Consider the following 55,330-nt stretch of genomic DNA (forward strand, 5'->3'; position numbering starts at 1 on the left):
ATGACCACTTCCATAGGCGCCGTGCTGCGTAGCACCGGCCTCGCCACGATCGACCGCGCCTTGCTTGCGCGTGCCGAAAAACCGCGCGTCAAAGTCTGGGCCGGCAGCATCGCCGTAGGCCACGAAAAGCGGGCCAAGGCTTACACACCGATCCGCAATGCTCGCCAGATGCGCGAGATGATCGAAGCCGCAAAGCTCTACGAGCGGCAAACGCTCGCGCAGCGGCGGACAACCACACCGCGCATTCGCAATGGTGCGATCGGACAGGCCGGCATCCAGATTATCGAGTTCCTGGCCCGCGTCATCGACTATAGCACCGGCGCGTTGTTCCCCAGCCTTCACACCATCATGGAGGGAACCGGCCTCAGCAAAAATTGCGTCGTTCAGGCGCTTTCGCGCCTCAAAAACGCGCGCATTATCGACTGGTTCAGGCGCTACGAGCCGGTTCCCGATCACGAAGCGCAAGGCGCTGGCCCGCGCATAAAGCAGGCCACGAACGCCTATCGCTTCCTCTTCCCCGCCTTCCTCTCCAAAATCTTCGCCGCTCGCCGCCGTCGCGGCATCGCGGCCGATCCAGCCCCCGCTTGCGAACAGTATCGCCAGATCGAGGCCGCGCGCGACATGGAGCGCATGAGGGATCAGCTGCCCCTATGGGAGCTAACCCGCGAAGAGCGGGACAAGCGCGAGCTGGCCGACATTCTCGCCAGCTTGGGCGAAGCGATTGAGGCGAAAGAACGTGAGTCATCCGCGAGTGAAGATAACCGGCGGAGATATTTATATTGAATGGCCCTAGTCGGGCCATGCGCGATATTAGCATGTATCCCGACCGTTTGCCCGCCATCGTGAAATGTGTATAAATCCCAATGTCGGGATACCGTTGACGAAAGAAGTTCGATGCAGATGGACGTCGAAGCACGCGCACGTCAGATCGTAGCGGATATGGGCGGCCACTGGCGCGGCTCATATGGCATGGTTTGCTGTCCAGCCCACAACGACCGCAATCCGTCGCTCCAAGTCACCCCCGGCAAGAAGGCCGTCCTATTCAAATGTTGGGCCGGTTGCAGTCAGGAAGCCGTCTGGTCCGCGCTCAACAGCCGCAAAATCAATCGCCACACGAGCGGTGAAACGGTCGATCGCGCGCCCGAACCCTCGCGCCGGAAGCTCGCCCTCCAACTATGGGATTCCGCCGTGCCGATCGCAGGCACCGCGGCTGAACGCTATCTGCGTTCGCGCGCAATCGACCCGACCGGCCTCAAGCTCCGCTTCGCTCCGCGCTGCATCGTTGGTCCGCCCGACGCCCGCGAAGAGCATCCTGCCCTTCTCGTGCCGTTCGAGGCCGACGAAGGCATAATCGCCGTGCAGCGGATCTTGCTCGATCCAGCAACCGGCGAGAAACGCTACCATGCGGCGCTGCGCGAGGCGAAATTGACGCTCGGCCTGGTCCGACACGCCGCCATGCGGATCGGCGGCCAGCCAACCGGCGATGTTCTGCGCCTCGCGGAAGGCTTCGAGGAAGCCGTTTCCGTCACCCAGCTTAGTGACGGGAAATTCAAGGTGTGGGGCGCTGGCGGCATTCGCCGCTATGGCCTGATCGCGATCCCCGAACGCATCCGCAAAATCGTCATCTACTCGCAACACGGCCAGGAAGCCGCACAGGCCATAGAGGACGCGCGCGACCACCTCACTGCCAACGACCGCGAACTGAAAATCATCCTCCCGCCAGCCCCGGCGCCGATGGACTGGAACGACATTCTTCAGGAGAGAGCCAGGTGCTGATCCGAGGTTTCAAAAAATGGCCGCGAAATCAGCAAATCGCGTTGCCCATTCTCTCTGTTTTCGCGTTCGGCGCGCTGTTCAATCAGATGCAGGCGAGGAATAGCGAGCCGGTTTCAATCCATGTCGAGAACCCGCGCATTATCGACGGCGATACGCTCGAAACGCTCGATAAAAAGCGGGTGCGGTTGTCGGGAATTGATGCGCCGGATGAGGACGGCAAGGGCAATGTGCCCAAGATCGCAGCGCAGCTCTATTTGGAAGAGCTGGTGAAGCAAAATGGCGGCATGGATTGCACGAGCGATTTTCAGGACGAAAAGTTGACGATCGAGCCGATATGCAACACGCGGCGGACGAGCTGGGGCCGGTCTAACCTGTCGTGCCGGTTTCGGTCGAATGGGGCATCTGTTTCGGCAACGATGGTACGCCATGGATATGCCGTTGATTACAGGCAACATTCAGGGCTCGCCTATGCCCGTTTCATGAAAGACGCAGCCGACGAGCGGCGAGGGCTTTGGGGTGTCGATTACGAGGCGATGCGGAATCTGGCGATCGAGAGGGGCCAACTGCCGAACAAGTGCAAATGATCGGAGCCGGGAACCTGCCCTATTCCACCACACGGCTGCGCCGCGCGGCTCCACGGAGCCAGCAAAGCCGTCTCCGCCCATTCGGGTGACGGTCAGGGCTGGAAGGGAAGATCAGCATGAATGATGCGTCGCGAATGACGATGCAGGCTGCGCCCAGGCACAAGGCATCGCCGCGCGCCGAGGCAATCGCGGCGTGGCTGATCGCGGCGCTCATTCTCGCAGGCGGCGGTATCGTCGCACGTTTGATTGTTGATTATCCGCAGTTCCTTCCGAACAGCTATATCGGCTTCCTGATCTACCGGGGCGGTCCCACGGCTGCCATGTTATGGGCTTGTGCCGGCGCAACGATCGCGATCAATGCTGCGACCACGCGCTTGGTGCTCTTCTCTGCCCTGTGCGGTTCAATCGTTGCCGTGCTGGCACTCGCCGTCCTCTAAGGCACAAATGAGCGGCCAGGGCCGCGCGTTGCCGGTGGTGGCAGCTGCCACCGGGGAACACCAAGGGCACCCGCCCTTTCGTTCCCGAAGCATAATCGACAGGACCGGGTTGCTCGACAAGTTCGGCCAGTCCCGGCGCGCTCGCGCGCGCCGGGGCCTCCCTAACCGTGCCGCCCGCACCACTCCCATCGATTTTGCTTCCCCCTCCCCATCCCGCGCTTCGCCAGCGGGTCAGAGCCGCAGGCCGCAGGCAGCGGCTTCGCCTAAAGGAGTGAGAAATGACCATCCAGACCATCCAACTGAACAAGCTGGCGCTTTCCGACCTCAACGTGCGGAAGGTGAAGCCCAAGGAAATCGAAGCCCTCGCAGCCGACATTCAGGCGCGGGGCGTGCTGCAAAACCTGATCGGCTATGATGAGGACGGCAAGATCAAGATTTGCGCCGGAGGGCGGCGCTACCGGGCCTTGAAGCTGTTGCAGAAGGCAAAGACCATCCCCGGCACTTTCGAGGTTCCCGTTGAAATCCGCAGCAAGGACGAGGCGCTGGAAATCTCTCTTGCCGAGAACGCGCAGCGTGAGGACATGTTAGGTCATGTGTCCAGATTGTCCTTCGATAGAAAGAATAAGAGAATGGTGTGCTTGTTCCAGGCCGCCCGCAGCGCTTACCCGAAGAGCTGGCGGAGGGCGGCCTGGAACAAGCACTTGCGCGGCGGTTGTGGTATTGTCCCGCTTGCGATCGGGGGCGACGAGTCCGTCACACGGACGCCCTTGGGTTTATCGGCGCGCCTGAGCGCGCCGCACATTTAAGCATGGGGCAGAAACTGTCCTTTTGAGCGTAATCATGGGCTCTGAACGGCAATAGGCTGTCCTGCTATCGGGCGCGCACGACGCGCCACGGAGGACAGATGGCGCGTATCATCAGAGCGTTGCCGGGCTATGGCGACATCCCGGCGCACTTCCCGGTCATCGTCGATGATGGGATGGCGATTATCGAGCCTGCGTTCGCGTATCTGCACGAACTGGCGACCATCCCGGGCCGCAGCCACGCGGCCGAGACGATCCGCACCTATAGCGAACATCTACACGACTGGCTCGATAGCCTGGAGCAATCCCGGATCGCCTGGGACGCGGTTGGCGAACGCGAGATAGCGGCGTGGCGCAACCGGATGCTGGAACGCCCGAGCCCGCACACGAAGCGGCCCTATGGGCGCTCGACGATCAACGATCGGGTCCGCACAGTCTGCCGCTTTTATGGCTGGGCGCATCAGCGGAGCTGGATCGTGGAGCTGCCGTTCCATTACATCGACGTGCGTGTGTCGCATCGGCGGCAGTCGATGCTCGCGCATCTCGATGCGCGTCCCGGCATCGTCGCGGCCAATGTGCTGACCGTCCCGGAGGCCGAGCGGCTGCCGCGCGCCCTGCGCGCCGATCAGCTTCGCCGGCTGTTCAGTGCGCTGGCGTCGCCTTACGATCTGATGGCAAGCTGGGCGCTGGTGACGGGAATGCGCCGCAAGGAGCTTTGCGCGCTGGAGCTGTTCCAGGTGCCGGAGATCGCCCACCTGGATGCCGATGAGCATCCGCTGGTCGGGATCGGGCTCAGCATCACCAAGGGCGGCTATCCGCGCACGGTCTATCCGCCGATCCGGTTGCTCGACGCCACGCATCGCTACATCGATGAGGTGCGCGGCCCGCTGATCCGGCGGCTGCGCCGCGCTGATCCATCATGGCATGCACCTTCGGCGCTTTTCCTGACGAGCCGGGGCAAGCCGGTCAGTCCAGTCCGGTTCACGGCTGCGATGAGCGCGGCGTTCAAGGCGGCCGGCGTGGTCGGGACCGGCCATTGGCTGCGGCACTGCTATGCGATGACGATGCTGGCGCAGCTCCAGCGGCAGGCGCGCATGACACCGGAAATCAACCCGCTCAAGGTGGTCCAGGTGCTGCTCGGACACAGGTCGATCGCCAGCACTGCCATCTATCTGCGCTGCGTGGAAATGCATGGTGCCGAACTGGAGGAGAGCATCGCCTGGCTTTACGGCGCGCTGATCGACGATGGCTAGGCGGGCACCGATCAACCGGCGCATGGTGACGCGGGAGGCGAGTGATACCATCGTCCTGTTCCGCGACGCCTGGGGCGAGGTGGACAAGCGGTTCGATCTGGGAAGGCTCGGGCTTCCGGGTGATGTGACGGTGCTGCTGGCCGAAGCGTTCCGGGGGCATCACGCTGGATCGAGCCCGGATACGCAGCGCGGCTGCTATCGTGCGCTGCGCCTGTTCGCGACGTTCGCGCGAGAGGAGGATGCGGTGGCTGGCGCGGCCGACCTCACCTCCACACTGGTCGGGCGCTATATGGACTGGCTCAACCGACAGCCAGGCCCGGATGGCAAGGGCTGGACCGCACCTTCGAAAGCCAATGCGCTGGCGGTGCTGCGCTATCTGGTCGACTGGACCAAGCGGCACGCGCCTGATCGTCTGCCGAGCCGGATCGACTTCCCTTACAATCCCTGGCCCAATCGGTCGCCGACGCCGCGACCCAAGCTCAGCGAGGCGGTGCTCAAAAGCATCCTTCAGGCAGCTTATGAGGAGATCGACGAAGCCTGGGACCGGTTCGAGACCGGGCAACGCATCCTCGCCACGCGCGGCGCGGTGCCCGGTGTTGATGCGCGAACGTGCCGGTTCGTGCGCACAATAGCGCGCGTCGGCAATGGCGTGGTGACGGCAGCGAGCAAGGTCCCCTATGGCGTCTCCACGCTGAGCACGCGTGGCGGGCTGCGGCATCTGTCCGGTTATCTCCATCTGACACTGGAGTATCTTCCGGCCTTCTTCCTCGGGCTCGCGGTTCAGACCGCCGGTAATCCCGACCCATTGCGGCGTCTGCGACGCGACTGCCAGAGCTCGCATCCGCTCGACGAGCATCGGGTGATGATCGACTGGGGCAAGCCGCGTGCTGGTGCGAAGGTGAAGCGGGCGCAGCGCCGTTCGTTCGACCGTCGGCGACCCTATGCGGCGCCCAATCTGATCGATCGGCTGATCGCCATGACCGCGACGCTTGCAAGCCAGGCCCGCGTGCAGGAGCGTGACTTGTTGTTCCTGATGAAGAGCGAGAAGCTCGGCACGGTGCGCCTCGTATCGATGAGCACGCTGGGCAAAGGCATCAAGAAGTTTATCGACCGCGCCAATGACCGGATCGCGATCTGGAACCGGGCCGCACCCGAACGATGGCGCGAACCGCTTCCCGACTTTGCGGCGGCGTTCCTGCGCGGCAGCGCGGCGACCCAGGTCTATACCGCGAGCCAAGGCGATCTGATCGCGGCGCAGGCGCTACTCAACCATGCGCGCATCGACACGACCGAACGCTATGTGCGTGGGCCGGAGGCGGCGCGCATCCAGGCTGAGACGATCGCCCGCGCGCAGGCGCTGATGATCGGATGGGTGATGGGGGAAAATACCGTCTCTCAAGCGCCGCCGGCGGCAATGCCCGCGAGCGTGCCGTTCGGGCATGACTGCCTCAATCTGCTCGGTGGCGACAGGCAGGGCAGGCCCTGTTCTCGGCTCGGGGCGTGTCTGCGCTGTCCGGGCCTGGTGATCCCGCTGGATGCCGAGCATCTGGCGCGCATCCTCCAGGCGATCGCAGTACTGGAGGAAGCACGGACACGGATCGATCCGACGCGCTGGGCACTGATCTACGCCGAGAGCCATCGCATCCTCACGGGCGATATCCTCCCCGACTTCCCCGGCGAGTTGCACGATGCCGCGCGGGCGATCATGGCGGGGCTGCCTGCCTTGCCGGTGCTGGAATGACCCTGTTGCTCGCCCAGGCGGCGGCGTTCGCGCCCGACATCGCGATATCGTCGCGCTCGCGCTTCAGCGACGACATATGGCACCTGGACGGCATCCGGCCCGGTTGTAGTCGGGGCGACTACTCGCTCGACTGGGGTTTTACGGTCGCAACAGGGCGGTTCACCGATCCTGAGCTACTGCTCTGGCTGGCGGCGGCAAAGACCCTGTTGTGGAGCGCGAAGGTCGATCCCCCGCCGGGGCGAAGGCACGTTCATGATGGCACGCTCATGAGACTGTTCAAGGGGCTTCGCCTCCTCATCCGCTGGATGGCAGATCAGGGCTATCGCCGGTTCGCCGACCTTGATCGCGGCGCAAGCGAGCGGTTCATGGCGGCGATGGCCGAGCGCCGAAACCCGAAGGGCGAACTGCTCAAGACGGGCACACTCCATCATTATCGCAGCCTGCTCATCCTGATCTATCTCCAAGGCGCGCGCTACTCGACGGTCGCCATCGGTGATCCGTTCCCGGGCACGACAGGCATGTTCAAAAGGAGTGATCGAGGTTGGCTGCCTTATACCCCCGACGCGATCGCGGTGCCGTTACTGTCGTCGGCGCTGCGGCTGATCGGACCGGCGGCCGATGATATCCTCGCCCTGCAAGGCGAGGCGCAGGCGGCCTATGATGCGGCGCTCGCATCCGGGCTCTCTCCCACCAAGGCCGGCTTCCGCGTCATCGACGCGATCGCGCCGTTCCGGTTCCAGGTGCTGCCTGGCGAGGAGGCCCCCTGGCATCGGGCGCCGGTGACGAGCACCAAGACCGTGCGCTACCTTGCCGACCGGCTCTACGATGCCTGCTTCGTGACGATCGCCTGGCTGGTCGGCGCCCGTCTCTCGGAGATCCTTGGGCTGGAAGCCGGATGCATCGAACGTCACCCTTCCGCTACGGGTGACGAGCGGTTCGCCTATCTTACGGGCCGCATCTTCAAGACCTCACGCGGCTATCATGGTGACGTCCACCGCTGGATCGCGCCCGAGCCGGTCGTGCGTGCGGTCGCAGTGATGGAGAAGCTGACCGATGGGCTGCGGCGCCGGTCGCGACGCGAGGAGTTGTTCCTGATCACATCGAGCACCGGCCTCATCGGTCCTGCCGTCGAGATCGACCTGCCGGCCACTTATACGATCATCCGTCGTCTCAATCTGCTGTTCGCACCGTTCATCGGCCTGCCGCTCCACGAGGGCAAGCCCTGGCACCTCAACACCCATCAGGGCCGCAAGACGTTCGCGCGGTTCGTCGGCAAGCGCGACCGCACCGGGCTCGCCGCGCTCCAGGCACATCTTGGCCATGTGACGCGCGCGATGACCGACAGCGGCTACGTCGGCACCGACTTCCAGCTCGACGAGTTGATCGACCGTCATGCCCAAGAGGAAACGCGAGCGGCGCTGGAGGAGATGCTGACCGCAACCGCGCTCGGCGGCAAGGCCGGGCGCGTCATTGCGGCACGATCCCGGTTCCGCGGCTGCACCCGGAATGGCGACGTGCAGGCATATGTGGACTTCCTCATGGCGGAAACCGACCTGCGGCTCGGCGTGTGCGACTGGGGTTACTGCGTCTATCGCCCCGAAACCTCGGCGTGCTTCGGCGGCGAGGCCGGCCCCAATCCGGTGCTCAGGACCGAGACCACTTGCTCGACCTGCGCCAACTTCGCGGTCACGCCCCGACATCGGTCCGTGTGGGAAATGCGCCGTGCCCGCAATCTGAAACTGCTCGAACAGCCGGTGCTCGATGCCGGCAGTCGTGCGCTTGCTGAGGCCAGGGTCGCCGAATGCGACCGTATCCTCACCCAGCTCGATGAGGGATGATCCAATGCCCAGGAAACCCGATCGTCATGAACAGCGTCGCCAGCAGACCCAGGTCCGGCTCAACGCTGCGTTCGAACGGCTGCGCAAAGGATGCCCGGTCCACCCGCTGCATCAGCGCGGCTATACGCTCACCGTCGCGACCCTCGCGCGCGAATCCGGGGTCGCGCGCAACACGATCTACACCAACCATCGTGATATCATCGACGACCTTCACGCCATCCTCGGCGATCCCATCAAGCCGGTGACGACCTGGCAGGACAAGCTCGACGAACTGCACGGCCTCATCCGCACCATGAAGCAAGAGCAGCGTCGCCTGGTTAGCGAGAACGCGCTGCTGTTGCAGCGCGCCCTCACAGCCGAAGCGGAAGCGCACCGCCACCAACGTCACAACGCTCGGCTGATCGCCGAGCGTGACACGGCGCTCCGCGCCGTGCCAGCGACCACCAAAGCTCGAAGGACAGTGTCACCCGACAACAAGACCAGAAACTGACGGATATCTGCCAAAAAATGCTTCGAAGGACAGTTGACACATGACCTAAGACGCCCACCCCGCTGATGCCATCGCCGCCTATCGGGCGATCATCGACAGCGGCAAGGACGTTGACGATGTTGCAGCATCGTTCGGCGTCTCCCCCGCATATGTCCGCCGCGTGTTGAAGCTGGCGGCGCTGCACCCCACCATTCTCAAAGCCTTCCAGAAAGACGAAATCGGCATGGGCGCGGCGCAGGCTTTCGCGCTGACAGACGATCAGGACCGCCAGCTTGAGGTTTTCAAGCGCACCGGCGACAACGCCCACCAAATCCGGGCCATGCTCACCCAGGAGAAGGTTGCCGATACCGACAAGCATTTCCGCATTGTGGGCGAGGAAGCCTATTGCGCCGCAGGCGGCACCTTCACCACCGATCTTTTCGGAGAACGTCGCTATTGCGATGATGCGGGCCTTGTCATGGACCTTGTGCAAGATCGGCTCGACGCCATCGCCAAGGCGGCGCGCGAAGATGGCTGGCGCGATGCCGAGGGGCAGCTTTACCGGCCCGATTCCTATTGGATGCGGGGCCATCTGGAACCCGCAGGCGAGCGAGAGCCGACCGAGGAAGAAACCGCGCAGTTGGCACAGATCGAGGCGGCAATCGCCAAGCGTGAAAGCGAGGTGGACGAGGACGATCACGACTATGACGACGAGTTGCGCGCCCTGACCCGCAAGCAGGACGCTATCGTATCGGCTTGCCGCGTCTTCACCGCCGAGCAGAAGGCCGAGCACTCCCTTATCGTCTTCATCGGGCATGACGGTATCGAACAGGTTGCGTTCACGCGCAGCGCCAAGGGCACCGCCGCCGATGCCCCCAAGCCTCCCCGGCCCGACTACTCGCAGAAGGTCATGGATCAGCTGGGCGGTATCCGCACGATGGCGGTTCGGGAAGCCCTTGCCAGCGACCCGGAACTGGCGCTGGACGTGCTCTTGACGGGCCTCTTGGGGCAGGTTCGCGGCAACGCCTATTCGTGGCAACAAGCCGCCGAAATCACCGCCGAAAAGAACCGCTTTCATGTTGACGATGCGGTCATGGGCCATTCCACGATTGCCGACATTGACGAGATCGCGAGCGCCGATCTTGCCCGCTTGGCCGAGACACCCACGCTGGACGATATGCGCCAGATGGACAGCGAAGCGAAATTGCGGCTGCTGGCCTACTGCGTGGCCTCGCAGATCACGAGCCTTTCGTTCCATAGCGACCGCGACCGCCAGCTGGCGCAGATCGTCGGGGCCGCGCAGATCGACATGGCCGACAAGTGGGAACCTAATCAGGTATTCTATGACCAGCTTAGCAAGGCCACGCTCTTGAAGCTGCTGGCCGAAGGTTGCGGCAACGACGCCGCAGAGAATTGCCAGACCATGAAGCGCTCTGACCTTGCCGTGACGGTCAACGAGCGCCTTGCGGGGCGGCGCATCCTGCCCCCCGCCCTTCGACCCTCTGCCTTGCCCGATGCCGCCGACAACGAAAGCCAAGCGGCATAACGGCACGGGGAGCGCGCTTCACTCCCGCGCTCCCCGCAAACTTGCGGGGCGGTGGCAGCTGCCACCGCCTCCATTTTACAGAACGCAGCCGGTAAAACCGGCCGCGTATAATGAGCGGCCAGGGCCGCACGCTTCGTAGTCTGTCAGCTGCCACATAGGATCGAGCGGCCCAGGGCCGCGCCTTGCCAGTGGTGGCAGCTGCCACCGGGGAACACCAAGGGCACCCGCCCTTTCGTTCCCGAAGCATAATCGACAGGACCGGGTTGCTCGACAAGTTCGGCCAGTCCCGGCGCGCTCGCGCGCGCCGGGGCCTCCCTAACCGTGCCGCCCGCACCACTCCCATCGATTTTGCTTCCCCCTCCCCATCCCGCGCTTCGCCAGCGGGTCAGAGCCGCAGGCCGCAGGCAGCGGCTTCGCCTAAAGGAGTGAGGAAAATGGCTAAGGAAACGAACCGGATCGACATTTATCAGGCCGTCACCGACGACATTCTTGCGATGCTGGAAGCGGGCACCAAGCCTTGGGTGAAGCCGTGGAGCGGTGGGCCGACCATTCCGCTCCGGCACAATGGTGTCGCCTATCGTGGGATCAACGTCCTCAGCCTTTGGGCCAGCGCCATGCGTCAGGGCTTCGCCTCGCCCTATTGGCTGACCTTCAAACAGGCGTTGGAGCTGGGCGGCAATGTCAGGAAGGGCAGCAAGGGAACCACCGTTGTCTATGCCAACAAGCTTGTCGTGAAGGATTCCGAGACGGACGACGAGCGCGCGATTCCGTTCCTGAAACGATATACGGTTTTCAATGGTGCGCCGTAACGGCGGAAGTATAAAGGAGCTCTACCATGAGTAGATGATCTTGCTGGCTATAGATCATGCCCACTGAACTAACCTCGGCTAGCAATAGCTGTGATCCCGAAAGGGACGGGGAAAAGTAGCATGTTCAGAAAAGGTCCGGAAGCGCCAGAACCATTCGCGGCGTCATGGATCAGGGCAAGACGTGTATGGTGAAAGCTATACTGCCTGAACCCCAGTTTGCAGCGGCTAACAACGTGAGCGGTGTCGCAGGATGGTTGACGCGGCACATCGGAGAAATGGAGGAAAGGGCGTTGAGTTCCTCCCGAGCAAGCGGTCATGCCGCGAGCCTGCCAGCTTCTCCGGCGCACCCTCTGTAGGGAGGGGCAAGTGAACGAACGGGGCACCTAACCACGTCGGAACTCCGACTTCCGTAATTGCGGGATCGCCTAAACAGGACGGCTTGCCGGACCTGCATGGCGACGGAGCCGCCATAGTACTCAAATGCCCGGCGTAATGGCCGGGACAGTCTCCACACCAGTGGGGAACGAGCGCGGCCATAAGTGCGGGGCAACCCGTGCGAAAAGCCTCAACGCTCGGGGGAAGGGCGGCAGCGACTGCGATCAGACAACCTCACGAGGAGGTGTGCTAATGCTGCCAGATACCATCGAGAGGGCCGTCAGATCACTCCCGACCATCATCAGGTCGGGTCGGCGGGTCAATGGACTTTTCCGCCTCATGAAAAGCCCGCTCCTTTGGGAGCATGCCTATCAGCAGATCGCGCCGAACAAGGGTGCGATGACGCCGGGCGTTGACGGCAAGACACTCGACGGCTTCTCGCCCGAGATGGTCAGGTCGATCATCGACCGGTTGGCGGACGGAAGCTATCGGCCCAAGCCGGTACGTCGGGTGTATATCCCGAAAGCCAACGGCAAGAAACGGCCGCTTGGCGTGCCGACCACGGAGGACAAGCTCGTCCAGGAAGTGGTGCGGACGCTCCTTGAGCAAATCTATGAACCGCTGTTCTCGCAGCACTCGCATGGGTTTAGGAAAGAGCGATCGTGCCATACGGCGTTGGAATCCATCCGCGCCAAATGGACGGGGGTGAAGTGGCTGATCGACGTCGATGTTGTCGGGTTCTTCGACAATATCGATCATGATGTTCTGATCGGCCTGCTGGAAAAGCGGATCGCGGATCGTCGCTTCGTGCGTCTGATCCGAGGCTTGCTCAAGGCGGGCTATATCGAGGACTGGGTCTATCATCGGACCTACAGCGGCACACCTCAGGGCGGTGTCGTCTCGCCGATGTTGGCGAATATCTACCTCCATGAGCTTGATATGTTCATTGAGGCCCGGATCGCCAGCTTCACCAAGGGCGACAAACGCGGGTTCACGAAAGATTATCGTCGAATCCGCAACCGCACTTCTTACCTGCGTCGGAACGTGGATGCGCTGCGAGCCCAAGGGCTTGCGGACTCCCCGAAGATCACCTCCATGTTGGAGGAGATCGGTCGGCTCAAGGCAGAACGGGCAACCGTTCCGGCCAGCGACGCCCTCGATCCCAACTATAGGAGACTGCGATACTGCCGCTATGCCGATGACTTCCTCATCGGTGTGACCGGCAGCAAAGCGGATGCACGCCAGTTGATGGACGAGGTCAGGGTCTTCCTGACCGACACCCTGAAGCTGGAAATGTCCGCCGAGAAAAGCGGAATCCGAAAAGCCACGGATGGGGCGCGGTTCTTAGGATACGAGGTCTGCACCAGTACCAACCGTAATCCGCACAAGGCGATCTTCGATGGTCGTCCGACCTTGCGGCGCGGCTTGGCTGACCGGCTGCGGCTTCGCGTTCCGAGGGATCGGGTTGTCCGGTTCGTCAACGACAAGGGCTGGGGCGACTATGAAGCCTTCCGCCCGCGTGGTCGGCCCGCACTGCGCTTCGCAAGCGACGTGGAGATCGTCCTTGCCTACAATGCCGAATGGCGCGGCTTTGCGAACTATTATGCCCTAGCTGACGACGTGAAGCGCAAGCTAAACAAAGGCGGTTACTTCGCCCTGTTCTCCTGCGTCAAAACCATCGCCGCCAAGCATAGGACATCGGCTCGCAGCGTCTTCGCCAGACTGCGGCGTGGGATGGACTTCTTCATCCGCTTCGAGGTGGGAAATGAACCCCGCGCGATCAAGCTGTGGCAGTTGAAGGACCTGCGACGACATGTACGAACGTGGGGCGGGATCGATAATCCCCGCTCAGCTCAGTTCGTGTTTAGCAGGACAGAGTTGGTCGAACGGCTCAATGCTCGCCAGTGTGAGCGTTGTGGTCGGGAAGACCTGCCCTGCGAAATCCATCACGTCCGCCGGGTCGCGGAGATGCAATATGCCGGACTGTCTCGCCATATGCAGGCAGCACGGCAGCGCAAGCGCGTTGTCCTATGCGTGGCTTGCCACAATAGCATCCACGCCGGTCAACCAACCGACCGCCAACGGCGGATAGCACGCAGTCGTGGAGAGCCGGATGCGCTGAAAGGTGCACGTCCGGTTCGGAGGGGGGCCGAGCAATGTTCTCTCTGAGACCTTGCCGGCCTACCCTACCCGATCAGGTCGAGGGACTGGACGGCAAATATCCCGCGCCCGCTCCGATCATCACCAATCCCGAAGCCCGCGACGTTGAGCTTGAAGTGATGTTCTCTCGCATCGACGCAACCGTTCGCATCGGCGGATCGCAAGCCTATTACCACACCCGCGACGATTATATCCAAATGCCCGCTTTTGAAGCGTTCCATTCCGCCGACGACTACTATGCAACGCTTGCGCATGAGGCCGTGCATCATGCAGGGCATGAAAGCCGCCTCAACCGGAAAACCCTGATTTCAACGAGCCGCGCCGACTATGCGAGGGACGAGCTCGTAGCCGAGCTGGGCGCATCCTTCATCGGCGCGATTGTCGGTTTCAAGGTCGAGGAACGCGAAGACCATGCCGCGTATATCGAGCACTGGTTGACCGCGCTCCGCAACGACAAGCGCGCGATTTTCGAGGCTGCCCGTGAGGCTCAGAACGCCGCCGACTACCTGTTGGCGATGATGACCGACCAAGCGGATTGAATGACCCGCCCTGCTAAATGCACGAGACGCCGCGCAAGCGCGGCGTCCCATTTCAGGAAAGTGAAATATGGGGGCTACTCAATGTGGTTTATATACAAATCCCGACATGTTAACTATGGGCGGGAGCAGGTCGTTTTTAGGTGCAAAATGGAAAATATCATCGACACCTACAGGAATCGCATCAAGGCGATGGGGTATGAGCCGCGTCGGCAGGAAGAGATTCCTGACGTGATGGCAGCTTATTGCGAAGCAATCGCAAATTGCAAGATTGAAGGACTTGAATTGGTTTCGGATGACCACTCTTTTTGTTTGCTGTTGGTCGAAACCCAAATTCCCGTCGATGTGGCGATTGGTCTGGCGCAGGACTACAACCGTGATGTTCTGTCCCGCCAGAAACTCGCTGCATGACAGGTGAGCGACCCTTACACCTGGCGTAACAGCGACGTTCTTCGGAACAAGCTGGGAATCCGCGACGATAATATCCTCAAGGAGCGAGAAGCTTTCTTCTCGGTTGTCCGACATGGCGAGCTGGTCGTGCAGCGCGCCGCGCCGGCGACGAACGCGCGCGAGTATCGCGAACTGCACAATCATCTGTTTCAGGACGTATATGATTGGGCGGGGCGCTTTCGGACCGTGGACATAAGCAAACCCGGCAGCACTTTTGCCCGAGCGCACTTCATTGCCCGCAGCATGGAGCACGAATTTAAGCAGCTGCCCGACCTCCAAACCCTCAAGTCGATGGATCGTGATCGCTTTGCCGATACCATGGGGCGGCATATTTCCGAATTAAATGCCGTTCATCCGTTCCGTGAGGGCAATGGCCGCACCATGCGGCTGCACTTGCAGCTACATTCCCTTGCGGCCGAAAAATTTGTCTCGATCCAGGCAATGGGGCCGAAGGACTGGATGGAGGCGAGCCGCGATAGCTTCCATACCGGAAATCACGCCTCCCTCGCCAAAGTCATCCGCGACGCAATGCCCCTTGAACAGAACCGCGTCGAGCCAGCGCGAGGGCCAGCAGGCATCGCGTTTCCGCCTTCGATGGAATCTCTCATGCCAGTTGGGGAACGGCGCTCGATGAGCATCGAGCAGGCCAAGGATCAGATCAGCCGTTATCTACCTACTGCGCAAACCGTTGCGTCGCGGCAGCATGAGCAGCTTAACCGGATCGCGGAAACGTCCGCTGACATGCGCCAGCTGGCCGCGCGTTCAGCGCAAGAGCTTGCCTTTTTCCGTGATCCCAAAGGGCCGATGCACCACCTTCAGCTGATTGAGCAACGCCGCTATCATCAGATCGAAGTCAATTGGTCCGAGGGCATGGACCCGCTGCAAAGAGTCCGCGCCATCAGCGCGGGCGCCGCAGATTTCCTTTCGAAAATGACCGATCGCGACATTCAGGCTGCCGATCGCGCGCTACGTCTGCAAGTCATGCCTCCCGGCGTCAGTCAGGTTGATCTACGCCTTGCCGCGCAATTCGAGAAAAACTCGCCTGAGCAGAACCGGGCCGATGCCAGGTTCGCGCAATTCCAGATCGCCATTGATAAGCGCGTCGCCACAGCTACCGAGCGCGGCGCATCGAAGGAACAGCTGGCGCAGATCGTCGAAAGCGCAAAGGCCCATGTCGCCGCAACATTGCGCGAAGGCAAATCACCGACACAGGCCGCCGAGAAATCAAAAGACCGCGAGCGCTGAAAATGAGCGGCCAGGGCCGCGCGCTTAGTAGTCTGTCAGCTGGCACATAGGATCGAGCGGCCCAGGGCCGCGCCTTGCCAGTGGTGGCAGCTGCCACCGGGGAACACCAAGGGCACCCGCCCTTTCGTTCCCGAAGCATAATCGACAGGACCGGGTTGCACGCCAAGTTCGGCCAGTTCCGGCGCGCTCGCGCGCGCCGGGGCCTCCCTAACCGTGCCGCCCGCACCACTCCCATCGATTTTGCTTCCCCCTCCCCATCCCGCGCTTCGCCAGCGGGTCAGAGCCGCAGGCCGCAGGCAGCGGCTTCGCCTAAAGGAGTGAGGAAAATGGAAGCGACAACTGACCAGATCGCCACCGTCGCGGCGCTGAACGACATTGCGCGGCGAACGATGGGCGTGACTTGTCGCACCGTGATTACGCAAGGCATCGCGGCGCTGGACGAGAATACGCAGACCGACATTCTCAAGATGATCGAAGGCTTTGAGGATTTCACACCCGACAACGACCCGCACGGCGAGCATGACGCTGGTTTCCTTTATCGCGATGTGATCGGCCAATGGCATACCCGCTGGACTGACGACAGCACGCGCCCAGCCCTCTCGGTCATGTGGAAGTTCGACTATTACGACCGCGATCTTGAATTTGGCAGCGCCGAACCGTGGAATCCCGATGCCACAACCCGCGTGCTCACCATTCTCCTAACCAGCGAATATTGAGGGAGGCCACCATGACCAAATCGCCCCCGGTTATCGAGCTTAGCTGGCGTGATGAGAATTATGGTTCCGTCTGCGCCGTCGCCGCTTTCCGCAACTATGCGGGCACACTGGATTGGAGCGACCGCACCCACCAGCGGTTTCGCGGATGCCTGAAACGTGCAGGCTTCGCGTTCCACGATGGCCGGTGCAGCTATATCGCCACCAGCGGCACCCGCGAGGATCGGCAGCGCGCCCTTTGTGACGAGCTGGCCCGCGCAGGCTTCCAGATCGACAGCGGCGACGCGAGGGCAGAAGCATGAACCGCGAACGCCGCAAGCAGATCGCCGCCGCCCGCGTGCTGATCGACAAGGGCAAGGCCCTGTTGGATGAGGCGCGCGACATGCTTGAAACCGTCAAGGATGACGAGCAGGCCGCCCGCGAGAATCTACCACCCAGCCTTGAGGACAGCGAACGTGCGCAGGCGATGGACGCCGCAGTTTCCGAACTGGAAAGCGCGATTTCAGCCCTTGAAGACTTCGACGCCGACGAGATCGGCACAAACCTCGACACCGCCAGCGAATAGGAAGGATTGACCATGCAACCCATGCGCCACCTAGATCGAGACACGCGGCGCGCACGCCTTCTGGCGGCGCGCACGCGCCCCGTCGGCGGCATCAACCGGCGCGGCATCTTCACCGGCCATTGGGACGGTGGCGATGTTGTGCGCCAGTTTCGCGGCGACAACGGATCATGGATCGGCCTTGCCGCCTACAAGGCGAAAGAAGAGCCGGAGCCGCAGCCATGAAAATCAGCAACACGGCGAGCGCCGTTCGCGTCAGCCTCTCGCCTAGCGAGATCGGCGATTTGCAATTTGTGATCGAGGCGGCCGAGCGCGCGGGGCATTATATGCCCGCGCGCGTCCCCAACATCATGGCGGCGCTGACGCGCAGCGCCGACGATGTTCGAATGAAACAAGCCATGAAACGGGCGGAAAAAGATCGCGTGACGCGGATCGAGCAGGACCGGCGCGCACGCGAACGTCAATTCATGCTAGGGGACCGATACAGCGTCATGGCGAGCCGCGCCGACTACGCCGATGCGTCTTCCGATCCGGACGCACGCCAATGGGTTGACCTGGTGTTTCATGAAATCATGCAACGGCCTCTGCCCGATCAGTGCGAAATCCGCCGCGATGTGTGGCGTGTCCACGCTGTCCAACTGGAGGGCGGCACGCTCGGCACTGTTGTAGGCGGCGATTGCACTCAAACCGCCGACCCCGCCGAAATTACTTCCGTCGCGGAGCAGGCGATCGCCCGCTTCGAGGGCATAGTTTGACGCCCGTGGAGCGGTGGCAGCTGCCACCGCTCCAGAGAGATCTAGAATTTGGCGATGAGAGGTAGCAGCGCCGCCGCTTGGCTTCCCAGGACCGGCACCCAATAATTCGCGGCGCGGTAATCAGGGCCGTGATCGGCCGCCATCACCCCAAAGACATATCCGATCATGGGCAGCGTCCACAGCAGATGCCCGCCCAGGTCCACGCCCATCAGCACCAGCGCAACGCCAAGCACGGCCCAAAACGGAATCAGTCGTTCCATGATTTCGCGATGACGAACTATCCGCCGTGCGCTTTCCCAGTCATCGGCGCTAACCTGCGATACAAGGTCCATAGTTTCCCCTTTTCATCAACGGTCGCCGGCGATCATCCAACGGCTTCACGAAAATGTGAAGCACTTCGCGCGCATTCTCGCCAATCCGTTGTATAGCCCTCATCGAGCGAGGGCGAGGGACTGTGACAGCGGCCCTTCGCAAATCCTCTCGCTCAAAGGAGGTGATGTGATTTGACAGCATATGAAGCAGCTCAATTGACGATCGCAGCCGTCGCGCTCGTGATCGCAATTGTGAAGCTGGGGAAGTCCGATAAGGGCTGATCCAGCGGGGCGGGTGGTCTGACAGGGCCGCCCGCCCTAAATGTTTGAACCCGCCGTGTGACAGCACGGCGGGTTCAGGTAGGTGTGTGAAATGAATCAGCACACGAAGCATTGCCTATATAGCCCTTTTCCCTTGCCAATCCAATAACCGGCGTTCGCGCGGCGTGTTCCCCTCCTGTTCCGCTTGGCGCATAAGCGCCCCATGGCCGCGAACTACAACCGCCCCAAGCCCATTGATCCTATCTGGTATCGGCAAGGCTGCTATCTGCGCATCCAGTGCGCTTGCGGTCGCCGCGTCGTCGCCCCGCTGGGCGACTTCGCCCGCTCGCGCCGCATTTCTTTCGATACCCGCATATACGAACTGATCGCGCGGCTTCGGTGCAGCCAGTGCCGCCGCAAACCTTATGCGGACGTGTCGCGCAATCGCTCGGGCAATTAAACTGACGGAGGATCCGATTACTCGGATGCTTCCGGCGCTATCCGTTGGGCATGGGGCGCGCGCGTGATCGAGACGATGGCCGACCAGATCGACGCCGCCGCGCCGCTGAACCGGATGCACATCAAATTGTTTAGAGCACTGAAAGCGGCTAATCTGTCCGACGACGCCGCAGCGGAAGTTGTAGAGGCTATTGAGGAGTATATCGCCGTGAAGGTTCAGGAGGCGAACAAGGGAATCGAAAGCAAGCTGACGGCGCAAACTTGGGTCATCGGCAGCGTCGGTTTCGTCCTCGCAGTCATTGGCCTCGCGCCCGCTTTCATCAAACTGTTCCAGTAAGACAAAGGGAGGCTTTGGCCTCCCTTTTTTTGCCGAACCGCCCGATTGTCAGGAGACGCAAATTGACCGACTTCGCACAAGCACGGCTCGATATGTTCGAGAGCGGCTTATTCGGCCAGGGCAATGCTTTCTGGCGCTGGATCGCCACGGACGAGGCGCGGCCCTATCTGGCTACGTTCGCCGCCGATCGCGCGCCTCCCCGTGACAGCGAATTTTTCGCACTCGATTTCACCGCAGAGGATCTACTTGATTCCGATCACCTGGCCGAGCTGGCCCAGCAGATCGAGGCGACGCACGGCTAGCTGTAGGCGCTTGCAATCATAACGGCGTCTGCTCGCAAACAGCCAGATTTCCTGCTCACGCTATCTGCCACTGGCGGGTGGCATCCTGCTCGAATTATCTGCCAGTGTGCTCGCCATCATCCGGCGCTGCTTGCAAACGGGGCGTCATGCTCACGCTCCCCGCCCGTGGGTTCTCCAAACCCGTCGCCGGCACGCGCTTTTGCGAAGCAGGTTTTCAGAACAGTTCTGACAAGCGGCGGGCGGCAGAAATGCGTTGCGGTCATGGCCCGCCGGCAAGGTCGTCAGAAAGGAAGGAGACTGTTGAAAAACGCGTGCTTGCGACGACGAGGAAGGCGTGATTCACTCCTGCCAGGCGGCGGGAGTATGGACATGATGGGTCGGCAGGTGGCGCAAGGCGCGCTGTTCTACGGTTTCCGGCTCGACGATCATGTGCCTGCCGACCACCTTCTCCGGCGCATCGACGGCGTGCTGGACCTCGGCTTCGTGCGTGAGGCGCTGGCAGCGAGCTACAGCGCGAGCGGTCGACCCTCGATCGATCCGGAGCTGATGCTCAGGATGCTGCTTGTCGGCTACCTGTTCGGCATCCGCTCGGAACGGCGCCTGTGCGAGGAAGTGCATCTCAACCTCGCTTATCGCTGGTTCTGCCGGCTCGATCTGGGCGACCGAGTGCCCGACCATTCCACCTTCTCCAAGAACCGGCACGGCCGCTTCCGCGCCTGCGACTTACATCGTCTGCTATTCGAGCAGGTAGTCGCGCGGTGCGCCGCGGCCGGGCTGGTAACGGGGCGTGACTTGGCGGTGGACGGCAGCACGATCATGGCCGACGCCAGCCGCGAGAAGAAGCTGAAGGGGGCCGTCGCCGCAGACGAGCTTCGTGCCGGGGAAAGCATATCGCGACCCGTCGCCGAATATCTGGCGGCGCTCGATGCCGCGTTGCCGCCGGACCCCGACGAACCAGCGCCCGTCGATCCGACCAGCATCTCGCCGACCGACCCGCAGGCGGCGCTGACCTGCAAGCACGGACCGGCGCGCTACGCATACGCCATTAACCCCCTGCTCGACCTCGACACCGACTGCATCCTCGACGTGGAGGCGACGCCCGCCCGCTTCGCAGCCGAGGTGGCGGCGACCCGGACGCTGGTGTCACGCGCCGGCACCAGGCTGGGCATCGAACCCGAGAGCCTCGCGGCTGACAAAGCATATGGCAGCGGCCCGTTGCTCGGCTGGCTAATCGACCGGAAAATCACCCCGTACATCCCGGTCATCGACCGCAGCCGCCAACGCGACGCCTTCTTCACCCGTGATGCTTTTCGCTATGACCGCGAGGCCGATACCTATCGCTGCCCGGCCGATAAGCCGCTCGGCTATTGCGGCACCAAACGCGCCAACCAAGTTCGCGTATACCGAAGCCATGTTGCCGATTGTGCTGGCTGCGAACTGAAGCCCCGATGCACCGTCAGCCGGAAACGCAGCATCACCCGCCTCGTCAGCGAGGATGCCCGCGATGCCGCGCGCGCCCTTGCCGGCACCGACGCCTATGTGCACGCGCGGCGTCGAAGAAAGCGGATCGAGCGCGTGTTCGGCCACCTGAAACGCAACTTGGGGCTACGAACGCTCAAGCTGAGAGGCCTCGCCGGAGCAGCTGAGGAGTTCTCCATGGCTGCCGCGGCATACAACCTCCAGCTGCTGGCCCGGCAGGCCGCGCCGGCCTGATACGCGGCGCATCCTCCGGTGCCCGGCGTCACCTGTCATCCACCACGCTGATCCCACGCGATCCTTTTTCAACAGTCTCGAAGGTTTTTGCGAACAGCGGGTGGCGCATAGAACGGGCACAGATATACGTTTACGACTGAACCAGTCGAAGCGCGCTGGCCGCGACCGGCCCGAATGGGATCGAATTTCGGGAAGCTTGCTACTGCGCTATAAGCATATGCGAGCGGCAAGAGAGCAGGACCAGAATCGCTCGACCCATTCCGTGATGCTGCTATGACGTTCCTAGTAAACGATCTGGCGGCCTATGCCGATTATCTGCCGACGATCGGCGCTACCATCGTGCGCGCCATCCAACAGGTGCCAAACGGGCGTAACATGCTGGTGCAGCACCCCGCGCGTGCGGAACTGGCTGCTCGACAGTGCCACCATGACTGGCAGCACCGTCCTCAGCAGCCATTCCTCCACTTGCCCTTGACCGGATCAGGCGATTGGGCGCAACGGTCGGTGGAAAATTCGGCTGACTTTCGAGCAGTCAGGCGTTGATGATGACCTTGATCGCCTTCTCCCGTGCCGCGTTGCCGAACACCTCATAGGCGTGGAGAATGTCATCCATCGCGAAGCGGTGGGTGACGAGCCTTGCCGGATCGAGTTTTCCGCTACTCAAGGTCTTGAGCAGCATCGGAGTGGTGCTGGTGCAGACTAGACCCATCGATATGTTGATGTTCTTGATCCAGAGTTCCTCGATGTGCAGTTCGACGGGCTTGCCGTGCACTCCGACGTTAGCGATGTTGCCGCCAGCCGACACGATCTTCTGACATATGTCGAACGTGGCCGGAACGCCAACCGCTTCGATCGCAACGTCGACGCCCAGGCTGCCGGTCATTTCCAGAACCCGGGCGACGGCATCCTCCGCGCCCACCTGGATGGTATCGGTCGCGCCGAACTGCCGCGCAAGCGCAAGGCGGGAGGGGTCCATGTCGATCATGATGATCCGCCCCGGTGAATAGAATTGCGCGGTCAGGAGGATCGACATGCCGACCGGCCCGGCGCCGACAATCGCGATGGTGTCGCCCGGCTTCACCCCGCCCGCCTGGACGCCAATCTCCAAACCGGTCGGCATGATGTCGGACAGCATCACCAGCGCCTCCTCGTCGGCCCCCGCAGGCACCGGATACAGCGAGTTGTCGCCATGCGGGATGCGGACATACTCCGCCTGGGTACCGTCGATCAGGTGACCGAGGATCCAGCCGCCGTCGGCGCAATGCGCGTAGAGCTGACGCTTGCAATTGGCGCACTTCCCGCAGGACGTCACGCAGGAGACAAGCACGGTATCGCCCGGTTTGAAGTTCTCCACGGCGGAACCCACCGCCTCGACGACGCCGACACCCTCATGCCCGAGCGTACGACCTTCGGTGACCGCGGGCACGTCGCCCTTGAGGATGTGCAGGTCGGTTCCGCAGATCGTCGTCCTGGTGATCTTGACGATCACGTCGGTCGGCTTCTGCACCTCGGGCTTCGCCTTTTCGATCCAGTCCTTCTTTCCAGGACCCTGATATACGAGTGCTTTCATGGTCTTCCTCTGCCTTGTGCTGATAGCGCACCTGAAATCCGGCCAGCGTGTCGCGCTGTCGGATCATTGCCGCCGGCTGGCACCATGGTTAGCCGGTTTTAGGAAGAATGAGCATTTCACAAGTCACTTTCAACTACTTGTTTTCGGAACAAAGTGGTCGAAACCGGCAGCCAAGTGCAGCGGATCGGAATCCGCCTGTGTCGTTGTGACCGTCAGCGCGAACGTGCGCCGACCAGCGTCTGTGTCGGCGTCTCGCCGAACCGGGCGCGATAGCGCGTCGCCATCACACCCAGATTGACATATCCCCAGGACCGCGCGATCGCCGATGCGCTTTGCCCGGCAGGTGCCTCCAGCAACGCCTGCCGCAAGCCGTCGAGACGCCGGTCACCAAGATACTCATGCGGCCTGACCCCACGGAAGCGTCGGAAGCCTTCGGAAAGGCTGCGCGCGCTGATGCCCAGTCGCCCTGCGATGTCGGCGATCGAGGGAGCCTCCCGTGCATGATCGCTCATCAGCCGTTCGGCTTCGCGCACGTAATAAGGCGCAGCCGCCCGCGCCCCGACTTCGAGCGAGAGTTCGGCTTCCCGCGCCCAGTTGTGCAGCAGTTCAAGGCATAGTGCCTCCTCGATGCGCTGTTCGATCACGGAATGGGCGATACCGTCGTGACGCGCCTCCAGCGAGCGCGTGGCATAGTCTACCAGCGAGAGCCAAGCCGACTGACGCCGCCCAAATACCAGTCGCCGACGCCACAGGCTATCGTCCGGCACGAAACCATACCAGCGCGCGGCGACCGCCTCGATCAGGGCATGTGGAATCGTAAGATTGAGCTGGAGATCATGTCCGTCCGCGATGTTCCAATAGTCGATCCGGCTGCAATCGACCACGTAGCTGTCGCCGGAGCGTGTGTCTGCGACGGCGTTGCCATCGAGCGGATGGCGCAGCCCGCCCCGCAACGTATTGACGACGATGATGTTGCCGGCAGCGGGGTCAAAGTCCTCCGCCCTGGTCGGCGTTCCAAAGCAGAAGCGGCTGAATTTGATGCGGCCGATCCTTAACATCCGGATCGTGGCATCGGGATCAGAGCCTCGAATCAACGGTTTTGCGGACAGGCGCGTATAGGTGTCCTCGCAAAAAGCGTTGACGACGTTCCAGTCGCGCGAACTCGTGACCTTGCCGTTTAAAAGCGGCTTGCCATTCGTGTCTACGAGCAGCGCGGCATCCAGCATGGTCTTCTCCTATGACCTCCTTTATAGCACGATCGATTGCCAGCGAAGGTGTTGTCACAGCGTAGCGCGTGCGGTCACAAAAATGCACCTGGTCGATTGCAACAACCGGGCGGTACGGTCACGTCGTGCATAGCGCTGACCACGGCGTCGATAGCGCCACTGCCCAGCCTCATAAATCGGCCTGTAAGAAACGGAACGCAGTATCGTGCATAGGTGGCTACTTGGCCTCCTCGATTGGGATCGAATTTCGGGAAAGCGACCTGACGAGCGAGCAAGACCTACCCGGCGTTGCGGCGCAAAGTCCTCTCGATCAACCAAAGGTGCAGAAGCTGCACCGCGACAAGTGTGGCACCGGTTCCGACCAGCACAGGGAATACAAGTGCCTCCTGCCCGGCTCGGGCAGGAACATTCAATGCCATGAATACTTGAAAGCCAAGAACGCCGATTGCCAAGATCGGTATGAAGGCAAGCGCAACGAATCGGGGCGCGGACCAGTTTACTGCCCCTGTCATCCCCCACTGCATTGGAAGTCGGCGCTCGTTACGAAAGCGTATGTTCGCGCGGTAAGCTAAGGCAGAAAGTATCACGACAAAAACTGCCGAAACGACCAGCATACCCATAGACCGGCTCCTTTACGGATTGTCGTAGCATATTCCCGACACAACGTCTCGCCTTCCCGTTTGGGAAGGTCGCGTGGGACGGCTGACGGCGGCAAGGCGCGCTCGATGGCAACGAGGTGCCATTTTCCCGAAATGTGTTCCCGATTGGCTTTTCCCGAAACTGCCCGGTGCAGATGGAGAAACGGGACAGCCTATGGCCGTCTGATCGACCTCCCGCTGGCGGTCGAAGCTGTTGGCAGACAGCGTGAGTGCGACGCCTCGTTTGCGAGCAGCGCCGGATGAGGGCGAGCACATTGGCAGCTAATTTGAGCACGGCGCCACGCGCCAGTGGCAGATAGCGTGAGCAGGAAATCGCGCTGTTGGCGAGCAGACGCCGCTACGATTGCGAGCCCCTACAGCTAGCGCCATGCGCGCCAAGGTTAGCCGCGAGCAGCTTTGCGCTGTTGTTCCGCTACGTCGCGGATCATAGCTGCCCAGCATCCCAAAATCATGCCCTCTTCATTATCGACTTCGCTTGTCGCGACCGCATAGATACCCAGCAAGTTTGCGACCTCTCCCGTCTCGACAATGCCTTGACGCGCAAGCAGCGTGGCAAACATCGAGAGTGCTCCCCCCATTGCCCGCACCAGCGGCGCATCTTGTAGCAGACGGTCAAATTCGTGGGGCGGGTTACTGGACATAGATTGTTCCAATCAAATAAAGCGACTGCCTTTCATGACTTATCATCGGAAGTGCTATCCTCTGCCAATAATTCGACAATCGATAAACTGAAAACACCGGCAAGGCTCTCCAAGGTAGCAAGCGTTGGATTGCCTTGTCCGCGAACCATGTATGAGATATGCGACGCCGCAACGCCCGAGCGTTCGGACAACTCCCCTTGAGTTATGCCTAGCTTCTTTAGCTCGCGAGTGATGTTCGCCCCGAGCTGGGTCATCAACGGCGATGTTCGTTTCAGGTATATGGTTGGCATCGTGTTCGCGTCCTTCTCACTAGGCGCAGAATGTCGGCACGGGCAGCATGGCGCAATAGGGTTGCCCAAGCAGCTATTTGCGCTATGGCTTCCGCGCCTAGCGCAGATGGTATAGATTGTGCGCCATATTTGGACGAGCGAGGTTCAAACCCTGCATGGACGGTCAGGACGACGCGATGAAATCGGCCATGGAGCTGTTCGCAGCTCGGCTTGCAAAGCGCGATGTAGAGAGGCCGATCACCGACCATCGAACCGTCGAGCGGTTGATCGCGATGCTGGAACCGCATGAGCAACAGGTTGTCCGCTTGCGGATCGGGCTTGGCCCCTCTCCCGCGCTCACTCTTGCCGCGACTGCAAAGATCGTCGGTGTGTCGCCAAGCCGCATCGGCCAAATCGAGGACAAGGCATTCCGAAGGATCAGATGGGTCTGCAACAACATAGACATTCACGATCGTTCGGCGCTGGATGCTTTGATCGCGCGCAGGCGTGATGAAGCGGCTGAGGCCGAGCGGATCAGGAAACGCGATGCCTTGCAAAAGGCGCTAGATCAGGAGCGGAAGCGCAAAGCCAAGCAAGACCGGGACGAGGTCAGGCGAGCGAAGGCGCGCGATTCCGCTTGGAACCGCAAACTACGCGTGGCGCAGGCTGAGCTTGATCGGATGAGATCCGACGCTCAGTTTTTTGCCGAACAGATCGCTCAAATCGAGCAGCGCGCTAATTGGCTGAGGGCAATTTTGCCGCGCGACCGCCAATTGGCGGCGCTGCGCGAACAGGCCGATGAAATCCGCGATGCGATCGCGAGCGCAGAAGCCAGCATATCCAACATGCTGGCCTCGCCCCCGGATGGTCCCCAGCTAGGCAAGGAAGCTTCAACAAACGATGGCCACTGATATTGAGCCGTCCCCCGCCTTCGCGCCGCAGATCGGCCGCGTTTATTTGCGCGTCAGCACCGATGCACAGGACTTACGCCGACAGGATGCCATCGTAGCCGAGGCGAAGGCAGCGGGCTATTATGTCGCGGCAGTCTATCGGGAGAAGGCATCGGGTGCCCGTGCCGACCGCCCCGAGTTGCTGCGTATGATTGCCGATCTTCAACCCGGTGAAGTGGTGATTGCCGAGAAGATTGACCGGATTAGTCGTCTTCCCTTGGCCGAGGCCGAGCAGCTGGTTGAGACAATTCGTGCGCGAGGCGCGCGACTTGCCATTCCCGGCGTCGTGGACCTGTCCGACCTCGCGGCCGACGCCGAGGGCATCGCCCGCATCGTGCTCGAATCTGTTCAGGCGATGCTCTTGAAGATCGCCCTGCAGATGGCTCACGACGATTACACCGATCGCCGCGAGCGACAGCGCCAAGGTATCGCCTTGGCAAAGGCCGCAGGGCGCAGCGGAGGGCGCAAAGGCGATCGGGCAACGCACGCCCGCATTGTGGCATTGCGCGAAGCGGGCAAGAGCATTGCCAAAACGGCAGAGCTGGCCGATTGCGACCGCAGCACCGTCAAGCGGGTGTGGGCGGCCCATCGTGCCGCCCAGGTGCAAGAACCCAGCCCTCAGCGAAATCATCGTGAGCGGAACCGCTGATTGCCCTTTCTGTTCGGCTTCAAGCCGGTGGCAGCTGCCACCGGCAGTCCCCTGCTCGCGTCAACGGACTGCCAGCTACGGAAAGAGCGGCGGAGCCGCGACAGGGTTTTCCAATCCCCGCCGTGCCGATCGAGCGCAGCGACCTATGGGTGCCAATGGCCAGTGGCAGCTGCCACCGCCGCCAGTCCAAATTGCTGCATCTACTCGGGCCGTTTCCTTTGGGCGTTGCTGTCTGACGGATACGAACTCCACATCGCCACTAATGCGGGCAAGCAGAAAACCGGCCTTCGGCCTTGGGTTTCCGCAAGCGGACCCTCCCATTTTCAGCTTGCCCGCGTAGCTCAGCTCCGCCGCAAAAAATCCGTCAGCAACGCTTATCCAAAGGAGACTACCATGCAGAACATCGCTGAATTTCGGATCATCGGCCGCGTTGGCAGTGTCGATACGACCGATAAAGTCACCCATGTTTCCGTCGCCGCGAACTACAACCGCAAGGATGGCGATGAATGGAAGACCGATACGCACTGGAACCGCGTGACGTTCTTCCGCCAGCTGGCAGAGCGCGCCGCTGACTTGGGCAAGGGCGACCTGGTTCACATCACCGGACGGGTCCGCCAGAACAGCTACGAGAGCAATGGCGAAACCCGCTACTCGGTGGACCTGATCGCTGAGGGGCTGGGTATCTTGGTTCGGGGCGGGGCTGACTAAGCCCCCCCCCTTTCACCTAAAACGGGCGGCCTGGTGGCCGCCCTTTTTTGTGGACAATGCTTTTCACAGACCCTAACAAGAATAGGGTTTAACTACGTGAGGCATGTGTGGCAGCCAAACTGTTCAATCGTGTAGCGAGCTTGCGCGTCGCTTCCGGACTTACGCAATCCGAGCTGGCAGCGAGGATTCAAGTCTCCCCTGAAACAGTCGCGGCCATCGAGAACGGCAGACAGGACGCCACTTTGCTGACGGCGCTACGTATGTCGCGTGCCCTGCGAACCGAGGTGCCGAACATCTTCAGGGAGCAGCCTTTCCCTAAGCTGATCGGCTCCGAGCGAGGCGAGAGCCGAACAGCTTAGGAGGCCGCTATGCGCCGTGAGATTGCCAGCAAACTTCGGCGCGCAGCCAGCGTGCTACGGACTGTCATGCTTTGGGCATCGCTTGCCCTGTGGCTTGCGATCGCGGCAACCGCGCTGATCGTCGTCCTTGCAGTCGGACTCGCGGCCTATTTCGCTTTTGGCTGGCTAGGAGTGGGAGCCGTCGCCGTCTTCGTGCTGATCGTTTTCTTCGGCAAAGACCCACCAACCGAACAGACCGGCCCGCGCCGCAAGGGCAAGGGCCTCAACCTGAACGACGATCCGAACCCATGGTATATGCAGTCGCAGTATCGCTTCGGATCGGGAAACAGCGCCGCTCATAACCGCTGGCACAAGTAGCCCGTGGCGCAGCCATTGAAGGGATTCTCAATGCGAACAATCGTAGTGACCAATGAGCGCGGCGGCATCGGCAAGACCACGCTTACCTGTCATATTGCGTGGCATCTGGCCGAGCAGGGCAAGCGTGTCGTGGTCCTGGACCTGGACAAGCAATGCCACAGTGCCGGGATGCTGAAAGCCGAGTTCGAGCAGATCGGCCCGGTTCAGTCGATTCTTGACTTCGACCCGAACGAAGAACCTCCGGCGCTGGCCTGTTTCAAGAACACACGGCAGATCGTCGAGTTGACGACTGACAGCCCGCAGCAAGGCCAGCACATCGGCGCTTATGTCCGCGCCATTCGTGCCGGCCTTGCCAAGCACTACGACTACTGCGTGATCGACACTGCGCCCGCGTGGGATGGCCGGAACCTCATGGCGCTGATTGCGTCCGATTATGTCGCGGTCCCACTGGACCCCGACAAAACCGCGCGTCAGTCGCTCAACGAAATCTCGCAAAGCATCAGCCTTGCAAACAAGGTGCGCGGGGAGGGTAACGCGACCCGGTTCGGGATCGTGTTCAACCGCGTTCAGACAACGAGCGAAGTTTCAAAAATGCTGATGGACCGCATTGGGCAGGCGCTTCCTGCCAATGTGGTGCCGCACACCATTCCGCACCGCGAGCACATGCGCGAGGCGGCTTTACTCGAAATTCCCGTTTGGCGCTTGGCAAAGGACACGCGGCGTAGCGCGCCGATCGTGCGCGAAGTCGTCTCCTACATTGTCGATCAAGCTGAGAGGGAAGCCGCATGAGCAAGGCAGCTGTCAAACCGGCGAAGAAGAGCTTTGCCGACTTCGATATGGACGCGATGGACTTTTCGGCCGTCCCCGCGAATACCGAGTTCAAGGCAGCTGGACGGTTTCAGCGCCTTCCGCTCGATGACATTGATCCAGACCCCACGCAGGTTCGCCGGGAGTTCGACCAGGCCGAGATTGATGCACTGGCCGCAACCATCAAGGACCGCGGCTTGCTGCAACCCATCGTTGTCGCGCCAACATCGAACGGTCGCTACATCATCCGCTACGGAGAGCGGCGCTATCGCGCGTGCCGCCAGCTTGGTTTCGACCAGATCGACACCGTTCTGGATCAGGCGGACGCCGAGCGCGATATTGGCCTCGACCAGTTTCTTGAGAACGAGCAACGCCAAGCCCTAAGTCTGGCTGAGCGCGTCAGTTTCATCGCGAGCCGCGTCAGTGACACGCTCTCGACAAAGGATCTAGCCGCGCGCATCGCCAAGCCGCATTCGGAAGTGAAGCGGCTCTACTCGCTGCGCACCTTGCCCGAGGACATTCTTGCCGCGTTGAAGAATTGTTCTCCGCGTGCCGCCGTCGCGATCAAACACGCGATCGAGCTGGACGAGCAGGCCACGCGCAATTTCGTGGCAGCAAACGAAAATCCGACAGCCGCCGCCTGTGAGCAGTTTCTTGCTACGCTCCAAGGCAGCCCCGAGGAAGAGACCGCGCAGGCCGGTGCCGCTAAAGCGATCGACGATCCAGCGTCGCCCCAAGAATCGCGCGCCTTGGTGGCAGCTGCTACCAGTGCGACGGACGATCGTCGGGAGCGGCCTGAACTGGACGCTCACGACGACGAGCGGGAAGGGGAGGGGGCCGTGCTTGCCGATCCTTCCGATCACAAGCCGCGCGCCCCCCGTCAGCCGAAAGAGGCTACCGACGCACCGGCTATCATCATTCAGGGCCGTCGCGGGATTGTTCTAAGTGGCCAGGTCACGGTTCGGTTCGACGGCGAGGCCGCGCCCCAAACCTTCGACTTCTGATAGCTTTTACCGTCCACGTTCTCTCAGCATCGAGGCGACGTGGAATTTAGAGCGGTGGCAGTTGCCACCGCTTTTTGTTTGTGGGGTAGGTATCTACTGTATGGCAGGATAAGCCTTGCGGCGGCTAATGTTAACCGATACGCTCAATCCTATCGGATCGCGCTTCACGGTTGGGAGATACCTACCCCACATGGAAAAGACGCTGGGCTTCAAGATCGAGGCAACCAAGCTCGCAAAGATTGACGCGCTTGCGCAGACGAGGGGAGGGCGCGGCCCCTTCATGCGTCAACTGGTTGACGCCGTGCTCCGGCAGTCCGGGGCGGCCAGCGAGGCCGCACCTCTTGTTGACCGCGAGGCCGCTGGCGAGCATCGCCTTTATCTTCGGCCGACCGAAACCGAACTGGCCGTGATCCGCCATCGCGCAAAAGAGCGCCGCATGACCCCGGCGACCTGGGCCATGGCTCTTGTGCGGCGACACATCGGCATTGCCGCGCCTGTCGATCGCGAATTGCGCGAAGAGCTGTTGAATTGCCGTCAGGCGTTGCAGCGCATTGGGCGCAACGTGAATCAGATCGCCCGAGCCGCTAACAAGATGGCGCTGGCGGACAATGCAGCGGAGATCGCCGGCGAGCTGCAAAAGGTCAACGACCTGCGCGCGGCGATCGGCGCGGCCGTCGAAGGTATCGGCGCCGCTACGAAAGCTGACCTGTCCTATTGGGAGGTTTCCAGTGAGCGACTTTGATAGCAGCTTTGAGGCGGGACAGCTTGCCGCGCTGTTCAAACCAAAGCTGACCAGCGACCCGAACAGGCGCGGGGCCGATATGTTGCTGCGCTCGCTGAGTTCGAGGCGGGCAGGCCAGGGCGGGAGCACGCGGGCGCGGCTTGCTCGCGTTGTCAGCCGTGCCCCGGAGGTCATGGTCAAGGTTACGGGCAGGCCGAAGGGCAAGAACCACGCGGCTGCGCATTTCGACTATATCGGCCGGAAAGGCGATGTGCCGCTTGAAACGCGTGATGGCGACATACTGACTGACAAGGAAGCTCGGGCGGAGCTGGCGCGCGATTGGGGCGATCCTGTCTATTGGCGTGACAATTCTACCGTAGCCGCCGTGAGCATGGTTTTTTCGATGCCGGCAGGGACAGACCCCGACAAGGTTCTTTCAGCGGTGCGCGAGGTCGCGCGCAGCGAGATCGGGCATGAGTGGGATTACGTCCTGGCGCTGCATACGGACACACCGCGGCCCCACGTGCATGTGACGGTTGCCGCGCGCGGCGACACAGGGCAACGCTTCAACCCGCGACCTCAAACGCTGCATCATTACCGGGAGCGCTTTGCAGAGGAATTGCGGGCGAGGGGGGTTACTGCCGAGGCAACGCCTCGCGCAGCGCGTGGTGTCGGCCGAGCCGGTCAGAGCATGGCCCTGAATCGGATGAGGCAGCGCTACATGGCCGGCACCGCACCTGCGCCGTTTGCCAATCAGAAGATCACTGCGGCCGCGCGAGACCAGCTGGCGGGGCGGTCAACCGCTCCGGATTTCGTGGTGCGCGGGCGGCAGGCATGGAATGAGACGCAACACCGCTATCTAGCTGCCGCCAAGCGGCTTGAGACAAGCAGCGATCCAGCTGACCGCCAGCTTGCCGACCAGGTGCGGCAATTTGTGGGGGCAGGGCGAACGCCTACAATTCATGAGCGATCGGTAGCCGCGATGGAGCGGAAGCGGCAGAGCGAACGATCTAGGAACCGCGATCGTTCGCGGGAAGGGCCAGGACGATAGTTATTGGCCGTGCTTGGTCCAACCAACGCTGTTTGCACGTTCCAAAGCGACCAATGCGTCTGATACCGCCTTCTGTGCGACTAGAAGATAACCTTCGGCAATGCTGGGCCATGTTAGCTCATCGAACGGATTTGTGACGTTGCCGTTGAAATAGTCGAGAGCTTCATGAGCGCGTGCAGCCGCCTCGATTACCTTGCCGGTATGTTTCTTTGCCCTGTCAGATTTCTTCATCGTGCCTCATGAGGGGGCGTTTGCGGGAGGGGGCGGAATCCTACGCTAAGGATTTGGGCCAGCGATATTCCCCGGTTAGATTGATGTGTTCCCATCCCAACGGCGAGACGTGGGCGAGTAGATCAGGCGCGATATGGGTACCGCTGGCGGCCCGGGTATTGACGACCTCGCCGAGCTTCATGGTGTTCCAGAATATGATGATGGCGGCGAGCAGGTTCATTCCGGCGATGCGATAGTGCTGGCCTTCGCCGGATCGATCCCGGATTTCACCTCGGCGGTGGAAGCTGATGGCGCGCTTTAGGGCGTGGTGGGCCTCACCCTTGTTGAGGCCGATCTGAGCCTGGCGCTGGAGGCCGGCATCAAGAATCCAGTCGATCATGAACAGGGTTCGCTCGATGCGGCCCACCTCTCGCAATGCGAGGGCCAGCTCATTCTGGCGCGGGTAAGAGGCGAGCTTGCGAAGAATCTGGCTGGGGGCGACGATCCCCGCTGCGATCGTCGCCATGATGCGCAGGATGTCGGGCCAGTTGCGCTCGATGAGGCCTCTGTGCATTGTAGGGACACGGATTCACGGTAGGCATCGACGTCAGGGGTAGCGAACTATTTGCGCAGGTTCTCGATGCCAAGTTCGCGCCATATCCAAGTGAAGTCGTAGGTGGCCATCGGGTCGTTCGCGTCGAGTTGGCTGCTGCGGTTTTCGAGATGCTTGAGCCACCCGGCTACTCGGTGCCGGCCTGCGGCAGTTTGAACGGCTGCGCGCGGGGTGATGTCGCCGAGCATGCCGACGGGTTCATCGAGCGTCGCGCGGTACTGACGGTCGAGCATGGCATGGATGAGCGGGGTTGCAACCTCTGGCGCAATGGCGGGTGCCGGTTCGGATGATGTCAGCCCCTCGGCCCGCGCCGCCATGGCCTGTTCGACCGTCTCAATCGTGGTCAGCGGCGAGCCGACCAACCCGGCGAGCGCATCGTTGATAAGCGCGGTGCCGCGTTTCGCTCGCTCGGCCGAGGTGACGGCGAGCATCAGGGCGCGGCCTTTCAATTCGACATTGCCGAGCACCGGGGTGCCGTCCGCCATCGTCACACCCCACGCCATGCGCCCGGTGCTTTTCGCTTTTCCGTTCGGTTTCTCGCCCAGCCAGTTCCAAAAGTGCGTGGTTTCCCGCTGAAGCGCAGGGACAGTATCAAGCCGCTCGCCGACCAGCGCCTGGGTCACGCCGCGTGCGAAGGGAAAGCGCACGCGGTGGAACATCACCTCCTCGCCATCAATGTTGTGCAGCGTGGGGATGGGCGCCGGTCCCATGGTCCTGGGAACGACATCGAACAGCCATGCCGTGCTGATGAGGGCCGGAAGTGCAGCCAGATCGTCGGCGTCTAGGTTCAACGCGGTGCGCGGGCTGCGCTTGCCCTTCGAGCGCCGTAGATCGGCGACGAGCGCCTCGGCCGCCTCCATCGTGAACGACAGCACGCCGCCCGACAGGAGGTGCTTGCCTCCGACCTGCACGACGCGGGCACCGATCCTGTCCCATTGCTTCAGCGTCTGCGAGGCGCTGCGCTCGGATACTCGAAGCGGCTCGCCGCCCCGGATCAGGTCGCGCACGAGGAAGCCGCTGCCGGGCTCGACCTCGCTGACCTCGTGGAGGCTCATCACTGACGATCGAAGGGCACGCAGGTAGATTTTGGTCGGGCCGCTCTCATTCCAGCCCCGGCGCCGAATATAGTCATCGACGATGTTCCGGTCCCCGGGTTCGATGGTGCGCGTCAGCAGATCCTCGAACGCGCATCCCCACAACACGCCGGCCCAATGATCGCCGACGATGTCCGCCAGCTCGTCCGCTTCGAAGTCGAACTCCTCCATCGCCAGCCCGAGATGATCGCCGAGCGCCTCGCCCAGATGCTCGCCCCAGGCCGGCGAGGTGGCGAACTTCATGACGCCGGACAGATCGTGACCACGCTTCATGCCTGTTCCCTCTGCTGCTGACTGAATTGCTGGCGGTGCGCGGCGACGATGCGCGAGACGGTGGGTTCACTGACGCCGTAGAGCCGCGCCATCTCGGCACCGGACTTGCGGCCGGACGTGACGGACTCGGCGATTTCGCGGCGCTGCTTGTCGCCGAGCTTGGGCCGACGCCCGCCGATCCGTCCTTCTGCGCGAGCCTGGGCAAGGCCGGCGCTGGTACGCTCGCGGATCATGGCCCGCTCGAACTCGGCGAAGCTTCCCACCATCTGCATCATCATCCGCCCTGCCGCGGTGGTGGTGTCGATCGCCTCGGTCAGTGAGCGGAAGCCCGCGCCTGCCAGCTCGATCCGCTCCATGATGTGCAGCATATCCTTTAGGCTGCGCGACAGCCGGTCAAGCTTCCAGACGACGACGACATCTCCCTCGCGCAACTGGCCGATCATCTCCAGAAGCTTGGGTCGGTCCCACCGCCCACCGCTGGCGGTCTCCTCGAACATCCGCTTGCAGCCGGCCGCATCGAGCGCGCGCCGCTGCGCGGCGTTCGACTGGTCGTCGCCCTTCGACACGCGGGCATAACCGATCAGATAGGGTTCGCGCGTCATCTGCGTCTCTTTCACAAACGGCCGTATCCGGAGGCCAGTGCGGCATGAACGGATTCCTGCGGCCTCTTGTCTTTCACAATCCTCTTTCAGAATCATGCCGAAAGGCAAGTGGTTTTTGGAGGTTCAAAGATGCCCGGACGGATTCCGATGACGACGCGGCAGCGCGCTGCCCTGCTGATGTTGCCCGACGACGAGGCGGCGATCGTGAAGCACTATAGTCTGTCAGGTGAGGACATGACCGCGATCGACACCGCGCGCACGCCCGCCACCCGACTCGGCTACGCCCTGCAGCTTTGTTGCCTGCGCTACCCGGGCCGGCATCTGCGCCACGGGGAACTGCTGCCTGCGGTCATGCTCGACCATATTGCCGAGCAGGTCGGGGTGGATGCAAAGGTCATAGCTGATTTCGCCAGACGCACGCCCACGCGCTACGATCAGCTCGCCGCGATCAAGACGCGCTTCGGCTTCAGCGATCTGAGCCGCCCGCACCGCGTGGAATTGCGGACATGGCTGACAAACGAGGCGGCGAGCATCATCGACGGACGCGCGCTGCTCGGCCGGCTTCTGGATGAGATGCGCGCGCGTCGGATCGTGATCCCGGGTGTCAGCGTCGTGGAGCGCATGGCGGCCGAGGCGATACATCAGGCGGAAACGGATCTCGTGGCCGCGATCGATGGCGGCCTTGGCCATGAGATGCGTCAGCAACTCGACGCGCTGATCGATGACAAGGTGCATGACCGGCAGAGCCGTCTGTCCTGGCTGCGCGAGCCAGAACCGCGTGTCGCATCCGCTTCGCTTTTGGAAATCGTCGAAAAGATCACGCTGATTCGTGGGACGGGCATATCGGCTTTCTCCCCTGATGTTCGCCACGAACCGCGCCTGGGGCAATTCGCCCGGGAGGGTGTGCGCTACACGGCACAGGCTTTCCAGCAAATGCGCCCGGCCCGCAGGCGGGTCGTGCTGCTCGCGACGCTGCGCGAGCTGGAGGCGACACTGACCGATGCGGCGATCGATATGTTCATTGCGCTCGTGGGGCGGGCCCATCTGCGCGCCCGCAAACGGCTCGAACAGCGCGTGGCCGTTTCCGGCCGCGAGGGCCGCGAACGGATGTTACGCATCGCCAGGGTTCTGGAAGCGATCAGCCAGGCGGCCCGGGCTGGCGGCGATGTCGCCGCGGCGGTCGATGCCGTGGCATCCCTCGACATCATCGACGCCGACGCCGCTATCATCCGACGTACCGCCTCACCGCACCGGAACGAGGTTCTGGACGAGATCGCGGCGGAATATCGCGCCTTCAAGCGGATGGGGCCGTCGTTCGTGCGCGCTTTTGATTTCCAGGGCCGGGCCGGAATGCAGCCGTTGCGCGATGCGATGGCGATCCTCGCCGATCTCGACGGAGACTGGCGCAGGGCGTTGCCCGATGACGTGCCGCTTGGCCATGTCGAGCACCGCTGGCGTCGGCATGTCATGACCGCAGGCGGGATCGATCGCACCCATTGGGAGATGGCGACTTACAGCGCGCTTTCCAATGCTTTGGCATCCGGTGGTATCTGGGTGCCGACCGCGCGCGTCCATCGCGCGCTCAGTGTGCTGCTTGCCCCACCGGCCAGCCCCGTACCGAAGCCCGCTTTCTCGCTCGGCGATCCGCACGCCTGGCTCGACGAGAGGGCGGCAAGGCTTGATAGCGCCCTGCGCGAGGTCGCCCGCGATCTGGACAAACGCGATCCCCCCCTTTTTGCCGGCGAGCGGCTGCGGTTTCCGAAAGACCCCAAAGAAGACCCTGGTCAGGATGAAGGGCGGCAACTTGCGCTCACCTGCTACGGCATGGTGCCTGCCACCCGTATCACGGATGTGCTGTCGCAGGTTCAACGATGGACCGGCTTCATCCAGCATTTCGGCCATGTCTCGACCGGTCTGCCTCCCGCCGACGAACGCGCCTTTCTTGCCACCTTGATCGCGGAGGCGACCAACCTTGGTCTGTCGCGCATGGCCGAAGTTTGCGGTGTCGCCTCGCGTCGCGCACTGTTGCGTATGCAGACGTGGCATATGCGCGAGGAAACGTTTCGCGCCGCGCTCGCCAGCCTGACCGACGCTATCCATGCCGAACCGCTCGCCGCCTGGTTTGGTTCGGGGCATCGCGCATCGGCCGATGGGCAGGCTTATTATCTCGGCGGTGCCGGCGAAGCCGGAGGAACGGTCAACGCACATTACGGTCGCGACCCCGTGGTCAAGATCTACACCACCATCACCGATCGATACGCACCGCTTCATCAGACGGTCATCGCCGGGACGGCGGGCGAGGCGATCCACGCACTCGACGGCATCCTCGGCCACGAAAGCAGCGCGGACATCACCGCCCTCCACACCGATGGTGGCGGCGTCTCCGATATCGTGTTCGCCGTCATGCATTTGCTCGGCCTCGATTTCGAGCCGCGCATTCCGCGCCTGTCGGATCGACAACTCTATGGTTTCGAGCCCGCGCGGCGCTATGGTCGGCTCGCACCGCTGTTCGGGCGCCGCCTCGGTCGGGACCTGATCGTCAGCCATTGGGCCGAAATTGCGGAGGTCATCGCGGCGATGCGCGACCGCACTGTCACACCGTCGCTGATTTTGAAGAAGCTGTCCGCCTATCGTCAACAAAACAGTCTTGCTGCGGCACTTCGGGAGGTCGGACGGATCGAGCGCACACTGTTCACGCTGCGCTGGTTCGACGACACCGATCTGCGCCGGACGGTCACCGCCGAACTCAACAAGGGCGAGGCACGCAACAGCCTGGCCCGCGCTGTCGCCTTCCATCGGCTCGGGCGGTTTCGCGACCGTGGCCTGGAGAACCAGCAGACCCGCGCGGCAGCGCTCAACCTTGTCACGGCCGCCATCATTCTTTTCAACTGCCGCTATCTCGGTCGTGCCGTCGATGAACTGCGGCACCGCGGCACACCTGTCGATCCCGCCATGCTGTCCCGATTGTCGCCGCTGGGATGGGACCGCATCAATCTCACCGGCGATTATATCTGGTCCGAGAGCCTCGACCTCGATGCCGATGGCCTCATGCCGCTGCTCATCAAGCCGCTACCGTGAATCTGTGTCCGAATAATGTACAGAGGCCATTCCGCTTCCTCATTAATCCGGACTCACGCCTCGCGGGTCCGTCGCCAAGTTGGCCGGCAACCCCGAAGGGCTGCCGGCTCGGGTATGGTCCCGCAACGAGCCGGTTATTCAGCTCGCCGAAGGGTTGGCGGAAACAACCTTGCCGTCCGCACCAATCACGACGTGAAGCGTGCGCCGTGCGACAGGCTCGGAGGGATTGGTGAAAGTCACGACGGTCTGACGCGCGCCGTTGGCGGTCCGCTGCGCGGTGCCCTCGACCTTTGCTTTGGACCAGCTCGGGGCGAGCTTGGATTGCGTCACCATGCGAACGACGTGCTGACGCGCCACCTCGGCGGGCGCTTGGCTATGCGCTTCCTCGTCGTGAACGGGATGGGCGGCGGCGGGGGCTGCGGCCAATACCGCGACGGCTAGGACTGCGTATTTCATGGGTAGTCTCCTCGTGGTGGAAAGGGTGGAGTGCATCGCTACGATCAGGATTTCGGCTTCGCAGCGAAGCTGCGGAACGTGCCGGTCGCCGTCACGGTGATGGTCACGGGCGCAGTGGTGCGGTTGCGCCAATACCATCCGTGCATCCCGTCGAAAGGAGCCTGGAAATCGCCCTTCTCGCCGGCGGACGATCCTTTCTCGTAGCTGGTGTATTTATCTGCCGGCGCGTCGTGTTCCTCGCCGTGAAGCTCGAAACGGACCTCCGGTCCGCCGGTCGACCAGGCGTAGGCGATCCGGTCGCCAGCGCGCATGTCTGCCTTCACTTCGCGACCTTCGTCGGGCTGGAGCGTGATCTTCACCTCGGCCGTCTGCGCGGTCGCCGGCACGCTCGACCTTGCAGCCGGCGAAGCCGGCGCCGTGGTCGCCGGGACTGTGGCGGTCTCGGCTGCATGTTCGGCCTGCTTGACCTCTCCCATGCGAGTGAGGCCGAGCAGGCGGCCCGTCCCGATCGGATCGACGCCGTATTCGGCGGGCAGGATCGTCGTCGCGAGCAGCGCGACGGCGACGCCGAAGGCAAGCGCCGTTGCCCGGTTGAGCTGGCGCAGCGTCGGGAGATCGCCGACGTTTGGCAGATTGGCGTTTTTCATCAGGCGTTCCCTTCGAGAATGAGGCCGGCGAGCTGGTAGCCGGTAAGGACGAAGCCCGCGGTCATCAGGACCACGTTCGCGGCAAAGGCATGTCGGCGGAAGCTGGCGGTGCGGCGCCAGTAGCCCATGACGATCAGGATCGCGGACAGAGCGAGTAACTGGCCGATTTCGACGCCGACGTTGAACGACAACAGATTCACCAAAAGGCCGTTCGATGGCAGCGCGAAGTCCTGGAGCTTGGTCGCGAGGCCGAAGCCGTGGAACAGGCCGAAGATCAGGACCGCGGCCTTGGCGTTAGGCTGGACGCCGAACCACCGCTGATAGGCACCGAGATTGTCGAGCGCCTTATAGACCACCGACAGACCGATAATCGCGTCGATCGCATAGGGACTGACGTGGGTGCCGAGCAGAACGCCGGCGATCAGCGTCGTGCTGTGGCCGATCGCGAACAGCGTCACGTAGGCGGCAACCTGCTTCATCCGGTAGAGGAAGAAGATCACCCCGAACAGAAACAGCAGATGGTCGTAACCTGTGACCATGTGCTTGGCGCCGAGATAGAGGAAGGCGCCAGGGGCGGGTCCGTTGATCGTTTCGATGAATGCCTGATCGCCTTCGGCGACCCCATGTGCATAGGCGGCGCTTGCCATGAACGTCGCGGTGGCGACGGCAAGGAACGTCGTCACCCCTCTCAAGTGCAGCGGGAGGCGCCACGGGCGGTTGGATGATGTTTCCACGGTAAATTGTCTCCGCTTCATCACGCGAGCGCGTGCGTCGGGGTGGCAGGGTCGGGGCGTCGCCGTTGCGACCACCGGCCCGCCAGGGCGGTGATCGCTGGCAGCACCAGCAAGGTCAGGGCGGTCGAAGTAATGAGGCCGCCGATGACGACGGTTGCGAGCGGCCGTTGCACCTCGGCACCTGTGCCGGTGGCGAGCGCCATCGGCACGAAGCCGAGCGATGCCACCAGCGCGGTCATCAGCACCGGGCGGACGCGCTCCATTGCGCCGTCCACGATCGCGTCATCGTCGCTCGCCCCTTCCTCGCGATGCTTCCCGATCGCGCTCATCATCACGAGGCCGTTGAGGACGGCGACGCCCGACAGGGCGATGAACCCGACCGCTGCGGTGATCGAGAAGGGGATGCCGCGCAGCAGCAGCGCAAACACGCCCCCGGCAAGCGCCATCGGCACCGCCGAGAACACGATCGCCGCCGACACGAAGCTGCCGAGCGCCATGTAGAGCAGGGCGTAGATCGCAATGAAGCAGATCGGCACCACGATCAGCAGGCGTAGCCGAGCCGATTGCAGGCTCTCGAAGGTGCCGCCCCACTCGGTATACATGCCAGCGGGGAGCTGCATCTGGCCGATCTTCGCCTGCGCTTCCTCGACGAACCCGCCAAGGTCGCGCCCACGCACGTTGATCTGCACGACCACCATCCGCTTGCCGTTCTCACGACTGATCTGGTTCAACCCTTGGGTGTAGTTGAACCGGGCGACCTGGCTTAGCGGGATCGAGCGCGCCACCTGACCTTCGGCAGCGGGCAGCATCACCGGGATCGACCCCAGCGTCTCAAGGTCGTCCCGCTGCGCGTCGGGCAGGCGGACCACGACGTCGAACCGCCGGTCGCCCTCGAACAGCAGCCCGGCCTCACGCCCGCCAAGCGCAGCCGAGACGGTGTTCGCCACCTCCTCGACCGACAGGCCGTAACGGCCCGCCGCCTGACGGTCGATCTGCACGTCGAAGGTCGGCGCGCCGGACGTCTGTTCGGCACTCACGTCGCCAGCGCCGGGGATCGTGCGCATGACGGCGGCGATGCGCTTCGCCTGTTCGCTCATCGCGTCGAGGTCGTCGCCGTAAAGTTTGATCGCGACGTCGGCGCGAACGCCGGCGATCAGCTCGTTGAAGCGCATCTGGATCGGTTGCTGGATCTCCGTCCGGTTGCCGATCAGCGGCTTCATCCGCTCCTCGATGCGGCGAAGAATGTCCTCCTTGCTTTTCACCTCCGTCGGCCACTCGTTCTCCGGCTTGGGGATGACGTAGGTATCCGACGCATTGGGTGGCATCGGATCGGTGCCGAGGTCGGCGTTACCGTTCTTGGAGAAGACCAGCGCCACCTCCGGCAGCGTCTTCAATGCATTCTCGATCTGGAGCTGCATCTGCGTCGATTGGTCGATCGACGCAGATGGCACGCGGAAGTTGGTGACGGTTATGTCCTTCTCGTCGAGCTGCGGCATGAACTCCTCGCCGAGGAAGCCAAAGCTCAGCACGGCCGCGACGAACACGCCGACACCGCCCAGGATGAAGGGCATCGGGCGGGCGACAGCCCGGCCCAGCACGGGGGCGTAGCGTTCCTTGAACCAGCGGATCGGCTTCACTTCCGTCTCACTGACCCGGCCCTTGACGACGATCGCGATCATCGCGGGAACGAAGGTAAGCGACAGGACGAAAGCAGAGGCGAGCGCCACCATCAACGTGATCGCCATCGGCGCGAACGTCTTGCCCTCAACGCCCTGGAAGGTGAGCAGCGGCACGAAGACGAGGAAGATGATGAGCTGACCATAAACGGTCGGCCGCACCATCTCCTTGGCCGCGAGCGTCGTTTCCTCCATCCGCTCTTCGCGGGTGAGAAGCCGGCCTTCATGCTCCTGGCGTTCGGCGAGGCGGCGAAGCGCGTTCTCGACGATGATGACGGCGCCGTCGACGATCAACCCGAAATCGAGCGCGCCGAGGCTCATCAGATTGCCCGACACGCCCAGCCCGTTCATTCCTGCGGCCGTCATCAACATGGTAATCGGGATGACTGCGGCGGTGATGAGCGCAGCGCGGATGTTGCCGAGCAGCAGGAACAGCACGACGATGACGAGCAGCGCGCCTTCGGTCAGGTTCTTTTCCACCGTCGCGATCGTCGCGTTGACGAGCTTTGAGCGGTTATAGACCGGCTCGGCGAACACGTCGGGCGGCAGCGCCTTGTTGATCTGCGTCAGCTTCTCGGCGGCGTCTGTCGCGACGATGCGGCTGTTGTCGCCTACCAGCATCAGCACGGTCGAGATGACCGCTTCCGATCCCATGCGACTGCCGGAGCCGGTGCGGACCGCACCGCCGATCACCACCTGGCCCACGTCCTTGACGCGAACGGGGACGCCGTTGCGGGTCGCGACGACGGCTTCCTGAATGTCTTCGATCGACTTCAGACGAGCATCGGCGCGGACAAGGAAGCTCTCGCCAGCGCGGCGGACATAGTTCGACCCGGCGGAGAGGTTGGCCCGCTCCATCGCATCCGCCAGCTCCGTGACGGACAATCCATAGCTGGCGAGCGCGTTGAGGTTCGGCTCGATCAGATATTGCTTCACATAGCCGCCGTTGGAATCGACGCCGGCGACGCCGCGCACCGCCCGCATCTGCGGGCGGATGATCCAGTCCTGCACCGTGCGGAGATAGGCGGCCTTCGCCAGTTCGGTGGTCAGCCGCTCGCCCTCGGGGGTGAGGTAGCTGCCGTCCGACTGCCAGCCCGGTTTGCCGTCGACCGTCTTCAGGCCCTTGCCGTCGGGATGGCGGAAGGCGACCGAATAGAAGAAGATCTCGCCAAGCCCGGTGCTGAGCGGCGCGAGGATCGGCTGCGCGTTGGCGGGAAGGCTGTCGCGCGACTGTGCGAGCCGTTCCGTCACCTGCTGGCGCGCAAAGTAAATATCGGTGCGGTCGGTAAAGACCGCTGTCACCTGGCTGAAGCCATTGCGTGAGATGGAGCGGGTCATCTCAAGCCCTGGTATTCCGGCAAGCGCCGTCTCCACCGGGAACGTCACCTGCTTCTCGATGTCGACCGGCCCCAGCGTCGGCGCGAAGGTGCTGATCTGGACCTGCCGGTTGGTGACGTCGGGCACGGCGTCGATCGGCAGCTTGGTGATCTGCCAGAGGCCGAAGCCGATGACGACGAGGGTCAGGAAGGCGACAAGCCATCGCATCCGGACCGAAAGGGAGAGGATGCGGCCGATCATTCCGCCGACTCCTTCTCGATCTCGGCCTTGAGAAGGAAAGCGTTGGTGGTGGCGATCTGCGTGCCGGCGGCAAGGCCGCCGGTGATCGCCACCATCCCGCCCGATCGGCTGCCGATCTGAACCGGCTGCGCGCGGAAGCCCTGGCCGGTGCGGACGAACACCACGCTGTCGCTGCCAAGCGTCTGCACCGCGTCTTGCGGCACCATCACGCCGCTCTTTGCGGCCCCGCCACTGGCGAGGATGCGAGCCTGAACAAGCTGGCCCGGGGCAAGCGTGCTGCCGCCGGCGGTCGGCGTGACGACGACCGTCGCGGTCCGCGATTGCGGATCGACGACGCCGGTCGCCGAACGCACCCGCCCTTCTATCGTGCGACCGTCTGTGGTGGTCAGCTCTACCCTGTCGCCTTCTCGGACACGGCCAGCATCGGCAGGCGGGACGCTTGCGGTAATCTGAAGCCGGCTCGGATCGGCGACGCGGAACAGCTCGGTTTCAGCCGCGACGAACTGGCCGAGATTGGCACCGGCATTGGTAACGCGCCCCGAAACGGGGCTGACGACCGCAACCGATCGACCGTCGCCCGACACGCGAGCCGCGCCCGCGGCGGCGCTAGCCCGGCGAGCGTCGGCCTGGGCGACGGCAAGGTTGGCCTGTGCCGATTCATAGTCGGCGCGGGGTGTCACACCCTGCGCGAGCAAACCGCGCTCTCGTTCGAGCTGACGCGCGGCGAGGGTGACGCGCGCGGATGCGGCCGAGCGGTCGGCTGCGATTTGTGAAGCGTCGCGGCTCTCGACCAATGCAAGGGTCTGGCCGGCGCGAACCGGATCGCCGATGCGGACCATGATACGGCTGACCGTGCCTGGCGCGCGCGCGGTCAGCACCGCCTCGGCGTCGGGCGTCGCCTCGACCGTGGCGGAGGCAAGGATCGCGGCGTCCAGCTCGCCGGATGCCGCCGGGGCTACAGTGATTTGCGATGCTGAAAGCGCCTGTTGCGTCATCGCGACCGTGTTCGACGGCTTTGCTGGCGCTGCGGCTTCCGTAGGGGCAGGGGCGGGGGTGGACGATTGGGTGAGGCGCGCAGCGCCGAACCCAAGCGCAGCGGCAGCGACCAGGCCAATGGCGGCGCCGGTGTAGAGACGATTTTTATCGGTCATTGCACCGCTTCTCCGGTGATGGTGAGGCCCTGCAGACGGGCCAGATTGGCGCGAGCGTCGAGGCGCGCTGCGGCGGCGTCGAGGATGACGCCACGGGCGACCCCGAGATTGTGACGCGCGGCAAGGAGTTCGATCAGCGGGCTTTTGCCCGCCTCGTAGGCCACGCGAGCGAGGCGATAGCCCTCTTGGGCGGTCGCCAACGTCCGCTGCGCGGCAGCGGCGCGAGCGTCGGCTGCCTCTACCAGTGCGAGACCAGCGCGTGTCCCCGCCTCGGCTTCGAGCCGGGCTGCTGCGGCACGCGCCTCGGCACCTTGCAGTTCGGCACGTGCCGCCGAGATGTTGCCCCGGTTGCGATCGAAGAGGGGCAGCGGGACGGATATGCCGGCAACGACGGCGGGGCCGCTCGCGACGCGAAGCTGGCGCACGCCGAGCTGCGCGGTGACGTTGGGGATGGCGAGGCGCTGTTGCACCGTCACCGCTCGCGCTGCGGCGTCCCGTTCGGCTTCTGCAACGCGCACCATCGTCGCCTGCATAGGGTCGATGGGGCCGAACGCCGGCTTGGCGTCGAGCCGATCCAAGAGTGATTCCGACAGGCCGGTGAAGGGGGTTGTAATACCGGCCAGCGCGGACAGGCGTGCCAGCGCGGCCGTCTTGAGGGCGCGCGCGTTTTCGAGGTCGGCCTGAAGCGTGTTGAGTTCTGTTTCAGCCTGCACCTGCCGGAGGCGGGCTTCCTTGCCAGCGCCGACCAAGGCGCGGGCCACCTTCAGGTCGTCGGTCGCCTCCTCAACTTCGTCCTCGGCAATAGCGATGCGCCGATCGGCGATCTCGGCGCCGGCATAGGCGCGTGCCAGCTCGGTCGCATAGACAAGGCGACCATCGCGATTGCGCGCCTGCGCCGCGACGATGCCGGCTTCACCGGCGGCGATCCGGGCTGATCGCTTGCCACCCAGCTCGATGGGCTGATCGATCTGGAACGTCGTTTGCTGCTGGTTGCGCGCGTTGCGATCGAGGTCGCCCGCGAAATTTTCGGCATAGACGTTGATCGACGGGTTAGGCCGCGCGCGAGCTTGCTCGGCAAGGCCCCGCGCGCGGGCGACGTCGGCTTCCAAGACCGTGACGCGGGGCACATCGCGCGTCTGGTTCAGAAGCTGTGCGAAAGGGGGCGCGGTCTGCGACCACGCTGCACCCGCGGGCCATAGCGCCGCGAGCGTGCCGGCCAGCGCAAGCACGCGCTGCCGGCGATAACTGCCGTTCATAATCCATAATCCTCCAGGGGTAAGTCTGTCGGCGCGTCACGCGCCGGCGAGACTCATCCGCGGGGAGGGCGCAGGAGCTTGGAAGGATCGATACCGCTCGCCAGCGATGTGGTGAGGATCGACCACGCGCGAGCGGCGACGATCGCCGGCACTTTCGCAGTCGTCGGCCCGTCGAAGGCGACCCAATGACCAGCGGCATGAGCGAGAACATGCACCGGACTGTCGCCGCCAGTCTGCTTGGCGGGAGCGTGATCGTTATGCTCGGCCGCAGCCGCATGGTCATGGTCATGGTCGACGGCGGCGACTTGCACGGGCACATGGTCATGGACCATCGCGCTGTGCCACGACGACGCCGCGACGAGGCCGAGCATGGCGACGAGCGCCAGCACGGCTCCGAACAGCGCGGAAGAGGAACGACGCATCGCCATCGTGCGCAGCGTAGGCGGACGTTGGGAACGGGGCAAGGAAATCACTTACCCGGCCATTTTGGATGGCGACGGTCGATCACATAGGGATGTTCGCCGTGGCTGTGGACCGCGAGATGCGGATCATCGGCGGCGAGGTCGCTATGTTCATGCGCGATCACGTCGGGGTCGTTCGCGGGCCATATACGGACGGCGACGAGGGTGCCGATCGCAGCAAGAACGGCCATCGCACCGAACGCCGCCTCCATTCCGACGCGAGCGCCGAGCTGGCCGACGAGCGGATAGCAGACCAGCCAGCAGACGTGGCTGAGTGCGAATTGTGCCGCGAACAATGCGGGGCGATCATCGGCGTTCGCCGACCGACGTAGCAGCCGTCCCGATGGCGTGACGCTCGCTGAATAGGCGACGCCCAGCACCAACCATCCGCCGAGCAGGACATGCCAGTAGGCCGGGCCTGGCTGCATGATGGCGGTGATCGCGGCGAGGGCCGCGAGCGCCAACGTCAGGATAGCGGCGGCGACCAGCATGACGGTCCGATCCGCAATCCGATCGAGGATACGAGGCAGGGTCAGCGCAGCGGTGATCGAGCCGCCCCCGAAGGCGGCGAGGGTCAACGCGACGTCGCGCTGGCTTAGGCCCATGCCTTTCACGATAACGACGGTGTTGACGATCACCATTGCGCTCGCGGCGGCAGCGGTGAGGGTCAGCGCCAGCAATCCGCGCAGGCGAGGCGTCGCGAGGTATATACGCGTGCCCCGCGTCGTCTTGTCGTAGATGCCGCCCTCGGCCTCAACCGGCGCCGGTCGGGGCAGGACGGTCGATACGACCAGCAGCGCCGACGCGACAAAGCCTATCGCGGTGCCCGAGAACAGCCAGTGGTAGCTCATCACCGTCAAAAGACCGGCCGCGAGGATCGGGCTCGTCAGGCTCTCCATGTCATAGGCGAGGCGGGACAGGGACAGCGCGCGGGTATAGTCGCGTTCCTCCGGGAGGACGTCCGGGATCGTAGCCTGAAAGGTTGGCGTGAACGCGGCCGATGCCGATTGCAGGACGAAGATCAAGATATAGACCTGCCAGACTTGGTTCACGAACGGCAGGCAAATGGCGACACCGGCGCGGATCACGTCCATTCCGACCAGCAAGGCACGGCGTGGCACGCGATTGGCGAACGCGCCGGCGATCGGCGCGACGCCGATATAGGCGACCATCTTAATCGCAAGCGCAGTCCCCAGCACCGCCCCGGCACTGCCGCCAGCTATGTCGTAAGCGAGCAAGCCGAGCGCGACCGTCGCCAGTCCCGTTCCTACAAGCGCGATGATCTGCGCGAGGAAAAGGTGCCGATACGTGCGGTTGGCGAGGACACTGAGCATGATCGCGCTATATCCCCCCCGGGGGATCGAGTCTATCCCCCCTGGGGGATACTCGACAGCAGCCCCTCACGCGCACTAAATAAGGGGATGGCCCATCACGCTCACACCAGCCACCCCGCAATCGTCAAACGGCTCAACCGCGTCGCTGGTCATCTGCGTAGCATCGTCGGCATGATCGAAGAGGAGCGCCCCTGCGTCGATATTGCGCAACAGCTTCAAGCGGTCGAAAACGCCATCGCCAGCGCCAAGCGCGCGCTCATCAACGATCATATCGACCATTGCCTAGTCCATGCCGAAGAAGGTGAGGGGACCAAGGCGGCGGTGGAGCAGTTCCGCGCGATCTCAAAATACTGGTGATGCGCCGCGCGGCGAGGGGTGTGCCACGTGGCACACCTCCTGAAGACCGCTACCGGGCGCATTAGGCCCAGATCGCTTCCTGATCCCAGCCTTCGAGAAACCCGCCCTGCGCGGCGCTGGCGAATGGCATTTCGGGGAAGGAAAGCCAATGTGCTTTCATCCGGCCACTCCACGATGTGCCCGGATTGATCCGCTTGGCGAGATAGGAGGCAACTGCCGCCGCGCCATAGACACGGTTCCGCTGCACGACGTCGTTGCCGATATGGACCATGCGCGGCGCCTCGAACGCTTTGGGCACCTGGGGCTGGTTGATGATGCCGGTATTCCACAGCCGGGAATGATGCGCGCTGATGTTGCGCACGAAGGCAAGGCTCTTGATCCAGCTCACCAGCGTGTCGGGGAGCAGATTATAGCGTTTTGCGATGGCGAAACGGTCGTTGGGATGCGCCATTTCGAGCAGCCAGGATAGCGTTCCAAAATCCCATGCCTCGACAGCCATCCAGATCGGCATTGGCGGCGTGTAGGTATTGTAGAACTCCGACACCCAATCGTCTTTACAGCGGTCGACGGAATCGTCCGCCTTCGCCAACCAGCTCAGGTGCCGGGTCGTGCCTTTAAAATTAGCGTTCGCACGATTGGGATCGAGGTAGGCGACCGATCGATGGGCGAACAGGTCACGATTCCCGAGCGCATGGGCGAGATCGACGCGCAGCGCGACTTCGATCCGTTCGATGGCATCGAGGAAGAGCAAGCGGAGCTGCTTGTCGAAGAGATAGAGATCGACGGCATGGCGAAACTCGGCACCGGCTTGAAACTGGTCGGTGCGAATGGTGCGCGTGGCATCGTCGGGATCGGGGATGCGCTCTTGCAGCGGTTGCCAATAGGGCGACAGGCGACCGTAGCCGATTCGCTCAAGATGGCGGATGGCTTTGGCTTGGTCGGTGACGCCCAAACCGCGGCCTTCAAGGAGGGCGAGCTGGTCGGCGAAGCTGAGATGGGGTTTGGCGTAGGGCGGAAGCATCGCCCCAGATATGAAGAAGGCCGCCCCTTGATGCCATAGGCAACAGCGGGGACGGCCATGTTGTCCTCTATCTAGATGTTCGGGTCTGAGGATTCAATTAAAAATTGACGGCGGGTCGCCGCGTGACCGCTCGGGCGAGGCAAACGCGCTCCGACAAATTTTGGGGGAGGCAAATCTGTCTCCGCCCTATATGCTTCCTTATCCTGATTACACGGTATCGTGTTTACGGGCTCACTGTGCTTCGTGAGACATTGGTGCCTCCCTCACTAGGGACAACAATGTCTCCGAGTGGGCGACGTTTTTGTCTCCCCACCCCCTCTGGAAATGGTGCGCGAATGTGCTATTTCCACCATCATGAGCAAGCAACCCGACGATACCACAAAGGAGGCAGGATCGAACGTCTTTTCGATCGCGGCGCTGGCGAAGCCGAAGAAGCGGAAGGACAAGTGGCCGGATGCCGTCCTGTCGCGTGGCTACAGCATGATCCCGTCGATCCTGTTGTGGGGCCAGGCCAAGATGGGTCTGAAGCCTGACGAGTTGAACGTGCTGCTTCAGCTCATCAGCCATTGGTGGTCGGCCGATCACGATCCGCATCCTGCCAAGGACACGATCGCCCGCCGTATGGGCAAGGACGCACGGACGGTTCAGCGGCACCTGACCGCGTTGGAGACGAAGGGTTTCATCAAACGGGTCGAGCGCTTCAAGCGGCACAAGGGCCAGGACAGCAATGGCTACGATCTGTCCGGACTGATCGCCAAGCTGGAGACGATCGCGCCGGAGTTCGAGAAGGTGACGGATCAGAACAAGCGCCGACGCGCGAAGGCTGAGACGAAAACGGCATAGGTTTCAAGGATCGCGCGCCGCGAAAGCGGCGTGTGGGGCCGGTCAGTCCAAGGCCGGTTCGGAACGTAGGGATTGGCGCTTCGGGCAGAAGCATGGCCCCCTTCCAAAAGGGGTAATGACGCCGCCAATCCCTACGCTCGCTGATTTAGCACAGCGGGGCGCTGACCCCAAACCCCGGGGAAGCTCATGAGCTATACCGAAGAGACACGCCAATCGACCTGCCCTTCATGCGGCAAGCTCAACCATGTCATCGTGGCCTATGCCGGGGACTATCGGGCGTCACCTCAAGCTTTGTACGCTGAACAACGATTTTCCGGACATAATGTGAACATTGGTGTCAGGCAGCGGCGCGAAGGTACTGGTAGAGGGTTTCGCGGCTGATGCCCATGTCGCGCGCGATGGTCGCCTTGCGTTCACCGGCGGCAACGCGGCGGTGCAGATCGGCAATCATCTCATCCGAGAGCGACCGTTTCCGCCCCCGATAGGCGCCGCGCTGCCGAGCGATCGCAATGCCTTCGCGTTGCCGTTCGCGGATCAGGGCGCGCTCGAACTCAGCAAACGCACCCATGACCGAGAGCATCAGATTGGCCATCGGGGAGTCCTCCCCCGAGAAGGACAGGCTTTCCTTCTCAAACTCGATCCGGATACCTCGCTTGGTGAGGCCCTGGACCAGCTTGCGCAGGTCATCCAGATTGCGGGCCAACCGATCCATGCTGTGGACGACGACGGTATCGCCTTCGCGGGCGAAAGTGAGCAGAGCCTCAAGCTGGGGGCGGTTGACGTCCTTGCCCGATGCCTTGTCGGTGAAGGTCCGATCGAGCGACTGACCTTCCAATTGGCGATCCACATTCTGATCGAACGTGCTGACCCGGACATAGCCGATCCGTTGCCCCTTCACTGCGCACTCTCTCCATCAAAATGTCAGGTTGAAATCTATGATACGCAACGACATTCGTCAACAAATTCCGTTTAGTACCCTAATCTGACAGAAACCGCGGTAGCGCCCTGACGTCCGGTTAGGCTATACTCCAAGCTGACATCACAAAATCAAATCCCTCAAAGATGGCGTCAATTGCCTTGATGGGGTAAAAACTGGAGTGCTTCCAGGATGGGACATTCGGCAACGTCATCTCCAGTGCATCTGGCTAACGTGGTCGCCAGCGTCACCTCTATCTTCTGCAAATCTGCAATGCGGCGGCGGACATCTTCAAGGTGGAGTTCGGTTCTCGCCATAACCTCCGCGCAGGTTTGTGCACCGGTATCGGTGAGCGACAACAATGACCGTATCTCATCCATTGCATAGCCAAGGTCGCGCGCGCGCAGGATGAACTGCAACCTTTGCACCAGTTCCGGCGAATAGACGCGGTAGCCGTTGGAACTGCGAGGCGGCCCCGGCAGCAATCCCACCTTCTCGTAATAGCGGATGGTTTCGAGATTGCAGCCTGTTTTCCGGGCAAGCTGGGCACGCAAGATGCCGACCTGTTGCTCCATGAAAATACCTCTTGAGTCTGTAGTGGCTACAGAGCCTACACTGCGAATCACTCAGTTGGAACAAGGGATTCAAGCCATGGTCTCAACGCCGGAAGCGGGACAGCCAGCCCTCACCGAAAACCACGAGCCGAAGCAGGCAAACTGGGTTGCGGCGGGCGCATTGATCGGCGCGGGGCTCGCCTCGGCTTGCTGCGTCGTCCCGCTACTGTTGGTTATGCTCGGAATTTCCGGCGCGTGGATCGCCAACCTGACGGCGCTCGAACCTTACAAGCCCTATGTCGCAGGCGTAACGCTCGCGCTGCTCGGCTACGGCTTCTGGCATGTCTATTTCAAGCCGAAACCGCCCTGTGAAGACGGTTCCTACTGCGCTCGTCCACAATCGGCTTGGACCACCAAGGCGGTGCTGTGGCTGGGCCTTGCCGTCGCCATCCTGGCGCTCACCATCGACTGGTGGGCACCCTGGTTCTATTGAAAGGAAATACCCATGAAAAAGACAGTATGTATCGCTATGGCCGTGCTGGCTATGGCTGGCGGCGGGGTCGCCTATGCAGTTAGTGGCACGGCGCAAGATCGCCCCGCGGCTACCGCAACCGCTCAGAAGCAAACCACCTTTGCCATAGAGAACATGACCTGCGCCACCTGCCCGATCACCGTGAAGAAGGCGATGGAAGGCGTCGCCGGGGTAACGGCGGTCACGGTCGATTTCGCAGCCAAGACCGCGCGCGCAACCTATAACCCGCGCCGCACCAATGCTGCTGCGATTGCCGCTGCATCAACCAACGCGGGTTATCCGGCGCGCGCTATTCAAAACTGAGCGGGGCGCCGCCAGCGCCTCAAGAAAGCGATAAGCAATGAACGACTGTTGCAACCGCCCCGGGCAGGAAGGATTTGACGTGGCCGTCATCGGCGCGGGTTCTGCCGGGTTCTCCGCCGCGATCGCCGCTGCCGATCTGGGCGCGAAAGTGGCGCTCGTCGGTCACGGCACGATTGGCGGCACCTGTGTCAATGTTGGCTGCGTTCCTTCCAAGACGCTGATCCGCGCCGCCGAAGCGGTGCATGGTGGGCTTGCCGCCGCGCGCTTTCCCGGCCTTGGGGGCGCTGTCCAGATGGATGACTGGTCCGTATTGGCGGCGTCGAAGGACGATCTTGTCACGACGCTGCGCCAAAAAAAATATGTCGATCTGCTGCCCGCCTATGACGGTGTGAGCTATATCGAGGGCAAGGCACGCTTTGCCGATGGTGCGCTGATTGTCGGCGATGCGCCCATGAAGGTCGGCAAGGTCATATTGGCGATGGGTGCGCACGCCGCCGTGCCGCCGATTCCGGGGATGGACAGCGTGCCCTACCTAACCAGCACATCGGCGCTGGCGCTGGATCGCTTGCCCAAATCGCTGCTGGTGATCGGTGGCGGGGTGATCGGGGTAGAACTGGGACAGATGTTTTCGCGTCTGGGCGTTGATGTCACCATCTGCTGCCGAAGCCGCCTGCTCCCCGAAATGGACCCGGAAGTGAGTGCCGCGCTGAAAAACTATTTGGAAGCCGAGGGCGTGCGGGTTTGCGCAGGTGTCGGCTATCAGCGTATCGCCCAAACACAGAGCGGGGTCGAATTGACCTGCGAGGGGCATTGTGACACCGTCGCGGCGGAACAGGTGCTCATCGCCACCGGACGCCGACCCAATAGCGACGGGCTTGGGCTGGAGGAGCGCGGCATAGTGCTTGCCCGTAATGGTGGAATCGTCGTCGATGACCACCTCGAAACGTCGGTTCCAGGCATTTACGCGGCGGGCGATGTAACGGGACGGGACCAGTTCGTCTACATGGCCGCCTATGGCGCAAAACTGGCCGCGCGCAACGCGGTGACGGGCAACCAATACCGCTACGACAATTCCTCCATGCCATCCGTCGTCTTCACCGACCCGCAAGTCGCCAGCGCCGGCCTCACTGAAACGACAGCACGGGCGCAAGGCCTGGACATCAAGGTTTCGCTGCTCCCGCTCGATGCTGTGCCAAGGGCACTGGCAGCACGCGATACGCGGGGTCTCATCAAACTGATTGCCGACAAGGCGAACGACCGTTTGCTGGGCGGCCAGATCATGGCACCCGAAGGCGCGGATTCGATCCAGACACTGGTGCTGGCGATCAAACACGGCATGACCACCCTGGAATTGGGTGCAACGATATTTCCTTACCTGACCACTGTGGAAGGCCTCAAACTGGCGGCCCAAACGTTTGATAAGGATGTCGCCAAACTGTCTTGCTGCGCCGGGTGATTGCTCGGGGATCAACCGGCAACGAATGGCCTCCCTCCAGTGCAAGCCGCTTTGGTGTCAATTTTGTTATTCGCCTCAGCGGGAGAGCAAAATGGCACGACGCCGACTTCTGACCGGAGACGAGCGCCGGCGCCTGTTCGATCCTCCTGTCCAAGAAACCGCGATCATTGGGCATTATACCCTTTCTGCGGAAGATGTTGAATTGGTTGGGCGCCGCTATGGTCCAGCAAATCGCCTCGGTCTGGCTGCACAAATCGCTTTGATGCGACATCCCGGCTTTGGTCTGCAACCCGAGATCGGGCTTCCCGACGTCATTCTTCAGTACCTCGCGGCACAGTTATTCGTCGATCCTTCCTCCTTCTCTGCATATGGTCAGCGCGCGCAAACCCGTACCGATCATGCCGATCTCGTGGCGCGTTATCTTGGCATACGCCCGTTTCGACGCGGCGACCTGGCACTTGCCCTGAATCTTGCCGCGCAAGCCGCCGAGTATACAGACAGAGGTGAACCGATTGTTCGCGCCCTCATGGTTGGCCTGAAGGGTGAGCGGTTCATTCTTCCGTCAGGCGACACACTGGAACGCGCCGGTCTTGCTGGCCGGGCACGCGCACGCAAAGCTGCCGCAGCCGCAATCGTCGAAGGCCTCAGCTCTGCTGAACTGACACGGCTAGACGAACTCGTAATCAACAACCCGGATTTCGGCATGACACCGCTGGCGTGGTTGCGTAATTTCGAAGAAGCCCCGACTGCGGCCAATATCAATGGCTTGCTTGAGCGCCTGCGCTATGTTCGCGGCATAGGTATCCACCCGGTAGTTGGGGGCGCCATTCCGGAATTCCGCTTTGCCCAATTTGTCCGCGAGGGCGGCGTGGCACCGGCATTCCTGCTTTCGGATTACAGCGTCAATCGCAGGCGGGCGACGTTGACGGCCGCAGTGATCGACCTTGAGGCCAGACTTGCCGATGCCGCGATCCAAATGTTTGACCGACTTATCGGCGGCATGTTCACGCGCGCGCGGCGTGGGCGCGAGCGTCGCTACCAAGATAGTATTCAGTCGGTGGGGCAACTCATGCGGCTGTTTGGCGCCACGATTACAGCACTTGATGAGGCTGTCCAGAATGGCGGCGATCCGCTCGAATTGATTGACGAAGCGGTGGGCTGGCACCGGCTTGTTGCGGCAAAGGCCCAAGTAGATGCCCTTGCTGATCTTGCCGGCGAGGACGCACTGGTAACGGCAACCGAGCGTTACGCCACGCTACGGCGTTTCAGCCCGGCATTTCTGGACGCCTTCACCTTCAAGGCGTCTGGAACAGGGACGGCACTGATCAAAGCCATCGATGTCATTCGCGATGCGAACACACGAAAGTCGCGCGACCTTCCCGATGGCGTTCCACTGCCATTCCCCAATCGGCAGTGGAAGCGTCTCATCACCGAAAGCGGCCGTATCGACCGCCGACGTTATGAAATTGCGATCATGGCAACCTTGCGTGATCGTTTGCGCGCCGGTGATGTATGGATCGAGGGAACCCGCAACTATCAGCGCTTCGATGCCTATTTGCTGGGTCGGCGCGACGCCGCCAAAGTGGCGGATGTGCTTCCGTTCGATTCAAATGCTGCATCCTACCTCGCTGACCGGGCACGAAATCTTGACTGGCGGCTGCGCCGATTTGCCAAGCAGTTGAAAACAAACAAGCTTGAGGGAGTGTCGCTCGAACGAGACCGGCTCAAGCTTCAGCAAATGCCGCCTGTCACCCCACCGGAAGCTGAAGCCCTCGATCG

The 55,330-nt window shown here is 62.6% G+C and carries 60 protein-coding genes and 1 pseudogene (1 of these 61 cut by a window edge); 40 read left to right on the top strand and 21 right to left on the bottom strand.

The features are described 5' to 3' along the window. The 20 genes from VHN57_RS26885 to VHN57_RS26980 all read left to right on the top strand — a co-directional run. Nucleotides 1–783, top strand: a 783-nt coding sequence (locus VHN57_RS26885; protein ID WP_066969390.1) for a replication initiation protein, incomplete at its 5' end; no start/stop codon positions are given. Between the two features lie 111 nt (nt 784–894). Beyond that, nucleotides 895–1,776, top strand: a complete 882-nt coding sequence (locus tag VHN57_RS26890) for a DUF7146 domain-containing protein (RefSeq protein ID WP_007016055.1) — start codon at nt 895–897, stop codon at nt 1,774–1,776. Next, on the top strand, nt 1,770–2,360 hold the full coding sequence (locus tag VHN57_RS26895; RefSeq protein ID WP_020819817.1) for a thermonuclease family protein: 591 nt from the start codon (nt 1,770–1,772) through the stop codon (nt 2,358–2,360). The genes VHN57_RS26890 and VHN57_RS26895 overlap by 7 nt, the downstream gene beginning before the upstream one ends. A 116-nt stretch (nt 2,361–2,476) precedes the next feature. Further along, nucleotides 2,477–2,797 carry a hypothetical protein gene (locus VHN57_RS26900; RefSeq protein WP_423286548.1) on the top strand — a complete coding sequence of 107 codons (321 nt, stop codon included), beginning with the start codon at nt 2,477–2,479 and terminating at the stop codon, nt 2,795–2,797. 278 nt (nt 2,798–3,075) lie between these two features. Continuing rightward, nucleotides 3,076–3,603 (top strand): ParB/Srx family N-terminal domain-containing protein, encoded by a 528-nt coding sequence (locus VHN57_RS26905; RefSeq protein ID WP_423286550.1) that lies wholly within the window; start codon nt 3,076–3,078, stop codon nt 3,601–3,603. 98 nt (nt 3,604–3,701) lie between these two features. Beyond that, nucleotides 3,702–4,853, top strand: coding sequence for a tyrosine-type recombinase/integrase (locus VHN57_RS26910; RefSeq protein ID WP_063976798.1), 1,152 nt, complete (start codon nt 3,702–3,704; stop codon nt 4,851–4,853). Continuing rightward, nucleotides 4,846–6,594, top strand: a complete 1,749-nt coding sequence (locus tag VHN57_RS26915) for a site-specific integrase (protein WP_063976797.1) — start codon at nt 4,846–4,848, stop codon at nt 6,592–6,594. Before VHN57_RS26910 ends, VHN57_RS26915 begins: the two co-directional genes overlap by 8 nt. After that, nucleotides 6,591–8,432 (top strand): site-specific integrase, encoded by a 1,842-nt coding sequence (locus VHN57_RS26920; RefSeq protein ID WP_063976796.1) that lies wholly within the window; start codon nt 6,591–6,593, stop codon nt 8,430–8,432. The genes VHN57_RS26915 and VHN57_RS26920 overlap by 4 nt, the downstream gene beginning before the upstream one ends. Nucleotides 8,433–8,436: 4 nt before the next feature. Further along, the gene (locus VHN57_RS26925; protein WP_063976795.1) at nt 8,437–8,922 is read left to right on the top strand and encodes a hypothetical protein; all 486 of its coding nucleotides are present in this window, start codon (nt 8,437–8,439) and stop codon (nt 8,920–8,922) included. Between the two features lie 91 nt (nt 8,923–9,013). Continuing rightward, nucleotides 9,014–10,447, top strand: coding sequence for a ParB/RepB/Spo0J family partition protein (locus tag VHN57_RS26930; protein ID WP_459116523.1), 1,434 nt, complete (start codon nt 9,014–9,016; stop codon nt 10,445–10,447). A 434-nt stretch (nt 10,448–10,881) separates the two neighbouring features. Next, the gene (locus VHN57_RS26935) at nt 10,882–11,256 is read left to right on the top strand and encodes an ArdC-like ssDNA-binding domain-containing protein (protein WP_234893072.1); all 375 of its coding nucleotides are present in this window, start codon (nt 10,882–10,884) and stop codon (nt 11,254–11,256) included. A gap of 714 nt (nt 11,257–11,970) precedes the next feature. Continuing rightward, on the top strand, nt 11,971–13,800 hold the full coding sequence (locus tag VHN57_RS26940; protein ID WP_423286270.1) for a reverse transcriptase domain-containing protein: 1,830 nt from the start codon (nt 11,971–11,973) through the stop codon (nt 13,798–13,800). Beyond that, nucleotides 13,788–14,330, top strand: coding sequence for a zincin-like metallopeptidase domain-containing protein (locus VHN57_RS26945; RefSeq protein ID WP_423286554.1), 543 nt, complete (start codon nt 13,788–13,790; stop codon nt 14,328–14,330). The genes VHN57_RS26940 and VHN57_RS26945 overlap by 13 nt, the downstream gene beginning before the upstream one ends. A 147-nt stretch (nt 14,331–14,477) precedes the next feature. Then, the gene (locus VHN57_RS26950) at nt 14,478–14,738 is read left to right on the top strand and encodes a hypothetical protein (protein ID WP_006968047.1); all 261 of its coding nucleotides are present in this window, start codon (nt 14,478–14,480) and stop codon (nt 14,736–14,738) included. Between the two features lie 3 nt (nt 14,739–14,741). Beyond that, the gene (locus VHN57_RS26955; RefSeq protein WP_066969399.1) at nt 14,742–16,022 is read left to right on the top strand and encodes a Fic/DOC family protein; all 1,281 of its coding nucleotides are present in this window, start codon (nt 14,742–14,744) and stop codon (nt 16,020–16,022) included. 326 nt (nt 16,023–16,348) lie between these two features. After that, on the top strand, nt 16,349–16,738 hold the full coding sequence (locus VHN57_RS26960) for a DUF3768 domain-containing protein (RefSeq protein ID WP_021223019.1): 390 nt from the start codon (nt 16,349–16,351) through the stop codon (nt 16,736–16,738). A gap of 11 nt (nt 16,739–16,749) precedes the next feature. Continuing rightward, nucleotides 16,750–17,037, top strand: a complete 288-nt coding sequence (locus VHN57_RS26965; RefSeq protein WP_423286558.1) for a hypothetical protein — start codon at nt 16,750–16,752, stop codon at nt 17,035–17,037. Next, a complete protein-coding gene (locus VHN57_RS26970) occupies nt 17,034–17,300 on the top strand; it encodes a hypothetical protein (protein ID WP_008831641.1) in 267 nt (88 codons plus the stop codon). The genes VHN57_RS26965 and VHN57_RS26970 overlap by 4 nt, the downstream gene beginning before the upstream one ends. 12 nt (nt 17,301–17,312) lie before the next feature. Next, nucleotides 17,313–17,522: a hypothetical protein gene (locus VHN57_RS26975; protein WP_004213310.1), complete on the top strand. Its 210-nt coding sequence runs from the start codon at nt 17,313–17,315 to the stop codon at nt 17,520–17,522. After that, nucleotides 17,519–18,052, top strand: coding sequence for a hypothetical protein (locus VHN57_RS26980; protein ID WP_423286560.1), 534 nt, complete (start codon nt 17,519–17,521; stop codon nt 18,050–18,052). The genes VHN57_RS26975 and VHN57_RS26980 overlap by 4 nt, the downstream gene beginning before the upstream one ends. A 41-nt stretch (nt 18,053–18,093) precedes the next feature. Here the strand turns inward: VHN57_RS26980 and VHN57_RS26985 are convergent, their stop codons facing one another. Next, complete coding sequence (locus tag VHN57_RS26985) at nt 18,094–18,384, bottom strand: hypothetical protein (protein ID WP_423286562.1); 291 nt, start codon at nt 18,382–18,384, stop codon at nt 18,094–18,096. Nucleotides 18,385–18,847: 463 nt separating this feature from the next. On the opposite strand from VHN57_RS26985, the gene VHN57_RS26990 reads away from it, so the two are divergent. The 4 genes from VHN57_RS26990 to VHN57_RS27005 all read left to right on the top strand — a co-directional run bounded on the left by VHN57_RS26990 (nt 18,848) and on the right by VHN57_RS27005 (nt 21,435). Then, nucleotides 18,848–19,084, top strand: a complete 237-nt coding sequence (locus tag VHN57_RS26990) for a hypothetical protein (RefSeq protein WP_008831822.1) — start codon at nt 18,848–18,850, stop codon at nt 19,082–19,084. Nucleotides 19,085–19,147: 63 nt separating this feature from the next. Beyond that, on the top strand, nt 19,148–19,420 hold the full coding sequence (locus VHN57_RS26995; RefSeq protein ID WP_236711375.1) for a hypothetical protein: 273 nt from the start codon (nt 19,148–19,150) through the stop codon (nt 19,418–19,420). 62 nt (nt 19,421–19,482) lie between these two features. Beyond that, nucleotides 19,483–19,722, top strand: a complete 240-nt coding sequence (locus tag VHN57_RS27000) for a hypothetical protein (protein WP_066969370.1) — start codon at nt 19,483–19,485, stop codon at nt 19,720–19,722. Nucleotides 19,723–20,091: 369 nt separating this feature from the next. Next, a complete protein-coding gene (locus VHN57_RS27005; protein WP_031440800.1) occupies nt 20,092–21,435 on the top strand; it encodes an IS1182 family transposase in 1,344 nt (447 codons plus the stop codon). A 532-nt stretch (nt 21,436–21,967) separates the two neighbouring features. Here the strand turns inward: VHN57_RS27005 and VHN57_RS27010 are convergent. The 5 genes from VHN57_RS27010 to VHN57_RS27030 form a co-directional block, all read right to left on the bottom strand. After that, on the bottom strand, nt 21,968–22,942 hold the full coding sequence (locus VHN57_RS27010) for a zinc-dependent alcohol dehydrogenase family protein (RefSeq protein WP_343059092.1): 975 nt from the start codon (nt 22,940–22,942) through the stop codon (nt 21,968–21,970). A gap of 275 nt (nt 22,943–23,217) precedes the next feature. Further along, nucleotides 23,218–24,231 carry an AraC family transcriptional regulator gene (locus VHN57_RS27015; protein WP_107327974.1) on the bottom strand — a complete coding sequence of 338 codons (1,014 nt, stop codon included), beginning with the start codon at nt 24,229–24,231 and terminating at the stop codon, nt 23,218–23,220. A 278-nt stretch (nt 24,232–24,509) separates the two neighbouring features. Next, nucleotides 24,510–24,851, bottom strand: coding sequence for a hypothetical protein (locus VHN57_RS27020; RefSeq protein WP_107327975.1), 342 nt, complete (start codon nt 24,849–24,851; stop codon nt 24,510–24,512). A gap of 419 nt (nt 24,852–25,270) precedes the next feature. Beyond that, nucleotides 25,271–25,531, bottom strand: a complete 261-nt coding sequence (locus VHN57_RS27025; RefSeq protein ID WP_238147337.1) for a hypothetical protein — start codon at nt 25,529–25,531, stop codon at nt 25,271–25,273. A gap of 32 nt (nt 25,532–25,563) precedes the next feature. After that, the gene (locus VHN57_RS27030) at nt 25,564–25,821 is read right to left on the bottom strand and encodes a helix-turn-helix domain-containing protein (RefSeq protein WP_066969372.1); all 258 of its coding nucleotides are present in this window, start codon (nt 25,819–25,821) and stop codon (nt 25,564–25,566) included. A 155-nt stretch (nt 25,822–25,976) separates the two neighbouring features. Between VHN57_RS27030 and VHN57_RS27035 the strand changes: the two genes are divergently transcribed. From VHN57_RS27035 to VHN57_RS27075, 9 genes are all read left to right on the top strand, one after another. Then, complete coding sequence (locus VHN57_RS27035) at nt 25,977–26,711, top strand: sigma factor-like helix-turn-helix DNA-binding protein (protein ID WP_006953917.1); 735 nt, start codon at nt 25,977–25,979, stop codon at nt 26,709–26,711. Beyond that, nucleotides 26,701–27,399, top strand: coding sequence for a recombinase family protein (locus VHN57_RS27040; protein ID WP_004213279.1), 699 nt, complete (start codon nt 26,701–26,703; stop codon nt 27,397–27,399). Before VHN57_RS27035 ends, VHN57_RS27040 begins: the two co-directional genes overlap by 11 nt. Nucleotides 27,400–27,792: 393 nt before the next feature. Continuing rightward, complete coding sequence (locus VHN57_RS27045; protein WP_004213277.1) at nt 27,793–28,107, top strand: single-stranded DNA-binding protein; 315 nt, start codon at nt 27,793–27,795, stop codon at nt 28,105–28,107. Between the two features lie 107 nt (nt 28,108–28,214). Then, on the top strand, nt 28,215–28,466 hold the full coding sequence (locus tag VHN57_RS27050) for a helix-turn-helix transcriptional regulator (RefSeq protein ID WP_007016081.1): 252 nt from the start codon (nt 28,215–28,217) through the stop codon (nt 28,464–28,466). Nucleotides 28,467–28,475: 9 nt separating this feature from the next. Further along, a complete protein-coding gene (locus VHN57_RS27055; protein WP_004213276.1) occupies nt 28,476–28,823 on the top strand; it encodes a hypothetical protein in 348 nt (115 codons plus the stop codon). A 30-nt stretch (nt 28,824–28,853) separates the two neighbouring features. Further along, nucleotides 28,854–29,612 (top strand): ParA family protein, encoded by a 759-nt coding sequence (locus VHN57_RS27060; RefSeq protein ID WP_004213275.1) that lies wholly within the window; start codon nt 28,854–28,856, stop codon nt 29,610–29,612. Further along, nucleotides 29,609–30,634: a ParB/RepB/Spo0J family partition protein gene (locus VHN57_RS27065; RefSeq protein ID WP_004213274.1), complete on the top strand. Its 1,026-nt coding sequence runs from the start codon at nt 29,609–29,611 to the stop codon at nt 30,632–30,634. Before VHN57_RS27060 ends, VHN57_RS27065 begins: the two co-directional genes overlap by 4 nt. Before the next feature lie 190 nt (nt 30,635–30,824). Next, nucleotides 30,825–31,376 carry a plasmid mobilization relaxosome protein MobC gene (gene mobC / locus VHN57_RS27070; RefSeq protein WP_004213273.1) on the top strand — a complete coding sequence of 184 codons (552 nt, stop codon included), beginning with the start codon at nt 30,825–30,827 and terminating at the stop codon, nt 31,374–31,376. Further along, nucleotides 31,363–32,406 carry a relaxase/mobilization nuclease domain-containing protein gene (locus tag VHN57_RS27075; RefSeq protein WP_004213271.1) on the top strand — a complete coding sequence of 348 codons (1,044 nt, stop codon included), beginning with the start codon at nt 31,363–31,365 and terminating at the stop codon, nt 32,404–32,406. The genes mobC and VHN57_RS27075 overlap by 14 nt, the downstream gene beginning before the upstream one ends. On the opposite strand, the gene VHN57_RS27080 is transcribed toward VHN57_RS27075, so the two are convergent. The 4 genes and pseudogenes from VHN57_RS27080 to VHN57_RS27095 all read right to left on the bottom strand — a co-directional run bounded on the left by VHN57_RS27080 (nt 32,407) and on the right by VHN57_RS27095 (nt 35,198). Further along, a complete protein-coding gene (locus VHN57_RS27080; protein ID WP_006953926.1) occupies nt 32,407–32,637 on the bottom strand; it encodes a hypothetical protein in 231 nt (76 codons plus the stop codon). It lies immediately after the preceding gene. Between the two features lie 40 nt (nt 32,638–32,677). After that, nucleotides 32,678–33,193, bottom strand: a pseudogene (locus VHN57_RS27085) (Tn3 family transposase); the annotation flags it as partial. Nucleotides 33,194–33,237: 44 nt separating this feature from the next. After that, the gene (locus tag VHN57_RS27090; protein ID WP_423286571.1) at nt 33,238–34,596 is read right to left on the bottom strand and encodes a hypothetical protein; all 1,359 of its coding nucleotides are present in this window, start codon (nt 34,594–34,596) and stop codon (nt 33,238–33,240) included. After that, on the bottom strand, nt 34,593–35,198 hold the full coding sequence (locus VHN57_RS27095) for a recombinase family protein (RefSeq protein ID WP_423286573.1): 606 nt from the start codon (nt 35,196–35,198) through the stop codon (nt 34,593–34,595). Before VHN57_RS27095 ends, VHN57_RS27090 begins: the two co-directional genes overlap by 4 nt. 129 nt (nt 35,199–35,327) lie before the next feature. Between VHN57_RS27095 and VHN57_RS27100 the strand changes: the two genes are divergently transcribed. Further along, entirely contained in the window at nt 35,328–38,276 is a 2,949-nt protein-coding gene (locus tag VHN57_RS27100) for a Tn3 family transposase (RefSeq protein ID WP_233431824.1), read from the top strand. Nucleotides 38,277–38,414: 138 nt separating this feature from the next. Here the strand turns inward: VHN57_RS27100 and VHN57_RS27105 are convergent, their stop codons facing one another. The 8 genes from VHN57_RS27105 to VHN57_RS27140 all read right to left on the bottom strand — a co-directional run bounded on the left by VHN57_RS27105 (nt 38,415) and on the right by VHN57_RS27140 (nt 47,569). Next, a complete protein-coding gene (locus VHN57_RS27105) occupies nt 38,415–38,732 on the bottom strand; it encodes a DUF6488 family protein (protein WP_042469191.1) in 318 nt (105 codons plus the stop codon). Between the two features lie 44 nt (nt 38,733–38,776). Next, complete coding sequence (locus VHN57_RS27110) at nt 38,777–39,379, bottom strand: hypothetical protein (protein ID WP_042469192.1); 603 nt, start codon at nt 39,377–39,379, stop codon at nt 38,777–38,779. Next, entirely contained in the window at nt 39,379–40,026 is a 648-nt protein-coding gene (locus VHN57_RS27115; protein ID WP_042469303.1) for a HupE/UreJ family protein, read from the bottom strand. The genes VHN57_RS27110 and VHN57_RS27115 overlap by 1 nt, the downstream gene beginning before the upstream one ends. A gap of 107 nt (nt 40,027–40,133) precedes the next feature. Continuing rightward, the gene (locus VHN57_RS27120) at nt 40,134–43,367 is read right to left on the bottom strand and encodes an efflux RND transporter permease subunit (protein WP_042469194.1); all 3,234 of its coding nucleotides are present in this window, start codon (nt 43,365–43,367) and stop codon (nt 40,134–40,136) included. Then, a complete protein-coding gene (locus VHN57_RS27125; protein WP_042469196.1) occupies nt 43,364–44,518 on the bottom strand; it encodes an efflux RND transporter periplasmic adaptor subunit in 1,155 nt (384 codons plus the stop codon). Before VHN57_RS27125 ends, VHN57_RS27120 begins: the two co-directional genes overlap by 4 nt. Then, entirely contained in the window at nt 44,515–45,774 is a 1,260-nt protein-coding gene (locus tag VHN57_RS27130) for a TolC family protein (RefSeq protein WP_042469198.1), read from the bottom strand. The genes VHN57_RS27125 and VHN57_RS27130 overlap by 4 nt, the downstream gene beginning before the upstream one ends. A 53-nt stretch (nt 45,775–45,827) precedes the next feature. Beyond that, nucleotides 45,828–46,202 carry a hypothetical protein gene (locus VHN57_RS27135; RefSeq protein WP_061780292.1) on the bottom strand — a complete coding sequence of 125 codons (375 nt, stop codon included), beginning with the start codon at nt 46,200–46,202 and terminating at the stop codon, nt 45,828–45,830. Nucleotides 46,203–46,243: 41 nt separating this feature from the next. Continuing rightward, complete coding sequence (locus VHN57_RS27140; RefSeq protein WP_061780291.1) at nt 46,244–47,569, bottom strand: MFS transporter; 1,326 nt, start codon at nt 47,567–47,569, stop codon at nt 46,244–46,246. A gap of 87 nt (nt 47,570–47,656) precedes the next feature. Here VHN57_RS27140 and VHN57_RS27145 point away from each other — a divergent pair, with 87 nt between their 5' ends. After that, a complete protein-coding gene (locus VHN57_RS27145; RefSeq protein WP_042469202.1) occupies nt 47,657–47,926 on the top strand; it encodes a metal-sensing transcriptional repressor in 270 nt (89 codons plus the stop codon). Nucleotides 47,927–47,987: 61 nt separating this feature from the next. Here the strand turns inward: VHN57_RS27145 and VHN57_RS27150 are convergent, their stop codons facing one another. Further along, nucleotides 47,988–48,947 (bottom strand): Abi family protein, encoded by a 960-nt coding sequence (locus VHN57_RS27150; protein ID WP_042469203.1) that lies wholly within the window; start codon nt 48,945–48,947, stop codon nt 47,988–47,990. A gap of 288 nt (nt 48,948–49,235) precedes the next feature. Here VHN57_RS27150 and VHN57_RS27155 point away from each other — a divergent pair, with 288 nt between their 5' ends. Further along, entirely contained in the window at nt 49,236–49,790 is a 555-nt protein-coding gene (locus tag VHN57_RS27155) for a helix-turn-helix domain-containing protein (RefSeq protein ID WP_423286579.1), read from the top strand. Between the two features lie 337 nt (nt 49,791–50,127). Here the strand turns inward: VHN57_RS27155 and VHN57_RS27160 are convergent, their stop codons facing one another. After that, nucleotides 50,128–50,688 (bottom strand): recombinase family protein, encoded by a 561-nt coding sequence (locus tag VHN57_RS27160; protein ID WP_004213255.1) that lies wholly within the window; start codon nt 50,686–50,688, stop codon nt 50,128–50,130. Between the two features lie 170 nt (nt 50,689–50,858). Beyond that, on the bottom strand, nt 50,859–51,281 hold the full coding sequence (locus VHN57_RS27165; protein WP_014072603.1) for a MerR family transcriptional regulator: 423 nt from the start codon (nt 51,279–51,281) through the stop codon (nt 50,859–50,861). 76 nt (nt 51,282–51,357) lie between these two features. Between VHN57_RS27165 and VHN57_RS27170 the strand changes: the two genes are divergently transcribed. The 4 genes from VHN57_RS27170 to VHN57_RS27185 all read left to right on the top strand — a co-directional run. Next, nucleotides 51,358–51,753, top strand: a complete 396-nt coding sequence (locus VHN57_RS27170) for a mercuric transporter MerT family protein (protein ID WP_014072602.1) — start codon at nt 51,358–51,360, stop codon at nt 51,751–51,753. Between the two features lie 12 nt (nt 51,754–51,765). Further along, nucleotides 51,766–52,095, top strand: coding sequence for a heavy-metal-associated domain-containing protein (locus VHN57_RS27175; RefSeq protein ID WP_004213249.1), 330 nt, complete (start codon nt 51,766–51,768; stop codon nt 52,093–52,095). 79 nt (nt 52,096–52,174) lie between these two features. Then, nucleotides 52,175–53,551, top strand: a complete 1,377-nt coding sequence (gene merA, locus VHN57_RS27180) for a mercury(II) reductase (RefSeq protein WP_021222959.1) — start codon at nt 52,175–52,177, stop codon at nt 53,549–53,551. A gap of 91 nt (nt 53,552–53,642) precedes the next feature. Next, a protein-coding gene (locus VHN57_RS27185) for a Tn3 family transposase (protein WP_014072601.1) crosses the window boundary here: on the top strand, nt 53,643–55,330 show its 5' portion. The gene runs 1,282 nt beyond the window's last position; 1,688 of the gene's 2,970 nt are visible here — the first part of the coding sequence; its start codon is at nt 53,643–53,645; its stop codon lies beyond the right edge, outside the window.

It is taken from the genome of Sphingobium salicis subsp. salicis, assembly GCF_049472635.1.
GTDB lineage: Bacteria > Pseudomonadota > Alphaproteobacteria > Sphingomonadales > Sphingomonadaceae > Sphingobium > Sphingobium yanoikuyae_A.

Bases quoted from the DNA above. Each gene is read 5' to 3' on its own strand.
- VHN57_RS26975 (WP_004213310.1), top strand. From the start codon at position 17,313: ATGCAACCCATGCGCCACCTAGATCGAGACACGCGGCGCGCACGCCTT.
- VHN57_RS27115 (WP_042469303.1), bottom strand. From the start codon at position 40,026: ATGGCAAGCGCCGCCTATGCACATGGGGTCGCCGAAGGCGATCAGGCA.
- VHN57_RS27060 (WP_004213275.1), top strand. From the start codon at position 28,854: ATGCGAACAATCGTAGTGACCAATGAGCGCGGCGGCATCGGCAAGACC.
- VHN57_RS27040 (WP_004213279.1), top strand. From the start codon at position 26,701: ATGGCCACTGATATTGAGCCGTCCCCCGCCTTCGCGCCGCAGATCGGC.
- VHN57_RS26985 (WP_423286562.1), bottom strand. From the start codon at position 18,384: ATGGACCTTGTATCGCAGGTTAGCGCCGATGACTGGGAAAGCGCACGG.
- VHN57_RS27035 (WP_006953917.1), top strand. From the start codon at position 25,977: ATGGACGGTCAGGACGACGCGATGAAATCGGCCATGGAGCTGTTCGCA.
- VHN57_RS27125 (WP_042469196.1), bottom strand. From the start codon at position 44,518: ATGACCGATAAAAATCGTCTCTACACCGGCGCCGCCATTGGCCTGGTC.
- VHN57_RS27165 (WP_014072603.1), bottom strand. From the start codon at position 51,281: ATGGAGCAACAGGTCGGCATCTTGCGTGCCCAGCTTGCCCGGAAAACA.
- VHN57_RS27140 (WP_061780291.1), bottom strand. From the start codon at position 47,569: ATGCTCAGTGTCCTCGCCAACCGCACGTATCGGCACCTTTTCCTCGCG.
- VHN57_RS27055 (WP_004213276.1), top strand. From the start codon at position 28,476: ATGCGCCGTGAGATTGCCAGCAAACTTCGGCGCGCAGCCAGCGTGCTA.
- VHN57_RS26935 (WP_234893072.1), top strand. From the start codon at position 10,882: ATGGCTAAGGAAACGAACCGGATCGACATTTATCAGGCCGTCACCGAC.
- VHN57_RS26920 (WP_063976796.1), top strand. From the start codon at position 6,591: ATGACCCTGTTGCTCGCCCAGGCGGCGGCGTTCGCGCCCGACATCGCG.
- VHN57_RS27065 (WP_004213274.1), top strand. From the start codon at position 29,609: ATGAGCAAGGCAGCTGTCAAACCGGCGAAGAAGAGCTTTGCCGACTTC.
- VHN57_RS26980 (WP_423286560.1), top strand. From the start codon at position 17,519: ATGAAAATCAGCAACACGGCGAGCGCCGTTCGCGTCAGCCTCTCGCCT.
- VHN57_RS26950 (WP_006968047.1), top strand. From the start codon at position 14,478: ATGGAAAATATCATCGACACCTACAGGAATCGCATCAAGGCGATGGGG.
- VHN57_RS27130 (WP_042469198.1), bottom strand. From the start codon at position 45,774: ATGAACGGCAGTTATCGCCGGCAGCGCGTGCTTGCGCTGGCCGGCACG.
- VHN57_RS26965 (WP_423286558.1), top strand. From the start codon at position 16,750: ATGACCAAATCGCCCCCGGTTATCGAGCTTAGCTGGCGTGATGAGAAT.
- VHN57_RS27145 (WP_042469202.1), top strand. From the start codon at position 47,657: ATGGCCCATCACGCTCACACCAGCCACCCCGCAATCGTCAAACGGCTC.
- VHN57_RS26990 (WP_008831822.1), top strand. From the start codon at position 18,848: ATGGCCGCGAACTACAACCGCCCCAAGCCCATTGATCCTATCTGGTAT.
- VHN57_RS27095 (WP_423286573.1), bottom strand. From the start codon at position 35,198: ATGACGCGCGAACCCTATCTGATCGGTTATGCCCGCGTGTCGAAGGGC.
- VHN57_RS26945 (WP_423286554.1), top strand. From the start codon at position 13,788: ATGTTCTCTCTGAGACCTTGCCGGCCTACCCTACCCGATCAGGTCGAG.
- VHN57_RS26925 (WP_063976795.1), top strand. From the start codon at position 8,437: ATGCCCAGGAAACCCGATCGTCATGAACAGCGTCGCCAGCAGACCCAG.
- VHN57_RS26890 (WP_007016055.1), top strand. From the start codon at position 895: ATGCAGATGGACGTCGAAGCACGCGCACGTCAGATCGTAGCGGATATG.
- VHN57_RS27175 (WP_004213249.1), top strand. From the start codon at position 51,766: ATGAAAAAGACAGTATGTATCGCTATGGCCGTGCTGGCTATGGCTGGC.
- VHN57_RS27025 (WP_238147337.1), bottom strand. From the start codon at position 25,531: ATGTCCAGTAACCCGCCCCACGAATTTGACCGTCTGCTACAAGATGCG.
- VHN57_RS27090 (WP_423286571.1), bottom strand. From the start codon at position 34,596: ATGAAGCGTGGTCACGATCTGTCCGGCGTCATGAAGTTCGCCACCTCG.
- VHN57_RS27100 (WP_233431824.1), top strand. From the start codon at position 35,328: ATGCCCGGACGGATTCCGATGACGACGCGGCAGCGCGCTGCCCTGCTG.
- VHN57_RS27135 (WP_061780292.1), bottom strand. From the start codon at position 46,202: ATGGCGATGCGTCGTTCCTCTTCCGCGCTGTTCGGAGCCGTGCTGGCG.
- VHN57_RS27150 (WP_042469203.1), bottom strand. From the start codon at position 48,947: ATGCTTCCGCCCTACGCCAAACCCCATCTCAGCTTCGCCGACCAGCTC.
- mobC (WP_004213273.1), top strand. From the start codon at position 30,825: ATGGAAAAGACGCTGGGCTTCAAGATCGAGGCAACCAAGCTCGCAAAG.
- VHN57_RS26970 (WP_008831641.1), top strand. From the start codon at position 17,034: ATGAACCGCGAACGCCGCAAGCAGATCGCCGCCGCCCGCGTGCTGATC.
- VHN57_RS26910 (WP_063976798.1), top strand. From the start codon at position 3,702: ATGGCGCGTATCATCAGAGCGTTGCCGGGCTATGGCGACATCCCGGCG.
- VHN57_RS26915 (WP_063976797.1), top strand. From the start codon at position 4,846: ATGGCTAGGCGGGCACCGATCAACCGGCGCATGGTGACGCGGGAGGCG.
- VHN57_RS27045 (WP_004213277.1), top strand. From the start codon at position 27,793: ATGCAGAACATCGCTGAATTTCGGATCATCGGCCGCGTTGGCAGTGTC.
- VHN57_RS27170 (WP_014072602.1), top strand. From the start codon at position 51,358: ATGGTCTCAACGCCGGAAGCGGGACAGCCAGCCCTCACCGAAAACCAC.
- VHN57_RS27110 (WP_042469192.1), bottom strand. From the start codon at position 39,379: ATGAAAAACGCCAATCTGCCAAACGTCGGCGATCTCCCGACGCTGCGC.
- VHN57_RS26960 (WP_021223019.1), top strand. From the start codon at position 16,349: ATGGAAGCGACAACTGACCAGATCGCCACCGTCGCGGCGCTGAACGAC.
- VHN57_RS26900 (WP_423286548.1), top strand. From the start codon at position 2,477: ATGAATGATGCGTCGCGAATGACGATGCAGGCTGCGCCCAGGCACAAG.
- VHN57_RS27020 (WP_107327975.1), bottom strand. From the start codon at position 24,851: ATGGGTATGCTGGTCGTTTCGGCAGTTTTTGTCGTGATACTTTCTGCC.
- VHN57_RS27105 (WP_042469191.1), bottom strand. From the start codon at position 38,732: ATGAAATACGCAGTCCTAGCCGTCGCGGTATTGGCCGCAGCCCCCGCC.
- VHN57_RS27030 (WP_066969372.1), bottom strand. From the start codon at position 25,821: ATGCCAACCATATACCTGAAACGAACATCGCCGTTGATGACCCAGCTC.
- VHN57_RS27015 (WP_107327974.1), bottom strand. From the start codon at position 24,231: ATGCTGGATGCCGCGCTGCTCGTAGACACGAATGGCAAGCCGCTTTTA.
- VHN57_RS27080 (WP_006953926.1), bottom strand. From the start codon at position 32,637: ATGAAGAAATCTGACAGGGCAAAGAAACATACCGGCAAGGTAATCGAG.
- VHN57_RS27120 (WP_042469194.1), bottom strand. From the start codon at position 43,367: ATGATCGGCCGCATCCTCTCCCTTTCGGTCCGGATGCGATGGCTTGTC.
- VHN57_RS26940 (WP_423286270.1), top strand. From the start codon at position 11,971: ATGAAAAGCCCGCTCCTTTGGGAGCATGCCTATCAGCAGATCGCGCCG.
- VHN57_RS26905 (WP_423286550.1), top strand. From the start codon at position 3,076: ATGACCATCCAGACCATCCAACTGAACAAGCTGGCGCTTTCCGACCTC.
- VHN57_RS27005 (WP_031440800.1), top strand. From the start codon at position 20,092: ATGATGGGTCGGCAGGTGGCGCAAGGCGCGCTGTTCTACGGTTTCCGG.